This is a genomic window from Lysinibacillus sp. CTST325, from assembly GCF_054665055.1.
Genome location: NZ_BAAFHO010000009.1, coordinates 114,029 through 171,699, shown reverse-complemented (window position 1 = coordinate 171,699; position 57,671 = coordinate 114,029). Strand labels below are relative to the sequence as shown.

Annotated in this window: 59 protein-coding genes and 1 pseudogene (1 of these 60 cut by a window edge); 42 read left to right on the top strand and 18 right to left on the bottom strand. The window is 36.1% G+C overall.

From position 1 onward, the window contains the following. The first annotated feature begins 134 nt into the window (after positions 1-134). The 7 genes from mnmE (at position 135) to ACYQ73_RS19125 (ending at position 8,263) form a co-directional block, all read left to right on the top strand. Positions 135-1,520: a tRNA uridine-5-carboxymethylaminomethyl(34) synthesis GTPase MnmE gene (gene mnmE / locus ACYQ73_RS19155; RefSeq protein ID WP_460013917.1), complete on the top strand. Its 1,386-nt coding sequence runs from the start codon at positions 135-137 to the stop codon at positions 1,518-1,520. Positions 1,521-1,548: 28 nt separating this feature from the next. Then, positions 1,549-3,444 (top strand): tRNA uridine-5-carboxymethylaminomethyl(34) synthesis enzyme MnmG, encoded by a 1,896-nt coding sequence (mnmG, locus tag ACYQ73_RS19150; protein ID WP_460013916.1) that lies wholly within the window; start codon positions 1,549-1,551, stop codon positions 3,442-3,444. Positions 3,445-3,608: 164 nt separating this feature from the next. Beyond that, a complete protein-coding gene (gene rsmG, locus ACYQ73_RS19145) occupies positions 3,609-4,325 on the top strand; it encodes a 16S rRNA (guanine(527)-N(7))-methyltransferase RsmG (RefSeq protein ID WP_460013915.1) in 717 nt (238 codons plus the stop codon). 179 nt (positions 4,326-4,504) lie between these two features. After that, on the top strand, positions 4,505-5,404 hold the full coding sequence (gene noc, locus ACYQ73_RS19140; RefSeq protein ID WP_460013914.1) for a nucleoid occlusion protein: 900 nt from the start codon (positions 4,505-4,507) through the stop codon (positions 5,402-5,404). Positions 5,405-5,859: 455 nt separating this feature from the next. Beyond that, on the top strand, positions 5,860-6,621 hold the full coding sequence (locus ACYQ73_RS19135; protein WP_049662596.1) for a ParA family protein: 762 nt from the start codon (positions 5,860-5,862) through the stop codon (positions 6,619-6,621). Next, complete coding sequence (locus ACYQ73_RS19130; RefSeq protein ID WP_460013913.1) at positions 6,614-7,468, top strand: ParB/RepB/Spo0J family partition protein; 855 nt, start codon at positions 6,614-6,616, stop codon at positions 7,466-7,468. Before ACYQ73_RS19135 ends, ACYQ73_RS19130 begins: the two co-directional genes overlap by 8 nt. 78 nt (positions 7,469-7,546) lie before the next feature. Further along, positions 7,547-8,263, top strand: a complete 717-nt coding sequence (locus ACYQ73_RS19125; RefSeq protein WP_460013912.1) for a DUF554 domain-containing protein — start codon at positions 7,547-7,549, stop codon at positions 8,261-8,263. Here the strand turns inward: ACYQ73_RS19125 and yyaC are convergent. Further along, complete coding sequence (yyaC, locus tag ACYQ73_RS19120) at positions 8,180-8,812, bottom strand: spore protease YyaC (protein WP_460013911.1); 633 nt, start codon at positions 8,810-8,812, stop codon at positions 8,180-8,182. The two genes, ACYQ73_RS19125 and yyaC, sit on opposite strands and share 84 nt — an antisense overlap. 94 nt (positions 8,813-8,906) lie before the next feature. Here yyaC and ACYQ73_RS19115 point away from each other — a divergent pair, with 94 nt between their 5' ends. The 4 genes from ACYQ73_RS19115 to ACYQ73_RS19100 all read left to right on the top strand — a co-directional run bounded on the left by ACYQ73_RS19115 (position 8,907) and on the right by ACYQ73_RS19100 (position 12,505). Further along, a complete protein-coding gene (locus ACYQ73_RS19115; protein ID WP_460013910.1) occupies positions 8,907-9,791 on the top strand; it encodes a mechanosensitive ion channel family protein in 885 nt (294 codons plus the stop codon). 1 nt (position 9,792) lies between these two features. Next, on the top strand, positions 9,793-9,993 hold the full coding sequence (locus ACYQ73_RS19110) for a DUF951 domain-containing protein (protein ID WP_460013933.1): 201 nt from the start codon (positions 9,793-9,795) through the stop codon (positions 9,991-9,993). A gap of 290 nt (positions 9,994-10,283) precedes the next feature. Then, complete coding sequence (gene ychF / locus ACYQ73_RS19105) at positions 10,284-11,384, top strand: redox-regulated ATPase YchF (protein ID WP_460013909.1); 1,101 nt, start codon at positions 10,284-10,286, stop codon at positions 11,382-11,384. Between the two features lie 80 nt (positions 11,385-11,464). Beyond that, positions 11,465-12,505: an acyl-CoA dehydrogenase family protein gene (locus tag ACYQ73_RS19100; protein ID WP_460013908.1), complete on the top strand. Its 1,041-nt coding sequence runs from the start codon at positions 11,465-11,467 to the stop codon at positions 12,503-12,505. Between the two features lie 64 nt (positions 12,506-12,569). Here the strand turns inward: ACYQ73_RS19100 and ACYQ73_RS19095 are convergent, their stop codons facing one another. Then, entirely contained in the window at positions 12,570-13,133 is a 564-nt protein-coding gene (locus tag ACYQ73_RS19095) for a DUF3267 domain-containing protein (RefSeq protein WP_460013907.1), read from the bottom strand. Positions 13,134-13,306: 173 nt separating this feature from the next. Here ACYQ73_RS19095 and rpsF point away from each other — a divergent pair, with 173 nt between their 5' ends. The 8 genes from rpsF to ACYQ73_RS19055 all read left to right on the top strand — a co-directional run bounded on the left by rpsF (position 13,307) and on the right by ACYQ73_RS19055 (position 21,510). Continuing rightward, positions 13,307-13,594, top strand: coding sequence for a 30S ribosomal protein S6 (gene rpsF, locus ACYQ73_RS19090; protein ID WP_053482932.1), 288 nt, complete (start codon positions 13,307-13,309; stop codon positions 13,592-13,594). 38 nt (positions 13,595-13,632) lie between these two features. Then, positions 13,633-14,202 carry a single-stranded DNA-binding protein gene (ssb, locus tag ACYQ73_RS19085; RefSeq protein ID WP_460013906.1) on the top strand — a complete coding sequence of 190 codons (570 nt, stop codon included), beginning with the start codon at positions 13,633-13,635 and terminating at the stop codon, positions 14,200-14,202. 38 nt (positions 14,203-14,240) lie between these two features. Continuing rightward, positions 14,241-14,477, top strand: coding sequence for a 30S ribosomal protein S18 (rpsR, locus tag ACYQ73_RS19080; RefSeq protein WP_012296211.1), 237 nt, complete (start codon positions 14,241-14,243; stop codon positions 14,475-14,477). A gap of 581 nt (positions 14,478-15,058) precedes the next feature. After that, positions 15,059-16,000 carry a YybS family protein gene (locus tag ACYQ73_RS19075; RefSeq protein WP_460013905.1) on the top strand — a complete coding sequence of 314 codons (942 nt, stop codon included), beginning with the start codon at positions 15,059-15,061 and terminating at the stop codon, positions 15,998-16,000. Between the two features lie 12 nt (positions 16,001-16,012). Further along, positions 16,013-17,986 carry a DHH family phosphoesterase gene (locus ACYQ73_RS19070; protein ID WP_460013904.1) on the top strand — a complete coding sequence of 658 codons (1,974 nt, stop codon included), beginning with the start codon at positions 16,013-16,015 and terminating at the stop codon, positions 17,984-17,986. Continuing rightward, entirely contained in the window at positions 17,983-18,429 is a 447-nt protein-coding gene (gene rplI, locus ACYQ73_RS19065) for a 50S ribosomal protein L9 (protein ID WP_460013903.1), read from the top strand. Before ACYQ73_RS19070 ends, rplI begins: the two co-directional genes overlap by 4 nt. A 13-nt stretch (positions 18,430-18,442) precedes the next feature. After that, complete coding sequence (dnaB, locus tag ACYQ73_RS19060; RefSeq protein ID WP_053482927.1) at positions 18,443-19,804, top strand: replicative DNA helicase; 1,362 nt, start codon at positions 18,443-18,445, stop codon at positions 19,802-19,804. A gap of 413 nt (positions 19,805-20,217) precedes the next feature. Further along, on the top strand, positions 20,218-21,510 hold the full coding sequence (locus ACYQ73_RS19055) for an adenylosuccinate synthase (protein ID WP_460013902.1): 1,293 nt from the start codon (positions 20,218-20,220) through the stop codon (positions 21,508-21,510). 48 nt (positions 21,511-21,558) lie between these two features. Here ACYQ73_RS19055 and ACYQ73_RS19050 read toward each other — a convergent pair whose 3' ends face one another. After that, positions 21,559-22,371, bottom strand: coding sequence for a YitT family protein (locus ACYQ73_RS19050; protein WP_460013932.1), 813 nt, complete (start codon positions 22,369-22,371; stop codon positions 21,559-21,561). A 1,181-nt stretch (positions 22,372-23,552) separates the two neighbouring features. Here ACYQ73_RS19050 and yycF point away from each other — a divergent pair. The 11 genes and pseudogenes from yycF to ACYQ73_RS18995 all read left to right on the top strand — a co-directional run. Continuing rightward, positions 23,553-24,266 carry a response regulator YycF gene (yycF, locus tag ACYQ73_RS19045; RefSeq protein ID WP_460013901.1) on the top strand — a complete coding sequence of 238 codons (714 nt, stop codon included), beginning with the start codon at positions 23,553-23,555 and terminating at the stop codon, positions 24,264-24,266. 6 nt (positions 24,267-24,272) lie between these two features. After that, entirely contained in the window at positions 24,273-26,141 is a 1,869-nt protein-coding gene (gene walK, locus ACYQ73_RS19040) for a cell wall metabolism sensor histidine kinase WalK (RefSeq protein ID WP_460013900.1), read from the top strand. Next, on the top strand, positions 26,138-27,457 hold the full coding sequence (locus tag ACYQ73_RS19035; protein WP_460013899.1) for a YycH family regulatory protein: 1,320 nt from the start codon (positions 26,138-26,140) through the stop codon (positions 27,455-27,457). The genes walK and ACYQ73_RS19035 overlap by 4 nt, the downstream gene beginning before the upstream one ends. Further along, the gene (locus ACYQ73_RS19030; RefSeq protein ID WP_460013898.1) at positions 27,444-28,271 is read left to right on the top strand and encodes a two-component system regulatory protein YycI; all 828 of its coding nucleotides are present in this window, start codon (positions 27,444-27,446) and stop codon (positions 28,269-28,271) included. The genes ACYQ73_RS19035 and ACYQ73_RS19030 overlap by 14 nt, the downstream gene beginning before the upstream one ends. Then, the gene (locus ACYQ73_RS19025; RefSeq protein WP_460013897.1) at positions 28,271-29,059 is read left to right on the top strand and encodes an MBL fold metallo-hydrolase; all 789 of its coding nucleotides are present in this window, start codon (positions 28,271-28,273) and stop codon (positions 29,057-29,059) included. Before ACYQ73_RS19030 ends, ACYQ73_RS19025 begins: the two co-directional genes overlap by 1 nt. A gap of 180 nt (positions 29,060-29,239) precedes the next feature. Then, positions 29,240-30,547 carry a S1C family serine protease gene (locus ACYQ73_RS19020; RefSeq protein WP_460013896.1) on the top strand — a complete coding sequence of 436 codons (1,308 nt, stop codon included), beginning with the start codon at positions 29,240-29,242 and terminating at the stop codon, positions 30,545-30,547. 350 nt (positions 30,548-30,897) lie between these two features. Next, complete coding sequence (locus tag ACYQ73_RS19015; RefSeq protein WP_460013895.1) at positions 30,898-31,062, top strand: CxxH/CxxC protein; 165 nt, start codon at positions 30,898-30,900, stop codon at positions 31,060-31,062. 90 nt (positions 31,063-31,152) lie between these two features. Continuing rightward, entirely contained in the window at positions 31,153-31,632 is a 480-nt protein-coding gene (gene rlmH, locus ACYQ73_RS19010) for a 23S rRNA (pseudouridine(1915)-N(3))-methyltransferase RlmH (protein WP_460013894.1), read from the top strand. Between the two features lie 511 nt (positions 31,633-32,143). After that, positions 32,144-33,958, top strand: coding sequence for a methyl-accepting chemotaxis protein (locus tag ACYQ73_RS19005; RefSeq protein WP_460013893.1), 1,815 nt, complete (start codon positions 32,144-32,146; stop codon positions 33,956-33,958). Between the two features lie 104 nt (positions 33,959-34,062). Further along, positions 34,063-34,227 carry a response regulator transcription factor gene (locus ACYQ73_RS19000; RefSeq protein WP_460013892.1) on the top strand — a complete coding sequence of 55 codons (165 nt, stop codon included), beginning with the start codon at positions 34,063-34,065 and terminating at the stop codon, positions 34,225-34,227. Between the two features lie 40 nt (positions 34,228-34,267). After that, a pseudogene (locus tag ACYQ73_RS18995) lies at positions 34,268-34,426 on the top strand (LysR family transcriptional regulator); the annotation flags it as partial. A gap of 261 nt (positions 34,427-34,687) precedes the next feature. Here the strand turns inward: ACYQ73_RS18995 and ACYQ73_RS18990 are convergent. Together ACYQ73_RS18990 and ACYQ73_RS18985 are read right to left on the bottom strand one after the other, a co-directional pair. Next, a complete protein-coding gene (locus ACYQ73_RS18990) occupies positions 34,688-35,110 on the bottom strand; it encodes an exosporium protein C (protein WP_460013891.1) in 423 nt (140 codons plus the stop codon). A 265-nt stretch (positions 35,111-35,375) separates the two neighbouring features. After that, positions 35,376-35,693 carry a BRCT domain-containing protein gene (locus ACYQ73_RS18985; protein WP_460013890.1) on the bottom strand — a complete coding sequence of 106 codons (318 nt, stop codon included), beginning with the start codon at positions 35,691-35,693 and terminating at the stop codon, positions 35,376-35,378. A 331-nt stretch (positions 35,694-36,024) separates the two neighbouring features. On the opposite strand from ACYQ73_RS18985, the gene ACYQ73_RS18980 reads away from it, so the two are divergent. Beyond that, entirely contained in the window at positions 36,025-36,828 is an 804-nt protein-coding gene (locus ACYQ73_RS18980; RefSeq protein WP_460013889.1) for an MBL fold metallo-hydrolase, read from the top strand. 124 nt (positions 36,829-36,952) lie between these two features. Here the strand turns inward: ACYQ73_RS18980 and ACYQ73_RS18975 are convergent, their stop codons facing one another. Beyond that, positions 36,953-37,330, bottom strand: coding sequence for a VOC family protein (locus ACYQ73_RS18975; protein WP_460013888.1), 378 nt, complete (start codon positions 37,328-37,330; stop codon positions 36,953-36,955). A gap of 221 nt (positions 37,331-37,551) precedes the next feature. Here ACYQ73_RS18975 and ACYQ73_RS18970 point away from each other — a divergent pair, with 221 nt between their 5' ends. Next, positions 37,552-37,821: a hypothetical protein gene (locus ACYQ73_RS18970; protein WP_460013887.1), complete on the top strand. Its 270-nt coding sequence runs from the start codon at positions 37,552-37,554 to the stop codon at positions 37,819-37,821. A 221-nt stretch (positions 37,822-38,042) separates the two neighbouring features. Here ACYQ73_RS18970 and ACYQ73_RS18965 read toward each other — a convergent pair whose 3' ends face one another. Further along, positions 38,043-38,534, bottom strand: a complete 492-nt coding sequence (locus tag ACYQ73_RS18965) for a hypothetical protein (RefSeq protein ID WP_460013886.1) — start codon at positions 38,532-38,534, stop codon at positions 38,043-38,045. Positions 38,535-38,799: 265 nt separating this feature from the next. Here ACYQ73_RS18965 and ACYQ73_RS18960 point away from each other — a divergent pair, with 265 nt between their 5' ends. The 6 genes from ACYQ73_RS18960 (at position 38,800) to ACYQ73_RS18935 (ending at position 43,504) form a co-directional block, all read left to right on the top strand. Then, positions 38,800-38,952: a hypothetical protein gene (locus tag ACYQ73_RS18960; protein WP_460013885.1), complete on the top strand. Its 153-nt coding sequence runs from the start codon at positions 38,800-38,802 to the stop codon at positions 38,950-38,952. A gap of 195 nt (positions 38,953-39,147) precedes the next feature. Next, positions 39,148-39,465: a hypothetical protein gene (locus tag ACYQ73_RS18955; RefSeq protein WP_460013884.1), complete on the top strand. Its 318-nt coding sequence runs from the start codon at positions 39,148-39,150 to the stop codon at positions 39,463-39,465. Between the two features lie 6 nt (positions 39,466-39,471). Then, positions 39,472-39,867 carry a MerR family transcriptional regulator gene (locus ACYQ73_RS18950; RefSeq protein WP_460013931.1) on the top strand — a complete coding sequence of 132 codons (396 nt, stop codon included), beginning with the start codon at positions 39,472-39,474 and terminating at the stop codon, positions 39,865-39,867. A 260-nt stretch (positions 39,868-40,127) separates the two neighbouring features. Continuing rightward, positions 40,128-40,895 carry a nucleotidyltransferase domain-containing protein gene (locus ACYQ73_RS18945; RefSeq protein WP_460013883.1) on the top strand — a complete coding sequence of 256 codons (768 nt, stop codon included), beginning with the start codon at positions 40,128-40,130 and terminating at the stop codon, positions 40,893-40,895. A gap of 467 nt (positions 40,896-41,362) precedes the next feature. Next, the gene (locus ACYQ73_RS18940) at positions 41,363-42,844 is read left to right on the top strand and encodes a malate:quinone oxidoreductase (RefSeq protein WP_460013882.1); all 1,482 of its coding nucleotides are present in this window, start codon (positions 41,363-41,365) and stop codon (positions 42,842-42,844) included. Positions 42,845-43,381: 537 nt separating this feature from the next. After that, entirely contained in the window at positions 43,382-43,504 is a 123-nt protein-coding gene (locus tag ACYQ73_RS18935; RefSeq protein WP_460013881.1) for a hypothetical protein, read from the top strand. Between the two features lie 61 nt (positions 43,505-43,565). Here the strand turns inward: ACYQ73_RS18935 and ACYQ73_RS18930 are convergent, their stop codons facing one another. The 6 genes from ACYQ73_RS18930 to ACYQ73_RS18905 all read right to left on the bottom strand — a co-directional run bounded on the left by ACYQ73_RS18930 (position 43,566) and on the right by ACYQ73_RS18905 (position 47,524). Continuing rightward, complete coding sequence (locus ACYQ73_RS18930) at positions 43,566-44,234, bottom strand: hypothetical protein (protein WP_460013880.1); 669 nt, start codon at positions 44,232-44,234, stop codon at positions 43,566-43,568. Between the two features lie 150 nt (positions 44,235-44,384). Next, positions 44,385-44,798: a MarR family transcriptional regulator gene (locus ACYQ73_RS18925; RefSeq protein WP_460013879.1), complete on the bottom strand. Its 414-nt coding sequence runs from the start codon at positions 44,796-44,798 to the stop codon at positions 44,385-44,387. A gap of 259 nt (positions 44,799-45,057) precedes the next feature. Beyond that, the gene (locus tag ACYQ73_RS18920; protein ID WP_460013878.1) at positions 45,058-46,089 is read right to left on the bottom strand and encodes an alpha/beta fold hydrolase; all 1,032 of its coding nucleotides are present in this window, start codon (positions 46,087-46,089) and stop codon (positions 45,058-45,060) included. Positions 46,090-46,127: 38 nt separating this feature from the next. After that, positions 46,128-46,787, bottom strand: coding sequence for a hypothetical protein (locus tag ACYQ73_RS18915; protein WP_460013877.1), 660 nt, complete (start codon positions 46,785-46,787; stop codon positions 46,128-46,130). Between the two features lie 3 nt (positions 46,788-46,790). After that, positions 46,791-47,198, bottom strand: a complete 408-nt coding sequence (locus ACYQ73_RS18910; RefSeq protein ID WP_460013876.1) for a permease prefix domain 1-containing protein — start codon at positions 47,196-47,198, stop codon at positions 46,791-46,793. Beyond that, positions 47,195-47,524, bottom strand: a complete 330-nt coding sequence (locus ACYQ73_RS18905) for a PadR family transcriptional regulator (RefSeq protein WP_197142914.1) — start codon at positions 47,522-47,524, stop codon at positions 47,195-47,197. The genes ACYQ73_RS18910 and ACYQ73_RS18905 overlap by 4 nt, the downstream gene beginning before the upstream one ends. Positions 47,525-47,695: 171 nt before the next feature. Between ACYQ73_RS18905 and ACYQ73_RS18900 the strand changes: the two genes are divergently transcribed. Next, positions 47,696-47,839 (top strand): hypothetical protein, encoded by a 144-nt coding sequence (locus ACYQ73_RS18900; protein ID WP_460013875.1) that lies wholly within the window; start codon positions 47,696-47,698, stop codon positions 47,837-47,839. Positions 47,840-48,035: 196 nt separating this feature from the next. Here the strand turns inward: ACYQ73_RS18900 and ACYQ73_RS18895 are convergent, their stop codons facing one another. Together ACYQ73_RS18895 and ACYQ73_RS18890 are read right to left on the bottom strand one after the other, a co-directional pair. Next, on the bottom strand, positions 48,036-49,226 hold the full coding sequence (locus tag ACYQ73_RS18895) for a M14 family metallopeptidase (RefSeq protein ID WP_460013874.1): 1,191 nt from the start codon (positions 49,224-49,226) through the stop codon (positions 48,036-48,038). Between the two features lie 98 nt (positions 49,227-49,324). After that, complete coding sequence (locus ACYQ73_RS18890) at positions 49,325-49,474, bottom strand: hypothetical protein (protein WP_460013873.1); 150 nt, start codon at positions 49,472-49,474, stop codon at positions 49,325-49,327. 347 nt (positions 49,475-49,821) lie between these two features. Here ACYQ73_RS18890 and ACYQ73_RS18885 point away from each other — a divergent pair, with 347 nt between their 5' ends. After that, positions 49,822-52,566, top strand: coding sequence for an ATP-binding protein (locus ACYQ73_RS18885; protein ID WP_460013872.1), 2,745 nt, complete (start codon positions 49,822-49,824; stop codon positions 52,564-52,566). A gap of 4 nt (positions 52,567-52,570) precedes the next feature. Continuing rightward, positions 52,571-53,410, top strand: a complete 840-nt coding sequence (locus ACYQ73_RS18880; RefSeq protein ID WP_460013871.1) for a CheR family methyltransferase — start codon at positions 52,571-52,573, stop codon at positions 53,408-53,410. Positions 53,411-53,468: 58 nt separating this feature from the next. Here the strand turns inward: ACYQ73_RS18880 and ACYQ73_RS18875 are convergent, their stop codons facing one another. Both ACYQ73_RS18875 and ACYQ73_RS18870 read right to left on the bottom strand, forming a co-directional pair. Next, entirely contained in the window at positions 53,469-54,611 is a 1,143-nt protein-coding gene (locus tag ACYQ73_RS18875; protein ID WP_460013870.1) for a SpoIIE family protein phosphatase, read from the bottom strand. Positions 54,612-54,772: 161 nt separating this feature from the next. Next, on the bottom strand, positions 54,773-55,780 hold the full coding sequence (locus ACYQ73_RS18870; RefSeq protein ID WP_460013869.1) for an HAAS signaling domain-containing protein: 1,008 nt from the start codon (positions 55,778-55,780) through the stop codon (positions 54,773-54,775). Between the two features lie 388 nt (positions 55,781-56,168). Between ACYQ73_RS18870 and ACYQ73_RS18865 the strand changes: the two genes are divergently transcribed. After that, a complete protein-coding gene (locus tag ACYQ73_RS18865; RefSeq protein WP_460013868.1) occupies positions 56,169-57,425 on the top strand; it encodes a GNAT family N-acetyltransferase in 1,257 nt (418 codons plus the stop codon). 19 nt (positions 57,426-57,444) lie between these two features. Here ACYQ73_RS18865 and psiE read toward each other — a convergent pair whose 3' ends face one another. Further along, positions 57,445-57,671, bottom strand: the 3' end of a protein-coding gene (gene psiE, locus ACYQ73_RS18860) for a phosphate-starvation-inducible protein PsiE (protein ID WP_460013867.1). 229 nt of this gene lie beyond the right edge of the window; 227 of the gene's 456 nt are visible here — the last part of the coding sequence; its start codon lies beyond the right edge, outside the window; it ends in the stop codon at positions 57,445-57,447.

Sequence of the window (57,671 nt, the reverse complement as noted above, 5' to 3'; positions counted from 1 at the left end):
AGAGCTTACTTATTATCCACAATTGGAAATTATCCTTACTTTAGATTTTGCAGAAAATATGTTAGTCTAAGGTGTTAGTAAGTATTGGTCGGTTTTATTTATCCACATGTGGATAACGTTAAGGAGGTCATTAAATGGAGTTCGATACAATTGCTGCGATATCCACACCTATGGGTGAAGGAGCTATTGCTATTGTTCGTTTAAGTGGGGACGAAGCAGTCGCAATTGCAGATAAAATATTCAGATCGCCTGGTGGTAAAAGTTTAACAACAAAGGCTTCACATACAATTCATTATGGACATTTGGTCGATCCAAAAACAAATGAGATTGTAGAGGAAGTAATGCTGTCATTAATGCGCGGACCTAAAACATTCACTCGTGAGGATGTCATAGAAATTAACTGTCACGGGGGACTAGTTTCGGTGAACCGTGTATTAAAGCTAGCATTAACAAATGGAGCAAGACTCGCAGAGCCAGGTGAATTTACAAAACGCGCATTCTTAAATGGACGTATCGATTTATCACAGGCTGAGGCAGTCATGGATTTAATAAGAGCCAAAACTGATAGAGCGATGAATGTTGCGTTGGGACAAATGGATGGAAAATTATCGCGTTTAATTGGTGACTTACGCCAAGCATTACTAGAGACATTAGCACAAGTTGAGGTTAATATAGATTATCCGGAGTATGATGATGTAGAAGAGATGACGGTACCAGTATTAGTAGAAAAATGTACATGGGTACGAAATGAAATTATTAAACTTTTGCAAACATCTTCTCAGGGGAAAATATTACGAGAGGGTCTATCAACTGTTATTTTAGGCCGTCCAAACGTTGGGAAATCTTCTCTTTTAAATAGCTTAGTACAGGAGAATAAGGCTATTGTGACAGATATAGCAGGTACAACTCGTGATATTATAGAAGAGTACGTGAATGTACGTGGTGTTCCGCTTCGTTTAGTCGATACAGCTGGTATTCGAGAGACAGAGGATATCGTCGAACGAATTGGTGTTGAACGTTCACGTGAGGCATTACGTGGCGCAGATTTAATTTTATTTGTTTTAAACTACGCAGAGGAATTGACTGTCGAAGATGAACGTCTATTCGAAACAATTCAAGCGATGGATTACATCGTTATTGTCAATAAAACAGATCTACCGCAAAAAATTGATGTAGCTCGCGTCAAAGAGCTAGCAGGCAATCATCGTGTTGTGACAACTTCTCTTTTACAGGAAGAGGGTATCGCAGAGCTAGAGGAAGCGATTGCTGCGCTATTCTTTGAAGGGCAAATTGAAGCGGGCGATTTAACATATGTTTCAAATGCAAGACATATTGCATTACTTCATCAAGCACAAGCAACGGTCGAGGATGCATTAGCTGGAGCACAAGCTGGTGTACCTGTTGATATGGTGCAAATAGATGTCACTAGAACTTGGGAAATACTTGGAGAAATTATCGGCGATACAGTACAAGAAAGCCTAATCAATCAGTTATTTTCACAGTTCTGCTTAGGAAAATAATTTTACTAAAGAAAGGAAGATACGAGCTATGCCAACAAATTATGAGGCAGGCACGTTTGATGTTATCGTAATTGGCGCAGGTCACGCAGGTTCTGAAGCTGCACACGCTGCTGCCAAAATGGGTGCTAACACACTGATGTTAACAATCAATTTAGATATGATTGCATTTATGCCATGCAATCCTTCCATTGGTGGTCCTGCCAAAGGAATTGTAGTACGAGAAATTGACGCATTAGGTGGCGTCATGGGGAAAGTTATTGATAAAACGCATATTCAAATGCGGATGTTAAATACAGGGAAAGGTCCTGCTGTGCGTGCATTACGTGCACAAGCGGATAAAGTTTTATACCAACAAGAAATGAAACGCATCTTGGAGGAAACTGAAAATTTAACAATTCAACAAGGAATGGTGGAAGAGCTAATAATTGAAGACGGGGAAGTACAAGGTGTTATTACACAAATTGGTGCTATTTACCGCGCTAAAACAGTTGTTATCACAACAGGTACATTCCTTCGTGGTGAAATCATTATTGGTGACGTTAAATATTCAAGTGGTCCTAATAACCAACAACCGTCAATTCGTTTAGCTGATAACTTAAAAGAGCTTGGTTTTGACCTTGTGCGTTTTAAAACAGGTACTCCACCACGAGTGAATAACCGTACAATTGATTATGATAAAACAGAGATTCAACCAGGAGATGATGTTCCACGTGCATTCAGCTTTGAAACAACTGAATTCATCATGGATCAGCTACCTTGCTGGTTAACTTATACAAGCCTGGAAACACATGAAATTATCGAAGCAAACCTACATCTTTCACCGATGTATTCAGGGATGATTAAAGGTACTGGTCCACGTTATTGCCCTTCTATTGAAGACAAGGTTGTGCGATTTAACGATAAACCGCGCCACCAAATTTTCTTAGAGCCAGAAGGTCGCAATACACGTGAAGTATATGTACAAGGTTTATCAACTAGCTTACCAGAGCATGTACAAACACGTTTACTAAAATCAATTCCAGGCTTAGAAAAAGCAGAAATGATGCGTGCTGGCTATGCAATTGAGTACGATGCAATCGTACCAACGCAATTGTGGCCAACTTTAGAAACAAAACGTATTAAAGGGTTGTATACTGCTGGTCAAATCAACGGAACATCAGGTTACGAGGAAGCGGCTGCTCAAGGCTTAATGGCTGGGATAAATGCTGCTGCTAATGTGCTTGATAAACAAGAATTAATTTTAAGTCGTTCAGATGCTTATATTGGCGTATTAATTGATGATTTAGTAACAAAAGGAACAAATGAACCGTATCGCTTACTAACATCTCGTGCAGAATATCGTTTACTACTTCGTCATGATAACGCTGACTTACGTTTGGTAGAGCAAGGGTTTAATATGGGAATGATTACTGAAGAAAGATATGCAACATTCAATGAGAAAAAAGAGCTGATTGAAAACGAAATTGCACGTCTCCGTGAAGTGATTATTAAACCAAATGAAGCAACACAAGCTACTATTCGCTCTGTAGGTGGTAGTGAGCTAAAAGATGGTATCCGTGGAGCAGATTTATTAAAACGTACAGAAATGCATTATGAATTAATTTCTTCATTAATTCCAGCAGACATAGAGTTTTCGGATGAAGTGAAGGAACAAATTGAAATTCAGCTTAAGTATGAAGGTTATATTGAAAAAGCATTGCAACAAGTTGAGAAGCTTCATAAAATGGAAAATAAAAAAATCCCTGAAAATATTGATTATGACGCTATTTCAGGTCTAGCAACAGAAGCACGACAAAAATTAAAACAAGTTACACCACTTTCCATTGCACAAGCATCGCGAATCTCTGGTGTAAACCCGGCAGATATTTCAATATTACTTGTTTATATTGAGCAAGGTAAAATTGCACGCGTCAGCGGCGAATAATGAACAACAGTAAAGTGAATAAGAGGCGGGCATACCTTTGTGCCCGCTTCCTATTTTTAAGGCTAATCTTATTTTTATATAGTAGTTGATTTGTAAATATGAACGAACATGCTTACAAATCAATAATAGGGATAGTAAAGCCAGTTAGAAAAAGGAGACTTTACATGAACGAACAACAATTTATCGAGGCTTTAAAGGAGAAGGGCATCGAACTTTCTGACAAGCAGATGGCTCAATTCAAAAAATACTTTGAGTTACTTGTTGAATGGAATGAAAAGATGAACTTAACTGCTATTACGGATTTAGAAGGTGTTTATTTAAAGCACTTTTATGATTCGATTAGTGCTTCTTTCTATTTTGATTTTTCAAAAGTAACGACAGTTTGTGATGTTGGAGCAGGTGCTGGTTTCCCAAGTATTCCAATTAAAATCTGCTTCCCGCATTTACATGTAACAATTGTCGATTCTTTAAATAAAAGAATTACATTTTTAAATCATTTAAGTGATGAGTTACAATTAGATCATATGAATTTCGTACATGCACGTGCAGAGGAATTTGCACAAAATGCGAAATATCGTGAACAGTTTGATGTTGTAACAGCTCGTGCGGTAGCCCGATTATCGGTCTTATCGGAGTTATGTGTACCACTAGCAAAGCAAGGTGGCTATTTTGTTGCTTTAAAAGCAGCAGCTGGTGCAGAAGAATTAAAAGATGCAAAAAAAGCATTGGCCACATTAGGAGTTACGCTAAAAGAAGAATTTTCTTTCCTACTACCTGTTGAAGAAAGTGACCGCATGTTATATATCTTTGATAAAATAAAAGGAACACCGAAAAAATATCCGCGTAAACCAGGTGTACCAAATAAAACACCGATTCAATAATTAGTGTTTCATGTGAAACTTCTCAAAGTAGAAAATATTTTTTCTATTTTGAGCATACATACTAGTTATGGATGGTTCACGCAAATGACATCTACGAACTATATACATTTTAAGAAATATAATAAATAATAATAGAATGAAACAGAGCAAGATAGTTACTTAAAGGTGGTGCCACTTGGATGAAAAGTCCTTTTTCACGTTTTTTTGGAGGCGGAAATAAAACTGAGCCTATTGTGAAAAATGAAGTAGAACAAGCAGAGACGGTTCATGCAGCAGAAGAAGTTATAAAGCTGCCTATTGATCAAATTGTGCCTAACCGTTTTCAGCCACGTACTATTTTTGATGATGAAAAAATTGAAGAATTATCAAGAACCATTCATACGCATGGTGTAATTCAGCCAATTGTTGTACGTAAAACAGCAGAAAATCAATATGAAATCATTGCTGGTGAGCGTCGCTATCGAGCAATGAAAAAGCTACAATGGACAGAAGTCCCGGCAATTATAAGAAATTTAACTGATAAGGAAACAGCCTCTATCGCGTTAATCGAGAACCTACAGCGTGAGGAATTAACAGCAATTGAAGAAGCTGTTGCCTATCAAAAATTATTAGAGCTTCATGAGCTGACACAAGAAGCTCTGGCCCAACGACTTGGAAAAGGACAATCCACGGTAGCCAATAAATTACGTTTACTAAAGCTTCCTGAAGAAGTGCAGCAAGCTATTTTGAAGCGTGAAATCTCTGAACGACATGCACGTGCATTAATTGCCATTAAAGATCGACCATTACAGCTAGGAGTTTTACAACAGACGATTGAAAATGATTGGAATGTTCGTCAGTTAGAAGAACAGATTTATTCTTTATTACATCCGGAGGCAGTGGCTCAAGAAGAAACGGAGCCAAAGAAAGTAAAGCCGAAACGTAAGGCTATTAGTAAAGACGTACGCATTGCTTTAAATACGATTAAACAATCGTTATCTATGGTAACAAAGAGCGGTATAACAGTTAAGACTGAAGAAGAAGACACAGAGGAATATTATCAAATTACAGTGAAAATACCTAAAAAGAAAAAGTCTTAAGTCGTCATTGAAGTTATATTAGAAAAATAAAGAATTGCCTTTTATGACATCATCCAAATTGAGGGTGATATTTCTATAACGTATACCATGTATATAAGTTGATTGGAGTGGAGGCTGAACGCCCCCAGGAACGTTTTCAGTTGGAACGAAAATCAACCCCACTTTATGATGATGAGCCATTTTTATATCTCTGTACGGAGGAGGCATCTCAGTAATAATTCTGAGATGTCTCCTTTTTTGCATATATTCTTAATATTTTATACAACTATTTTCTGTTTTTTTGATAGAATGAAAGTAAGATAGAGGTATTTAACTTTTTTCAGCAGGTGTTTTTTGTACCGAAAGCGTAGCGACAGGTATGGAAGTCTCTCACCTCTATAAGTGGTAAGATGTCAGTGATTTTACAAATGATTTGTCAAAGTGAATCTTTGATAGATGAAAGCAGGTGCTTTTAAATGGGTAGAATTATAGCAATCGCTAATCAAAAGGGTGGCGTAGGAAAAACAACGACATCGGTCAATTTGAGCGCTTGTCTAGCATACTTAGGGAAGAAAGTACTCTTAATCGATACTGATCCACAAGGAAATACAACAAGTGGACTTGGTGTCAATAAAGGAGAACTTCAAGGCTGCATTTATGATGTCTTAATTGATGATGAAAACGTTGAAAATGTCATTCAACAAACAAATGTCGAAAACTTAGCAATCGTTCCTGCAACCATTTCACTGGCAGGAGCAGAAATTGAATTAGTTTCGACCATTTCCAGAGAAGTACGTTTAAAGCACGCACTTCAAGATGTAAAAGAAGACTATGATTATATTATTATCGATTGCCCGCCTTCGTTAGGGCTACTAACAATTAATGCTTTAACTGCTTCGGATGCGCTAATTATTCCTGTTCAATGTGAATATTACGCATTAGAGGGGTTAAGTCAGTTGTTATCAACTGTCCGTTTAGTGCAAAAACATTTAAATCAGCAATTATACATTGACGGTGTATTGTTAACGATGCTTGATGCACGAACAAACCTAGGCTTACAAGTTATTGATGAAGTGAAAAAGTATTTCCAAGATAAAGTGTACAAAACAATTATTCCTCGTAATGTGCGATTAAGTGAGGCTCCAAGTCATGGGCAGCCAATTATCATTTATGATGCAAAATCAAGAGGTGCAGAAGTGTATTTAGAGATGGCGAGGGAAGTGATTAAAAATGGCTAAAGGTTTAGGAAGAGGCATAGGTGCATTATTTCCTGGTGAGTCTATAGAACAAAGTGGGCAAGTGGAAGAAATACAATTAGAGCTTATCGTCGCAAACCCATTCCAGCCTCGTAAAATTTTTGATGAAGAAACTTTACAAGAATTAGCTGACTCTATACAGGAACATGGTATTTTACAGCCAATTGCTGTACGTAAAAAAGGACGTAAATATGAAATCGTTGCTGGAGAACGCCGTTATAGAGCGACTCAATTAGCAGGTTTAGAGGTTATTCCAGCTATTATAAAAGAGTTATCAGATGCGCAAATGATGGAACTAGCTATTTTAGAAAATCTACAGCGTGAAGATTTGACAGTTATTGAAGAGGCTGAGGCATATCAAAGTTTAATGGAAAGCTTACATTTAACACAGGAGGAGCTATCCAAAAGATTAGGGAAAAGTAGACCGCATATTGCCAATCATGTTCGTTTACTTGCATTACCAGAGGATGTTCGTGAATTTATGAATGATGGAACACTATCGATGGGGCAAGGACGAGCGTTACTTGGATTGAAAAATAAAAGAAGAATATCAGAAGTGGCAAATAAGGTCATTAAACAAGGTTTAAACGTACGGCAAGTTGAAATGTTAGTACACAATTTGAATGAGGAAGTTTCACGTGAAACAACTCAATCAAAGAAAAAAGATATATTCGTAGCAGCTAAGGAATCACAGTTGCGTGATTATTTTGGAACAAATGTACAAATTAGGAAAGCTAATAATAAAGGGAAAATTGAAATTGAATTTTACTCTGAAGATGATTTAGAACGTATTCTAGAAATATTAAATTTACAGGAAGAGGAAGAATAAGAGAAATATCGATAACGTGATCAGAGCGCCGAACTACAAGGCGCTCTCTATTTTTCTAGAGAGAAGGAAGGTTGGGACGTGGTATTACTAGGGGCATTAATTAACGCTCTGCTTATTATGGCAGGTGCATTAGTAGGACGTATCTTTAAAAATATTCCTGAATCGATGAAATCTACTGTATTATCGATTATTGGTTTAGCAGTTGCACTTTTAGGGATTAAAATGGGCTTTGAAAGTGATAATTTTATTATTTTAATGATTAGTTTAGTGGTAGGTACAGTAATTGGTGAGTGGTTAGATTTAGATAAGCAAATGAATAGACTTGGGAAATGGGTAGAATCTTTATTTAGTAAAAATCGCACTGATAATAATCAAATTGGCATAGCAGAAGGTTTTGTAACGGCATCTTTAATATTTGTAGTTGGCTCTATGGGCGTCATTGGTGCACTCGATAGTGGTCTGCGTAACGATCATAATATACTTATTACGAAAGGATTAATCGATGGATTTATTTCGATAATCTTAACATCTACATTAGGTATTGGAGTGCTATTATCTGCAGTACCTGTATTCATCTATCAAGGATTAATTGCACTTTTTGCAGGTGTTATCAGCTCTTTTATACCAGATGCTGCACTACAAATGTTTATTCAAGAAATGACTGCTGTAGGTGGTGTTATGATTTTTGCCATTGGTTTAAATATAGCAGGCTTAACTAAGATCAAGGCTGCTAACTTGTTGCCAGGTCTCATCATTGTCGGTATTGTGGTTGCTATCTTCTATATTTTTCAGTGAGTAACGATGTGCGGCGAGTAACAGAGCTCTTGAAAGTTTTTCCGCCATAGCATAAGAAATATGAAGTCTTGTATTTTGTAAAACAAGCATTTCCATAAAGCCTCCAACATTGACTATTCCTTTAATGGAAATATCGCCGATAGGAGGTAATTCTTTTTTTACAGCTTTTCCCGGAAAAATAGGTCCATTCTGTACAGAAATATGTCCAACGTTTTGTTCACTTCCAAGACATGCATCAATCGCAATAATGAATGGTTTTATAGTATGATTGTGTAGCTGTTGCATAGTAGTGTCTAAATTAAGAGCATGCAAAGGATTGTCTAAAGAGCCTACAATTTCATATGGAAAACTAACAGACTTTTTTAAGAAGCTACCTGTTAATGGCCCAAGTGTATCACCTGTACAACGGTCACTTCCAATACAACAGAAAATAAGGCGTTCATGATGAAAGGGTATATGTTCTAAAAATAATGTACTCAACTGCCAAACGATATTTTTACTTTCATGATGAAGAGAATAAGGGAGTAACAATTTTGGTATAGTATTCATAAAAAAAACTCACTTTCCTTTTTATTTGTAAGAAGTGCTCGATTTTTATGCAGTATACGCAAATTTTTAGTAAGTTATTCAAGAGGTGGTAATAATGGATTGGTTTAGTGAAAGGGTAATAAAAAATGGTTGGGACAAGCTGATGTCAGAGGATCTTTGGATAAATATAACAAAAGTTTCGGTTAAGATTACTATTATCTTGATTGCATCGTGGCTAGCTGTACGATTAGGAAAAAAGTTTATTAAAAAAGTGTTTTTAATGCGTATGCGTTCACCTTTAGACCATTCAGAACGTCGACAAACAACAATTTCAAGATTATTACAAAGTGTCATTTCCTATGTTGTTTATTTTTCAGCAATCGTTGCTATTCTCTCTATCTTGGAGATTAAGATAGCGGGGTTATTGGCTGGAGCAGGGATTGTCGGTTTAGCCATTGGTTTTGGTGCGCAAAGTTTAGTGAAGGATGTCATTACTGGATTCTTTATTATTTTTGAAGATCAATTTGGTGTTGGTGATTATATAAAAATAAATTCAGCTGAAGGAACTGTTGTAGAAATCGGTTTACGTACAACAAAGATTAATGGTTCTACAGGGGAGCAGTTTATTATTCCGAATGGTTCGATTGGTGATGTTGTCAATTACTCTGTCAACAACTCTAAAATTTATATAGATTTACAAATGACGACCGATGCCAATTTTGAAAAAGCTGAGTCTATTATTAAAAAGTATTTAGATACTTTACCTGAAATTCATAAGGAACTTGTAGCAGTACCTGTCTTTTTAGGTGTACAAAATGTTAAGGGTACAGAGGTAACGATTCGTATAGCCGCAGAAACATTACCACAACAACAATACGGGGTGGCTCGTACTATTCGTCGCGATGTTACAAAACTCTTTGAAGAAAATAATATACCAATGGCTCATCCGAAAATGATGTTCTATGGTATAAATGGAAATGAAGAGGGGAGAAATGAGTAATATGGAAGCGAAGAAATTTGGTTTAAACGATATTGTTGAAATGAAAAAGCAGCATCCGTGCGGCACAAATATGTGGAAAATTATTCGGATGGGTGCGGATGTACGCATTAAATGTGAAGGCTGTCAGCATAGTGTCATGATTCCGCGCCGCGAATTTGAGAAAAAAATGAAAAAGGTTTTAATTTCGGCTAGTGAGGACTAGTTTGTATCTTCAATCAGTAGGTGTTCTGACTCCCACTGATTGAAGATAAAGCCTCCGGACGCATTGTTTATCTGTAGCGATAGCGGCAAATGTTTTCTGCGCGAAAGCGAAGCGACAGCGGCAATTACGACAGGCGAAATAGATGTGTATTAGACTTTTTAGAAGTGAATCAATATAATAGATAAGGTTATACAGTGATTAATCAGTGAGGGCTTCTGTAGCCTCACAGTATCCGTTAGTACGGGAGATAAAGCAGATTTGAACAGATCATAGAAAGGTTGTGTCCATACATGGCATTAACAGCTGGAATCGTTGGTTTACCTAACGTTGGAAAATCAACATTATTTAACGCAATTACAAAAGCGGGCGCATTGGCTGCAAACTACCCATTCGCAACAATTGATCCAAACGTCGGTATTGTTGAAGTACCAGATGCACGTTTAGATAAATTAACAGAATTAGTAATACCTAAAAAAACAGTACCAACAGCATTTGAGTTCACAGATATTGCTGGAATCGTAAAAGGCGCTTCAAAAGGAGAAGGGTTAGGGAACAAATTCCTTGCTCATATTCGTGAAGTAGATGCGATTTGTCAGGTAGTACGTTGTTTTGTTGATGAAAACATTACGCACGTATCAGGTGCAGTTGATCCGATTGACGATATTGAGGTTATTAATTTAGAGCTTGCACTTGCCGATTTAGAATCTGTTGATAAGAGATTACAACGTGTCGGCAAAATGGCAAAGCAAAAAGACAAAGAAGCAATGATTGAAGAACCAATTCTTCTAAAAGTTAAAGAACAATTGGAAAACGGTCGACCAGCGCGTGCTGCAGAGCTTTCAGAGGACGAGCTAAAGGTTATTAAAGGACTTCATCTTTTAACAATTAAACCTATGCTTTATGTGGCAAACGTTTCAGAAGATGAAGTAGCTGACGCAGATAATAATGAATATGTGCAAAAGGTACGTGAGTATGCAGCTGCTGAAGGTGCTCAAGTTATCACAATTTGTGCAAAAATCGAGGAAGAAATTTCTGAGCTTGATGATGAAGAAAAAGCAATGTTCTTAGAAGAGCTAGGTATTAAAGAGTCTGGTTTAGACCAATTAATCCGTACTTCATATGATTTACTAGGACTAGCAACTTATTTCACTGCCGGTGTACAAGAGGTACGTGCATGGACGTTCCGTAAAGGCATGAAAGCACCACAATGTGCTGGAATTATTCATACAGACTTTGAACGTGGATTTATTCGTGCAGAAACAGTTGCTTTCGATGATTTAGTAGAGGCTGGTTCTCAAGCAGCTGCTAAGGAAGCTGGTAAAGTACGTCTTGAAGGTAAAGAATATGTAGTGCAAGACGGCGATATTATGTTATTCCGTTTCAATGTGTAGAATACAAGCAGGGGCAATCTTTCAATGGATTGCCTTTTTTGTTTATGTAGTTATCTGAATTTTCAATCCGGAGGTTAGGTATGAACATATTACAAATAAAAGAACGTGGTTTAGAAATTGAACACCTAGGTAGATTACCAGAAGATGTGTTAGAGCTTATTTATGAGCATCAATTGTTTAAGCTATTCACAGCAAAGGAATTAGGTGGTAAGGATCTAGATTTACTAGAGGGCATTAAACTATTTCAGCAGATGTCTGTACTTGATGGCAACTTTGGCTGGCTTATCACAATAGGTACAGGGGGTAACGCGTTTATCCCAGCATTAAATAAAGAAGTTTGCGAAAAAATATTTTTACCAAGAAATGCAGTCATCGCAGGTAGTGGCTATCCTACAGGTACAGCAGTAAAAATAGAAGGTGGCTATAACGTAACAGGTCAATGGAAGTATTGTAGTGGAGCAGATTATGCTACAACTTTTACGATGAATTGCTTTATCGAGAATGAAGGTATTAGAACAGATGAAATCATTAGTTGCTCAGTAAATCGTGATCAAGTAGAGGTTCTTAATGATTGGCGAGCAATGGGCTTAAAAGCGACAGCTAGTCATACGATTCGTGTGCAAAACGTTTGGGTGCCACAAGAGGAAACGTTCCAATTGGGCACAATTAAAAACAAGTATGGAAGTGCGGTACATAGTTTTCCTTTTGGCGCATTTGCAGAAGCTTCTTTTTTAAGTGTGTGCCTTGGGATAACAGAAAATTTCTTAGAAGAGACAGCTATTGTAGTGAAGCATAGAAACCATGATCCAAGCCGTACTGAACGAATGGGCGCAATACAATTTTTATTGATACAGCAACAGAAGATCTTTAGACAGCTTGAAGAGCAATTTTATTCAATGTTGAATGAATACTGGCAAAAACATAAAGAAGGTCATGAGTTGGCTGATGAAGAACTACAACAATTTTCACGAATGAGTAAAGACATTGCAGCAACTTGTGTAGATATTGCCAATAGCTTAATACGTAGACTTGGTATGGATGCAATTACGGAGACATCTTCGATTAATCGTATTTGGAGAAATTTATATACAGCTGCACAGCATGGTTTTTTAACGCAATAGGCGTAAAAAATAGAATCTGCTTGTAGCCAAGCAGATTCTATTTGTAAAGTAACTTTCATCAATGTTATTTCTCTTCCTCAGGTAAATATACATAAAGCTTAGGTAAATGAGGATCATCCTCTATTAATGCATTTTTTGGATATTTGCGCAGTTCTTTATACATGGAAAAATCACCTACTGCCCCAGCTATTAAAAAAGCTCCCACTAATACTAAAACAGTACTGTTAAAATAAAAACCAGCAATTGTCGGGAGGACGCCGGTTGTCCAGAATGGAAGTAATAAAGCTTTTTTCATTGCATGGTTTGGTAGCGCTTGTTCAGTTGTTGCGTACGCTACGCCAAGCTCTAAATTTAAGCCGTATTTTAATGATTTAAAGGGCACGCCACCGAAGACCATAAAACCAATTAAATGAAAGGCTTCATGTAAGATAATGAAAACAATATATAGAATGACGAAAAGGATGGATCCTATAATCATATTCCAAAATGTTATGGAAAAAGGATCTTTAGTGTAAATATATTGAATCACCATAAATATTAGTACGAGACAACTAGTGAAAACGATATTTTCCAACATTAGTTTCTTTATATTGAGTTCAATGATAATAGGTTCTTTATCTGGTAGCATGAAGATTCTCCTTTCATTCATGAATTAAGTTCATTATATAGAAAGAATTGTTTGGTTGCGACTTGAAAGACCTGTATCTATATGTTACAATTCATTGATGTGAGTAATAATTATTACTTGCTCCTTGCTCCCTGTGTACAGGAGAGCCTAAGTCCATAAGGAGGTGTAAACAGATGAGAAAATACGAATTAATGTACATCGTACGTCCGAACATTGAAGACGAAGCGAAGAAAGCTTTAGTTGAACGTTTCAACGAAATCTTAACTTCTAACGGTGCAGAAGTCATCGAATCAAAAGAGTGGGGCAAACGCCGCTTAGCTTATGAAATTCAAGACTTCCGCGAAGGTTTCTACCAAATCGTGAAAGTAAACGCTACTTCAGAAGCAATTAACGAATACACACGTCTTGCTAACATTAGCGAAGATATCATTCGTCACATTGCGGTTCGCCAAGAAGCATAATCATTTAACAAAATGCTGAAAAGGAGGTTGCATTTCTGATGATAAACCGTGTCGTATTAGTTGGAAGACTAACAAAAGATCCTGAGCTACGTTATACGCCTAATGGTGTTGCGTCTACAAGATTTACAGTTGCTGTAAATCGAACATTCTCAAACCAACAAGGTGATCGCGAAGCTGATTTCATTAGCTGTGTTGCATGGCGCAAACAGGCTGAAAACTTAGCAAACTTCATGAGAAAAGGAAGTTTGATTGGAGTGGAAGGTCGCATTCAAACAGGCAGCTATGAAGGACAAGATGGTAAACGAGTATACACAACAGATGTAGTGGCAGATAGCGTACAGTTTTTAGAGCCTCGTAATACTAGCGGTTCTCCTGCTCCTCAATATGGTGGGCAGAATACTTACGGTAATAATCAACCGTCATATGGCGGTGGACAACCACAGCAACAGTTTGGTGGTGCTATGCCAGGGCAGGGTTCATTTGGCGGCGATGCTTATCAGCAAAATCAACCACCTATGAATCAGCCGAATTATACACGTGTAGATGAGGATCCATTTGCTAATAGCAAAGGACCGATAGAAGTATCTGAGGATGACTTACCATTCTAATACTTCTAAAATAAAAAATGATAAGGAGGAGACATACTATGGCACCACGTCGCGGAGGCCGCAAACGCCGTAAAGTTTGCTACTTCACTGCTAATAACATTACGCATATCGACTATAAAGATGTAGATTTACTTAAAAAATTCATCTCTGAGCGCGGTAAAATCTTACCACGTCGCGTAACTGGCACTAGCGCTAAGTACCAACGTAAATTAACTTCAGCTATCAAAGTTTCTCGTATTATGGGATTACTTCCATTCGTAGCAGAAGACAAATAAGATATAAATAAAGGCACAACGAGGTTTAATTAGCTTTAATTAACTTTAGTTGTGCTTTTTTTATTTATAAAACTGGAGTTACTGATCTTGAAATCTCCAATACTATAGAGATGACCTTATTTTACCTCAGTAATTACTCTATATATTACCATTTGCCATTAGTATAAGAATTTATTACACTTTTAAGAGACATAAATAACGAAAAAATGAATGTTAGAGATTGAGAAACAAATTACTATCGTATTTCTAAAACGTATGAATGAGAAAAACAATCGACTAAGTAACATTTTTTAAAACAAAACGGCTTATAATCATTTCGATTAAAAGCCTTTTTTCATGCAGTAGTAACGATCGTATGCATCATGAATAATTTCAATATATAAGAATATAAATAATGAATGAATTTGTTATGCATTTTCGGTAAAAAATCTCCTATATAGCTATGTATTTCACGCTTTAGTCATCGGTTCTACAAAATTAATGGCAAAGCATTCAGTTGTTCTTAGCGTTTTTTGTTCAATAACCTGAAAAGATGGTACAATAAAGGTCAGTAAGTTTAGCTGAAAAAAGGAAGGTTTTCAATGCCGAATAATCAAACGAAGGCGCTTGTACAAGGTGCTGCAATGGTGGCAATTTTCACCTTGATGATGATACTATCTGCGTATATTCCATTTGCTCTCATGTTAGTATTTTTATTTGCACCGCTACCGTTTTCTTGGTATAGCGCAAAATATAAGCGTTCCACATCAATATTTATAGCAATTGTCGGATGTATCCTAACGTTTTTAACCAGTGGATTAATCATGCTTCCATTCGCGTTTATTTCCGCGATTGTCGGAATAATTATAGGCGATGCAATACGCCGACAAAAAAGTAAATTATATTTATTTATGTCATCAGGACTTGCCATATTGTTATCAACTGCAGTTGTATTTTTAGCATATGTGCGTTTAGCAGGCATTAATATGATTGAGATTGGTATAGAAGAAGCAAGAAAAAATTATGAACAAACTACAGCACTATCTCAAAATATTCCTGGACAATCAGCTGTGACTCCTGAGCAGATAGAAGCAGTAACAAAGATGATGGAATCTACTGTTCCATCAACAGTAACTTTGGGCGCATTTTTAGTTGCATTTGTATTAGTGACATTGAATTTATCTGTATTAAAGAGATTAGGTTTGAATGTACCAAAATTTGCACCGTTCCAAAATATGCGTCTACCACGATCCATTTTATGGTACTACATGATTATTTTATGCATTAATTTATTTGTGCGTCCAGAATCTGGATCTACGTTAGATATTATTATTTTAAATTTTTCTTATATTTTATGGGTGTTATTAATCCTGCAGGGGATTTCCTTTATACATTTCCTTATTTCTAAAAAGGGAATGCCAAATGTTGTGAAATGGGTAGCTACTTTGTTAGCCTTACCGCTAGCATCCTTTATGATATTGCTAGGCATCGTAGATTTAGGTTTCGACGTACGTTCACTTGTGAAAGGGAAAACTAAAGAATAAGGGGCTGATGTAATGGGGACTTTTAGAAAACGACCAATCCGCTATCCGCTTTTTGTTCTTTCCATTTTTGGCATTGTGACGTTCATGCTTCTATGTATTTGGAATATCGGGATAGGTATCGGTTATGGAGTAGGTTTTGTTCTATTAATGGCCTATACGTGGAAAGTAGAAAAGGTTACCTTTGAAGAAACAGAAAGGCATATTGAATCCATCTCTTTCCGCATGAAAAAAGTTGGGGAAGAGGCATTGCTTGAAATGCCAATCGGGATTTTACTTGTCAATGATCAATATGAAATAGAATGGTCGAATCCATATATGCAAGGCGTTTTAAATATGGAGAATTTAGTAGGTGAAGGAATCGTTAATATATCTGACGACATTTACGTGCTAATGAAGAGCGAAGAGACAAACGAAGATACGATTACGCTCCGTGATCGTAAATATCGAGTTTATTATAAAAAAGAAGAGAATTTACTATATTTCTTTGATATCACTGAGCAGATAGCTATTGAAAAACAATACTATGCAGATCGTACAGTTATTGCGATATTATTTGTTGATAACTATGACGAAATTACGCAAGCAATGGATGACCAACCACGTAGTTTAACGAATACGATGGTGACATCAATTGTTAATGATTGGGCGGCTGAACAAGGGATATTTGTCAAACGAATATCATCCGATCGTTTTTTAGCTGTATTGAATGAATCCATTTTAATGGAGCTTGAGAAGAAAAAATTTGCCATTTTAGATACGATTCGAGAAAAAACAGCGCAAAAAAATATGTCATTAACATTAAGTATTGGGGTTGGCGCAGGATCATCTTCATTAGTAGAGCTTGGTGAACTAGCACAATCAAGTTTAGATCTTGTTTTAGGCCGTGGTGGTGATCAGGTTGCTATCAAGCAACCTACAGGAAAACTAAAATTTTATGGCGGGAAAACGAACCCTGTTGAGAAACGTACACGCGTTAGAGCACGTGTTATTTCACATGCACTACGTGATTTAATTCAGGATAGTGACCAAGTATTTGTTATGGGACATAAAAACCCTGATATGGACTCTATTGGTGCCTCTGTTGGTGTACGGAAAATGGCACAGATGAATGATGTGAAGGGCTATGTTATCGTAAATTTTGAAGAATTAAACGGAAGTGTAACACGTTTAATGAATGAAATAGAGAGTAAATCGGATTTCTATGAAAATTTCCTAACGCCAGAGGAAGCTGCAGCAAGAATGACAGAAAAATCTTTACTCGTTATAGTCGATACGCATAAACCGGATTTAGTCATCGAATCACAGCTATTGAAGCTGGCTGAAAAAGTTGTGGTGATTGATCACCATCGTCGCAGCGAGGATTTTATAGAAAATCCAACGCTTGTTTATATGGAGCCATATGCATCGTCCACAGCTGAGCTTATAACAGAGTTACTCGAGTACCAACCAAAACGTGCGAAGATTAATATGCTAGAGGCTACGGCATTGCTAGCGGGAATTATTGTTGATACGAAGAGTTTTACACTGCGTACAGGAGCCCGTACGTTTGAAGCGGCTTCTTATTTAAGGACAAATGGTGCAGATACAGTGTTAGTACAACGATTATTAAAAGAGGATGTAGATACGTATATTGAGCGTTCTAAAATAGTGCAAACTGTTAAGTTCGTGAAGCCGGGTATTGCTATTGCTGTAGGTGAGGAAGCGAAAGTGTATGATTCTGTACTAATTGCGCAAACAGCAGACATTTTACTAACAATGAAGGATGTTGGTGCTTCCTTTGTCATTGCACATCGTTCAGATGGCAAAATTGGCATAAGTGCAAGATCACTTGGCGAAGTAAACGTGCAACTTGTTATGGAAAAGCTAGGCGGCGGCGGGCATTTAACGAATGCAGCTTGCCAAGTCGAAGCAAATTCCATTGCTGGAGTAAGAAAATATTTAGAAGAGGCCATAAATGAGGTACTCGAAGGGAGTTCTGAATCATGAAAGTAGTATTTTTAAAAGACGTTAAAGGAAAAGGGAAAAAAGGGGAAGTTAAAAATGTAGCAGACGGCTATGCACAAAACTTCTTAATTAAAAATGGCTATGCTGCTGAAGCAAATGCACAAGCATTAAGTCAATTAGAAGGTCAAAAGAATTTAGAAGCTAAAAATGCTGCTGCAGAATTAGCTGAAGCGAAAGCATTGAAAGAAAAATTAGAAGCTTTAACAGTAGAATTAAAAGCAAAATCAGGTGAAGGTGGTCGCCTATTTGGCTCAGTGTCTACAAAGCAAATTGCCGATGTACTTCAAAAAACGCATGGCATAAAAATTGATAAACGTAAAATGACTTTAAGTGATGGAATTCGTGCGCTAGGCTTTACAAATGTACCTGTAAAACTACATCATGAAGTATCTGCAACATTAAAAGTTCATGTAACGGAAGAGTAAGGGGCGACGAACTATGAACGAACCGATGATGGACCGCGTCCCGCCGCATAACCGGGAAGCGGAGCAATCGGTTATCGGTGCAATTTTCCTCGATCCACAATCGTTAATCACTGCATCTGAAATTTTACTAGCAGATGATTTTTATCATAATGCACATAAGACAATTTTCGAAACGATGCTACGTTTAAGTGATCAGGGAAAAGCGATAGATGTTGTAACAGTTACTGAAGAATTATCAGCTAAAAAAGAAATTGAGGATGTTGGCGGGCTATCGTATTTATTAGAGCTCGCCAATGCTGTGCCTACGGCTGCTAACGTCGCACACTATGCGAAAATTGTCGAAGAAAAGGCTCTATTACGTCGTTTAATTCGTGTAGCTACTAAAATAGTAGAAGATGGCTATACTCGTGAGGATGAGGTAGAGGCATTACTTGGTGAAGCAGAGAAGAAAATGATGGAGGTAGCCAATCGTAAAAATGCGGGTGACTTTAAGCATGTTAAAGACGTATTGGTGGAAACCTTTGATAACATCGAAAAGCTTCAATCTCAAAAAGGTGATGTTACAGGTATCCCGACAGGCTTCCGTGATTTAGACAATATAACAGCTGGCTTCCAGCGCAACGATTTAATTATTGTAGCGGCGCGTCCTTCTGTAGGGAAAACGGCCTTTGCGTTGAATGTTGCGCAAAGTGTTGCCGTTCAAGCACGTGAAAATGTCGCGATCTTCTCTCTAGAGATGGGTGCTGAACAGTTAGTTATGCGTATGCTTTGTGCGGAGGGAAATATAGATGCACAAGTTTTACGTACAGGTGCTTTAACAACGGAAGATTGGGGTAAACTAACTATGGCAATGGGGAGTTTATCGAATTCTGGAATTTTTATTGATGATACACCAGGTGTACGTATCAATGAGATTCGAGCAAAATGTCGACGTTTAGCACAAGAGCATGGCCTCGGTATGATTTTAATCGATTATTTACAGCTTATTCAAGGTAGTGGTAAGCCAGGGGAGAACCGTCAGCAAGAGGTATCTGAGATTTCGCGTTCTTTAAAAGGTTTAGCGCGTGAATTAAAGGTTCCAGTCATTGCATTATCACAGCTATCTCGTGGCGTTGAGCAACGTCAAGATAAGCGACCTATGATGAGTGACTTACGTGAATCGGGAAGTATTGAGCAAGATGCTGATATTGTTGCCTTCTTATATCGTGATGATTATTACGATAAAGAGTCCGAGAGTAAAAATATGATTGAAATTATTATTGCTAAACAGCGTAACGGTCCAACAGGTACAGTTACACTTGCTTTTAAAAAAGAATTCAATAAATTCATTAATGTGGATTGGTCGCAAATGCCGCCACCACCTCCGCGTGATTAACTATTTATTTGGCTCATCACCAATAGTTGGAGATGACATTTGTTAAAACGTATGCCATGTATATCAGTTGATTAGAGTGGAACCTGGGCGACCCCAGGAAAGCGCCCAGGCGGAACGGAAATCAACCCATGTTATGGTAATGAGATGAATGCAAATGTAGTTCTTTTAATGTTTGGTCAAACACAGATTAAAAAAGAGGAACTTAACGTTGGAGATTACACCAAGACGGAATTAATCTGAATGTTAGATAATATTCATATCATTCTGTTATTAAACACGAACGTTGAATCATATTTTTTGATTTTACGTTCGTGTTTTTAAGTATTTTTGTTGACTAGGCGTTTCTATCATTGATACAATAATTAACGGCTTAAAAATTGAGATACAAATCGTATCTAACGGAGGTGCTGACTATGACATCAGTTGTAGTTGTAGGAACACAGTGGGGAGACGAAGGAAAAGGTAAAATTACGGATTTCCTTTCACAAAAAGCCGATGCAATCGCTCGTTTTGCAGGCGGTGATAATGCTGGACATACTATTAAATTTGATGGTGAAACTTATAAGTTACATTTAATTCCATCAGGTATTTTCTATAAAGAAAAAACTTCAGTAATCGGAAATGGATTGGTTGTTAATCCAAAGTCATTAGTTACTGAGCTTAGAGGCTTACAAGAGCGTGGCGTTGATACAGATAATTTACGAATTTCTAATCGTGCACATGTTATTTTGCCATATCATATTAAGCAAGATATCGCTGATGAGGAAAGCCGTGGCGATAAAAAAATCGGTACGACTTGTAAAGGGATTGGACCATGTTATCAGGATAAAGTAGCACGTATCGGTATCCGTATGGCTGATTTACTAGACAAAGATGTATTTGAAGAAAAACTACGTCAAAATTTAGCAATTAAGAATAAGTTATTTGAGAAATTTTACGAGGTTGAAGGCGTAACATTCGAAGAAATTTTCGAGGAATATTACGGCTATGGACAAGAAATCGCAAAATATGTAACTGACACGTCTAAAATCTTAAATGATGTACTAGATGAAGGCGGCAAAGTGTTATTTGAAGGAGCACAAGGTATTTTACTTGATGTCGATCAAGGTACGTATCCATTTGTAACATCTTCAAATCCTGTTGCCGGCGGTGTAGCAATTGGTGCTGGTGTCGGTCCTTCACGAGTTTCAAGTGTTATTGGTGTATCTAAAGCCTATACTTCTCGTGTTGGCGATGGACCATTCCCAACTGAATTATTTGATGAAGTAGGTCAACAAATTCGTGAAGTTGGTCGTGAATACGGTACAACAACTGGCCGCCCACGTCGTGTAGGTTGGTTTGATACAGTAGTTGTGCGTCACTCACGCCGAGTAAGTGGTATTACGCATCTTGCGCTTAACTCAATCGATGTTTTATCTGGTTTAGAAACAGTTAAAATTTGTACAGCGTATAAATATAAAGATGAAACGATTACTGAGTATCCAGCAAATCTTCATATTATTGAACAATGTGAACCAATTTATGAAGAGCTTCCAGGCTGGTCAGAAGATGTTACAGGCTGCAAAACATTAGACGAGCTACCTGAGAATGCACGACGCTATGTAGAACGTGTGAGTGAATTAACTGGTATTGAAATTGCTACTTTCTCTGTTGGTCCTGCACGTGAACAAACGAACGTTTTAGTGGACGTTTGGGAAGCGAAATAATTATAAATCATAAAAGGTCGTGCCATATACGGTACGACCTTTTTGTCATTAGTGAATATCTCTCTTCTTGAAGCGGCCACCTCTAACCTCTGCAATATTTCCAATTGCTAGAAATGCATGATCATCTATCTCAGCGACGATTGATTTAAGCTTGGATTCCTCTAATCGGGTAATGACGGTAAAAATAACTTTTTTATCGTTACCTGTATAAGCCCCCTCACCATGAAGGAAGGTTACACCTCGACCTAGACGGTCCATAATGGTCTGCCCAATTTCATCTATTTCGTCACTTATGATATAAACAGATTTTGATTCCTCCATCCCTTGAATGACGATGTCAATCATTTTATAGGCAATATAGTATGCCAGGATAGAGTACATGGCTTGTTCCCATGTAAACACAAACCCCGCTACCGCGAAGATGAGTAAATTGCAGAACATAATAATTTCACCAACGGAGAACGGTGTTTTACTATTAAATAAAATAGCTAAAATTTCTGTCCCATCTAATGAACCACCATAACGAATGACGATGCCGACACCAATACCTAAAATCATGCCACCAAAAACTGTGGCCAATAGCGTATCTTGAGTAAATGGGTTTAGATTATGTAAGAAAAGCGTTGTTAATGAGAGTACAGTAATTCCGAGCCCTGTGGAAAGTGCAAAGGTTTTACCGATTTGTTTATAGCCTAAAAAGATGAAAGGTAAGTTTAAAATGAAGATGAAAATACCAAGAGGTAAATTTAATAAATGAGAAGTGATAATGGAAACACCTACGATTCCACCATCCATAATGTGGTTTGGTACTAAAAATAGCTCCAGCCCAAGTGCCATAATGAATGCACCTAATGCCACCATGATGGTCCTAATTATAAGTTTACGAACGGGATTCTTACTTTGGGGCTTTCTTACTTTAGGGGTTATTCCAGAGGTTTGTAAAACATTCAATTTAATCGCTCCATTCAACTAGTGTATCTTATTTCTATTTTATCAGAATATTTAAAAAGTAAAAAGGGGTAAGTCTAAAATTATACTAAAAATAAATGGACTACTACCGCTGTATTCAAAGAACTTAACCAATCGCTTGGAGTAGAGGTTGAGCGGCTTAGGGTCTAGATACCTTACGGAAAGCACCGTGCTGGAATAAAAATCTATGTCTGAAACTATATTTATTAATAGCTATAAAAATAGGAATGATGTAACAATTAGTAGAGAATTAATACATTTACATTACAAAAAGATGAAAACAGTTAAACTGTATTTTCTTTATGGTACAGTATATTGGTGCAAAAATTATTTGTGGGTAATTAATACTGCTATAGAAAAGTTAGAAGGTGCTTTACGGACACCTATCATCAATTAAAGTGCAAGTTAGGACAAGTAAGTAGTAGGAAAAAGTTCTGTTATGGGAATTATAGGGTCTTCTAGAAACCCAACAGGTACACTTCTACACTTTGAAGTTAAGAAAAAAGGTTCGTTAGAAAACCTATTATATGTAGGGCGTAAATCAATAGAAGGCAGTCCAAAATAGGGCTGTCTTTTTATATACTTCATATATAAATCTATGTTATTTCCCGAGAAATATTTGTCGAAATGTAGTTTAAAATACTATCGTAAAGTGTCTTAGGATTTAGAATAATGCATAGAAGCTAAAAGCATGGTAGAGTTAGAGTAGTGACTTTAACTTTTTTCAGCAAAAGTCTCCCATCCTTATAGGTGGTGAGTTAATGCGAGTTGAAGTTATTTTTCAGTGGATGTCCGCTGAAATAAAGGAACTCAGTCTAAGAACGCCACTTCCTGTGGCAACGACTGAGTGACCAACATCACGTTGGCCCAAAGCCTCCGGCGGATGTCATGGATTCGGAAAGGAGTTCAATAAAGGATGTTAGCCTAAAATCATTGCATCCATGCGATAACGGCTAACTGACCTGCATCACGCAGGCCCAAGCACAAAGCCGAATCCAGACGCAAATATGCCGAGGTATAATTGATAAATACAATCGTTTAAAAATAGATAAATAGCGAAAGGGAGAAAAAATATGGACAAGACCATTTTAGTTGTTGACGATGAAAAACCAATCGCAGATATTTTACAGTTTAATTTAATAAAAGAAGGCTACAAAGTTATTTGTGCTTATGATGGAGATGAGGCACTAGCGAAGGTTGAGGAAGAGCAACCAGATTTAATGCTTTTAGATATAATGTTACCTAAGCGTGATGGGATGGAAGTTTGTCGAGAAGTACGAAAAAAATATGATTTCCCTATCATTATGCTAACTGCAAAAGGGTCTGAGATTGATAAAGTATTAGGACTAGAAATGGGCGCAGATGATTATGTGACAAAACCATTTAGTACACGTGAGCTTATTGCGCGTGTAAAGGCAAATATGCGTCGCTTACAGGTAGTACCCCCTACTGCCGAAGAGGTTGAAGAAGAGTCCAATGAAATTGTAGTAGGCTCGCTTGTTATTCAGCCAGATGCTTACTTAGTATTGAAACGTGATGAAGCAATTGAACTAACACACAGAGAGTTTGAACTATTACATTACTTAGGGAAGCATATCGGTCAAGTAATGACGCGTGAACATTTACTACAAACTGTGTGGGGCTACGACTATTTTGGCGATGTACGAACAGTAGATGTAACAATTCGTCGTTTACGAGAAAAAATAGAGGACAATCCTAGTCATCCGGCTTGGATTGTCACACGCCGTGGTGTAGGTTATTATTTACGAAATCCTGATCAGGAGTAAAAAGGAATGCAGAAAGTTAGCTTCTTTAAATCAATTCATGTCAAGTTAGTACTAATTTACATTTTACTAATTCTACTTGCTTTGCAAATAATAGGAATCTATTTTGCACGTGAATTAGAGCAAAATTTAAAAGACAACTTCCGACAATCCATTTTTCAACGTGTCGATTTAATGCAATATAGCATTCGTGAAGAAATGTTAAAAGAACGCGATGAAAGTAATATGCCAACTCTTGAAGAGAGCTTGAAAACGATTGTAATGGAATTTTCCACAGGGTTGAAGGAACTTTCTAAAGGAGATATTTTAGAAATCCGTGTCATCGATAATAGACAGCGTATTCGCGCCACATCTGAGATAGAAAATCAAAATTTGATTGGACAGCGTTTGAATAATGACCTCGTACGCCGTGCTATCTCTGCAGAAACATTATTTGAAAACATTAAACTTGATAATAAAACAAGAAATCGAGTGTGGGTGTTAGCTTCGCCAATTCGAGATGGTGCAGGACCTGATGATGAAATCATAGGGGTACTATACATTGAGGCTAATATTGAATCTGTTTTTGAACAAGTGAATGACATTAACCGTATTTTCCTTGGCGGTACAGCAGTGTCCTTAGTGATTACTATCTTTTTAGGAATCTTAGTAGCACGAACAATTACACAGCCAATTGCAGATATGCGTAAGCAAGCACAGGCGATGGCAAAGGGTAACTATTCTCGAAAAGTACGGGTTTATGGTACAGATGAGATAGGGCAGCTTGCTATAACCTTTAATCATTTAACGAATCGCTTGCAAGAGGCACAATCTACTACTGAGGCAGAGCGGCGAAAGCTCGATTCGGTCCTTAGTAATATGACGGATGGTGTTGTTGCAACAGATCGAAAAGGGCGCATCATTCTTATTAATGACCCCGCACTAGAGCTGCTGCATATTTCAAGAGATATTACATTAGGCCGTCCGATTGCATCTGTTTTAGGTATTGATCAAGAGTATAGTTTTGAGGATTTAATTCACATGAATGATGCGGTGAATTTAAATTTCAGTACAGCAGACGCACCGTATATTTTACGTGCGAATTTCTCTGTTATTCAAAAAGAAACGGGCTTTATTAATGGTCTAATTACCGTACTACACGATATTACGGAACAGGAAAAAATAGAGATGGATCGCAGGGAATTTGTATCAAATGTGTCACATGAATTAAGGACACCATTAACGACGATGCGCAGTTATTTAGAGGCGTTAGCAGATGGTGCATGGAAAGATGAAAATATTGCTCCAACATTTTTGAATGTTACACAAACAGAGACAGAGCGTATGATCCGCTTAGTGAATGACTTATTGCAGTTATCACGAATGGATAGTTCAGATTATGAACTGAATCAAGACATTGTTCTATTTAATTCATTCTTTAACCGTATTATCGATCGTTTTGAAATGTCTAAGTCAGATAAAGTGATGTTTGAACGTTTATTCCCAGAGGCATCTTATTATGTAGAAATTGATACGGATAAGGTGACACAAGTTATCGATAATATCATTTCTAATGCTATTAAGTATTCACCCGATGGAGGTAATATCCGCTTTGGCTTTACAGCGCAAGGAGATATGCTAAAGGTTATGATTTCCGATGATGGTATGGGAATCCCTAAGGAAAATGTAGGACGTATTTTTGAGCGTTTCTATCGAGTAGATCGAGCTCGAGCTCGATCTATGGGAGGCACTGGTCTAGGGCTAGCTATTGCCAGGGAAATGATTGAAGCTCATGGCGGTAAAATATGGGCCGAAAGTGAAGAAGGGCATGGAACAACGGTTTTCTTCACATTACCACTTAATTTAGATGATTTTGACGAGGCAGGTGAGTGGGAATGAAATATATAGAACCAGTTAAATCGGTTGTTTTATTCTTACTCGTTATGCTAAGTGTGGTTTTAACCTTTATGATTTGGACATACACGCCAGATTATAAAGTTATTGAACAGACTGAAGGAAAAGAAATTCTAATCGGACCACAAAAAAAAGCGGAGGATGTAATTCGTCCTTATAAAGCTATTTACCGTTTTGATAAAGAATTTACCGGAACAGTATCTAATAGTGCAATGGTAGATATTATGAACGCATTTCAAAGATGGAATGTCTTAGATTTAATGCCCATTGACAATAATCTTAAGGCGGACTCTATAAACGAGTTGATTCGTTCTAACAATTATATGACCGTCTTTTTTCCTGGTGAGATTCCTTACTCTGCCTTTAACACGATTTTTCAGTTCGCCGATAAGGAGCTACCTGAAACAACCTTCAATCGTATGATTATAGATTGGGGCAATTATAATAACAAAGTGTTACAGGTATTTTTCATTAGTGGCAACAATGAATTATTGATGCGTTCACGTGTAAGTCTAGAAAATGCTAATCAATTTGTAAGAAATATTATTGAGCCAGCGAAAACATACAGCACTTTTAAAGAAGTGGAGCGAGATGGCTTTACCTCACTATATATTGCAAATGATAAAATTGAATCTGCAAAATGTACGTATTTTATCGAAGAGAAACCTGAATTATTTAAAAATGTGGTATTTACAAATCTAAACAATGTCGTGCGCACTGATGAAAGTGCAACTACTGAAAAATATCACGATGGAATGTCACGGATGGTGATTGATTCGAAAGTGAAATCATTAACCTATGTATATCCAGCTGCAGAAAGTGGTGTAAGAATAGGGCCTTCCAAGCTCTTTACGGATAGCTTCGAATTTATCAATGAACACGGAGGTTTTACAGATGATTATCGCTTAGCCTCAACAAGTACAAGCAATAATCAATTGGATTATCAGCTATATTTACATGGATTACCGATTTATAGTGATCAGGCGATAAACCGAATTACTACCGTTTGGGGAGATAATCGTATTTTTCGCTACAAACGTCCATACTTTTCTTTTGAGAAAGATATTCCATCCGAAAAAGAGATGAAGGAACTTCCGTCAGGATCGGAAATCGTTGAAAAGATTAAAAAGCTAAATAACATTGAATTATCCGATATAGATGATATTGTTGTGGGTTTTTATTTAACCTATGATCAAAGCACAATCGTGACATTAGAGCCATGCTGGTTTGTTATTCGTAATGGTATATCCACGAAACTGACGCCTGACATATTAGGGGGTGTCCAAAATGGATTGGAATAGAACAAAGTCTATTTTTATATTCGTTTTTTTAATCTTAAATATCTTCTTGTATTGGTTGTATTTAAATCGCTATAATGAAGCGCAGAGCGTAGAAATACTAGGTGAAAAAACAATAGAAGCCCGTTTGAAAGATGATAACATTACGTATGGACCACTGCCGAATAGTAACGAGTCTGCTACTTACATTACAGGCGAAGTGCATATTTTTAAAAATACTGCTCCTAATGATAATCAGAAAGTGAGTTTCACGGATGAGACACATACACAAATAAGTGCTATTTTTATCGATCCTGTGAAATTACGAAATATTGATGATGATGCAAGTCTTATCGATTTTGTCCACACAAACGTTAAAAACGGGGATTCTTATGCATTATGGAAGGTAGACCGTGAAGAAAGAGTCGCAGTCTTCTACCAGAAGAAAAATAATCGAATGTTCTATTACAATGATAGTGCCGTATTAAAAGTACACTGGAATATGGATAACGAAGTGATAAAGTATGAGCAGACAATGATTGACAATTTAGAAGAGATGGAGCAACAGGAAACTGTCATTCCACCACTTCAAATTTTCCAAACACTTTATAATAAAACGCTATTAAAGCCAGACTCGAGTATTAAGCAAGTGAAGTTAGGTTACTCGACATTTAGTAATTTAAGGCAAACGCAAGTGTTGATACCAACATGGGAAGTACAAGTGAAATTATCGGACGGAGAAATAGAAGAGTATTTCGTGGATGCTATTGATGGAAAAATTATTGAAATCCAAGGAGACAAGCAACAGGCTGAAGAGGAAGACTGGGGAGTTGAATAATGCGATTTAGTGTTTTAGCAAGTGGCAGTACAGGAAATTCGATTTATGTAGAGAATGACGATCATGCATTTATTGTCGATGCGGGTCTTAGTGGCAAAAAGATGGAGCAACTATTTACAAAAGTCGACCGCAATATGAAACAGCTAAGTGGCATTTTCGTTACACATGAGCATAGTGATCATATTAAAGGAATAGGTGTATTGGCACGAAAATATAATGTACCTGTTTATGCTAACGCCAAAACGTGGCAGGCGATGGACGGGCTAGTTGGTGATATACCTTTAGAGCAACGTTTTGAATTTGAAATGGATACTGTAAAGCATTTCGGTTCATTGGCCGTTGAATCTTTTGCTGTATCACATGATGCAGCAGATCCAATGTTTTATAGCTTTCATGAAAATGGACGCAAGCTTGTTGTTATTACGGATACAGGATATGTCAGTGACCGTATGAAAGGGATTATTCGAGGTGCTGATTCCTTTGTATTTGAAAGTAACCACGATGTGAATATGCTGCAAATGGGGCGTTATCCATGGTCTATAAAACGTCGTATTTTAAGTGATGTAGGGCACGTTTCAAATGAGGATGCAGCTATCGCAATGAGTGACGTCGTATTTGAAAAACCAACAAATATTTATTTATCACATTTAAGTATGGATAATAACATGAAAGAGCTTGCGCGCATGAGTGTTACACAAACTTTGCAATCTTGCGGCATTATTGTCGGTGAGTATTTAAATTTATTTGATACAGATGCAGAAGAGCCGACGAAATTAGTAACCGTTTAATGATTAGTATCAGTTAACAATATCGAAGCTTTAATGAGGCTGTTCAATGGCATTTTATACAAAATGCATTGAACAGCCATTTTTATGTCCATTTTATTTATTTTTCATCTGATTTTAATGTTTGAATTGTAATATTAGGGTAACAACTAGCAAATACTAATAAAGGAAAGGATGAGGAAAATGGGCTATTTTCAAGATGATGATAAAAACAATGATTTTGTAAAAAATGATGAAATACAGAAGTCACCTCTTCAGGAGCGACTCGAACAAGAGGAGCGAGAAACGCAAGAGAAGCGTCATAAAAAGAAAGGCGGTGGCGGAGGTAAAGGTGGTTATTTATTTACCGGTTTTATCGGCGTCATCATAGGCGCTTTACTCGTTTGGCTCATGATGCCTGGCCTTGTCAATCAAATGCCTGGTACAACAACAAGTAGCGCAGGTAATGGCAATAAAAATGAAACAACCATTAATCAAGTTGCAACAGAAGTGACAACTGATGTTACGAAAGCGGTTGATAAGGCTTCAGGGGCCGTCGTAGGGATTACAAATATTCAAGAAGTGAGAAGTGGAGGATTCTGGAATCCAACAACCACATCAGAAGAGGCTACAGGGAGTGGCTCAGGTGTTATTTACAAAGTTCAAGGTGATAAAGCCTTTATCGTTACAAATAACCATGTTATTGAAGGTGCAAAACAGTTAGAAGTAACAATGCCAGATGGAACGAAAGAAGTAGCACAATTAGTTGGTCGCGATGTTTGGACAGACTTAGCGGTCATTTCAATTAGCTCTAAAGATGTTAAGACAGTAGCGACATTTGGTAACTCAGATGTATTAAAACAAGGTGAAACAGTAATCGCAATTGGTAACCCACTTGGCTTAGAATTCTATGGCTCTGTTACTACAGGTGTTGTTTCTGGTAAGGATCGTTCTGTACCAGTTGACATAAACAATGATGGCAATATAGATTGGCAGCAAGAAGTATTACAAACAGACGCAGCCATTAACCCTGGTAATAGTGGTGGTGCACTTGTTAACCTTGCTGGTGAATTAGTCGGTATCAACTCCATGAAAATTGCACAATCTTCTGTTGAGGGTTTAGGCTTTTCCATTCCGATTAACTCAGCAATTCCTATTATCGAGGAATTAGAGAAAAATGGTGAAATGAAACGCCCAACAATGGGTATTAAAATATTAGCAGACTTAACGGATATTCCGTCACTCTATCAACAAAATTTAAAACTGCCAAATGATGTGACAAAAGGTGTTGTTATTGAGAATGTTGTGCCTAACTCTCCAGCTTCAAAAGCAGGCATTCAACAATACGATGTAATAGTTGAAATGGATGGCGAAAAAATCGAAACATCAATCGATTTGCGCAAGCATTTATATATTAACAAAAAAATTGGTGATAAATTGACGATGAAAGTATATCGCCAAGGTAAATTATTGGATCTATCACTAACATTAACAAATAGCGATTCATTGTAAATTAAAAATCAGTGGGGATACTATAATCTCCACTGATTTTTTTCATGTTGTTGAGTCAATGATATTAAGGTGTCATACATAAGTCTGTTTTGCTCAATCTTGAAGAGTAGTGAGAACGAGTAACCCCTGAGTTGAAATTCAGCCACAATGTTCACTGAATTATTAAGAATGATTTAAAAAATATTGTGGATAACTAGAAAATTGTGAATAATAACATATACATTGCGAGTGGTGGTAGAAAGCCTATTCTTCCATACTCGCCTGACCTTTGTTACAATAGATTGTGGATAACATAGACCGAATTGTGAATAAGTTTGTGGAAATTTCGGAAAATAAGAAGAGGTGCAAAAATGGAAAAATACAGCTGTGAAAACCATATAGAACACGCTTTAGACATGTTTGTGGCTGAGCAAAAAGAGTTCCCAATTATGGATAAAATCGAAGGGGATAAAAAGTTATCCACAAAATGTAGCTACTGTGAACGACCTGCAGAATATCTTGTATCAAGTAAATAACTTTACACAAGATATAGGAATCACTTGTGGATATGTTGATAACTTTTGTGGATAATTTGTTTGTAAATGAAATGTAAAGGTGGATAACGTGTGAATATAACGATTGTATCAGTCGGAAAACTAAAAGAAAAGTACTTAAAAATGGGAATAGATGAATACGTAAAACGTCTCGGTGGCTACGCAAAAATGGATTTAATCGAAGTACCAGATGAAAAAGCACCCGAGCAGCTAAGCGAAGCAGAGATGGAAATTGTAAAGAAAAAAGAGGGTGAACGTATTCTATCTAAAATCAGCCCAGATACATACGTTATCGCCTTAGCCATTAACGGCAAAATGAAAACCTCTGAGCAAATGGCGGCAGATCTTGAATCCCTCATGACCTACGGCAAAAGTAAAATCGCATTCGTCATCGGTGGCTCCCTTGGTTTACACGATGATGTGTTGAAACGTGCTGATGAGCAACAATCCTTTGGAAAAATGACATTACCGCATCAGCTAATGAAGCTTGTTTTGGTAGAGCAGATTTATAGAAGTTTTAGGATTATGAAAGGTGAACCGTATCATAAGTAAGTGAGGTATCTACTTTACTTACGATTAATTGTTAATAAAGTTGAAAAAAACTGTGAAATGACAGTCTGGCTAAGAGATTAGTTGGGCTGTTTTTATTTTCATAATCTCTATGTATAATGCTATGACACATAGAGATTATGAAAATACATCCTCAATTATTATTAAATTTTATCCGACTGAAATTGTTATAGAAAACCCTAGCTCTTTCCTGACAGCGAAAATTCAAGTAAAGAAAATTTAAATAATTTTCTAATATAGCTCAATACCTTTGCTGTTAACTTTGATGAACATACGAGGGATGAAGGGAGAACTAAAATAAACTTTGCTCCAAATATTTTATAATTGTATAATTTATGTATAACTTATGTATAACTGGTTGATTTGAAACAGTGTATTACTATGAATATTAAGCCCTCCACCACAATAAGAAGGATTACCATATTTGCGTGAAGCGGGGATCTAATCGCAGCTATGTGTATTATTATAGATAAAAGCTAAAATAGAAGGTGTAATGAAAATGGGTTTTCCCTTGATTGGAAGAAAAAAATTATTAAATACCAGGAGGACAACTAAGCGCTCTAAAAAAGCAAAATCTAGAAGTTTAGTATTTACGAGCTCGTTATTTCTCTCCGCCCTCATAATTATCGTTATCGGATTAATGATTTTCCTGTCCATACGCGATCAACGTGGGGCGTACTTTCGCCAATTTGATGAATATGGAAAAGTATTCAAATCCATAACTCAACAAAATGAACCTCTTGTTGCCGAAGCAACGAAGACAATTCTTGAGCATCAACCATTGGAGGGAAAACCATTCGAGGAACTCCCCAATATTTTGAATTCTATGAACTCCAATCATATGGTAGTGGATGTCTATTTATTAACACCGGACATTATCAAGAAGGATGGCAAAGAATACTTATATAACTCAGAATATGGTCGGGATCCAGTTGAATATGCTGAAGAGTTAGGTACGTTATATGAAATAGATTCGGAATTTCTTAAAAGTTACGAAGATGCAATGAGAAACGGTAGCACATTAACTGATGTTTACACTGATGAAGGTGGAACTTTCATCTCGTATTTAGCGCCGATTAATGACGGAAGCGGAAAACCAGTTGCGTTGTTTGGTGTCGATTTCGATTACGGGATTGTTAAAAAGGAACTTCAACGGATTTTATGGACGAATATCACGGTTGGTATTTTTTTTGTACTTATGTTAATCGGGTTGGTCGTATTCATTCTTCGTAAAATGTTGCGCCCGCTTGCACGTTTAGCTGAAGTGTCTGAACATGCTTCGAAAGGCAATTTAACCGTTGAAATTCCTGTACTGAACCATAATGAGATTGGTAAGGCTGCAAGTTCATTTAATCAGATGATTAGCGGACTTCGGGTATTGACCCATAACATACAAAATTCTTCGAATGAAGTTGCTGTATCTTCTTCTCAATTACAAGAAAGCGCTGCCCAGACCGAAGCAGCTACACAAGAAATCACAGGTGCCATTCAAAACATTGCTGTTGGGCTCGATGAACAACTTCGTCATACTAATGAGTGTCAACAATCAATGAAGGAAATGGGAATGGGTATTCATAGAATCGTAGATGCATCCTCCGTCGTCTCAGAATTGGCTTCGGTTACAGCAGATAGCGCAAATGCAGGAATGAAGGATATAGAAACAACAGTTGCTCAAATGAGCACAATTGAACAAAACTTGAAAACATCGGTCGAAGCAATCCATGGACTGAAGAAATTAAGCGATCAAGTTAGTGAAATGGTTACATTAATAGGTAGCATTGCTAATCAGACCAATTTACTTGCACTTAACGCATCGATTGAGGCATCGCGAGCAGGTGAGCATGGTAAAGGTTTTGCCGTTGTGGCTCAAGAAATTCGTATACTCGCTGAACGGTCCAAAATCTCTTCGGAGAAAATAACTGACATACTCCAAGGCATCAGCGATCACACGAGTAAAACAGTGGTTTCTTTGGATAAATCAATGACAGAAGCCCAGGCAGGTACACACATTGCGAAAAAGGCAGGGCAAACATTTAGTTCAATCGTGGAGTCGATTCAGAAAGTGTCCGATCAGATTGACGAAGTATCTGCTGCTTCGGAACAACTGTCATCAGGAAGTGAGTTAGTTGCGGCTTCACTAACAGTGCTGGAGGGTATCGCAGATTCATCTTCAGCCGACTCCGCTTACATCGCCGCTTCATCAGAAGAACAACTTGCAGCCATGCAAGAGGTAGCCAGTTTTGCAGCTATGCTTTATGGGCTGGCGGATGAATTGAAACAGAGTGTTGACCGTTTCCATGTAAAGTAGGTTACTAGTTAAAACCGCACTTAGACTAGTTACGGAGAACCGTATCATAAGTAAGCACATAGTTATTTGAAGAAGGAATATTAAAGAATAACTGAATTTCTTTGATGCTTCTTTTTTCTGGCGAGGGATTAAAAAATGCAGAAATAGCTAGTTATTTATATGTCAGTGAAAATACAGTAAAGAAGCATTTGCAAAATTTGTATCGAAAATTTCAAGTAACTTCCCGAACGCAGCTTGCATTAAAATATGCAGAAAGCTTTCGAGCATAAAAATAAGATGTTGCCAATCGATAAAAACCGAGTGCTATTTAGGTTAGCGGGGAGGGAAAGCGTTCGGCTTGAGGAGGTGAAGGATGAATCATTTATTAGCAAGAATACAGGCTATGGCTTCCGAAACTTAACCGACCATTTTTTTCGGGAAGCGGGTTTTGTCCAAAATATCGCTTTTGAAGGCGACGAGCCCACTGTTAACAATTTCTCATAAGTGATAAAATAGCCTTCTTTATAGAGATGAAAATCTTATATATTAGGGGAGTATAATATAAATGAAAAAATAAGCTGTATAGAAAGTTTGATTTTTAATAACTTCTATACAGCTTATTTTTAAAAATCCTTATATAAAACATGCATCTTAATTCATGATGAACACTCTTAAAAAAATCGATCATGTATGCCAAAAATTTGCACGGGGCATAAACATAATCAAGATGCATAGTAAGAGCTATTATTGTTAACTTTTTATAGCTAGGCCACTAAAAGAAATGGGTCCAACAATGTTTGCTTGTGTGTTGGGTGTAATATTCTCAGCAAAAACCTGATAGAAGTTAGCGCCAGCTATCAAATTGAAATCTATAGCTTGGAATGTAAAGACGTAATTTTGTTCTGAACCAGCTGATTCTACTCCATCTTGAGTATTATAGATTTCTTTCCCGTTACGGAAGACTCTAAATACAATTTGGGAAATATCAGTAACTCCCGCCACGCCGATGCTTGCAAGTAGCTCAACGTTATTATTTCTTGAAGCGGTGCCTGGGATGTTTATTTGAATCGAAGCTAAAAGAACTTTAAATGGTGCCTGTGGAATTGGAAAAGCAGTTTCTGGGTTAAACGTACTTAGAGGTTCAGTTGCTTGGTAATCAAGAATTTGTACCATTTTATCACCTCCTTTTGCTAGGATATTATAAGATATGTTCTATATTAGAGATTGATTGTGTAGTAAACTAAGCTGTGTTATTTTTTAAACTTCATCTAGTTAACTGTTCTAGTTCTTATGGAATTATGAGCTTTCAAATTAACATCATTTAGAATTTATTATTATTAGTTTGAAGTAATAAAATAGGCGAAAAGGTATGTGAACATAGTTGTTTTACATACCTTTTTGATGAGATGGATTTGAAAGATGACGGTAGATATTCTTTTTACATTGAAATGAGCCACATAAAATCATCCTCAATAATAATTTGAATGTCTTGGCCGAGGTTAATCAATTTCTCGGCTTTTAATTGTTTCGTACTTATACCGCGACGTTTGTCCCCAAGAATAAGGAAATCTGTATCCTGTGTAACAGCCCCCTGCATAATTCCTCCACAAGCTCGTACTCTTTTCGCAGCTTCTGAACGTGTCATCGTGGAAAGGGCCCCTGTAAAAACGATTTGTTTATTATAAAACGGATGCATCAAGCATTCGGTTGGGTCAGAAAGTAAGATGACTTCTGTGTTGTCTTTATTGTTGTTCATGTTTACTCTCCTTAATTGAAATGAAAGATTTTCACCTGAATTATAGGTGAGATTGATTGATTCGATAGATGTATGTAACAAAGGAATGTCTCTCTACATTTAAACTAGTCATGGAGAATAGTATCATATAGATCCGTTTTTCATGAATACTTGTATCAATAGATAAAACTAAGAGTATGTGAAATTCAAATTGATTTCGCATACTTTTTTCCAAAAGAAGGATTTTATAAATGTTGCCCGAACTATGGAGTAGAGCGAATACAAAAATAAAAGTACTTGTTCAACAAACAAGCTCATTAGCAAACAAAAAATAAAGGGAAAAGGATGGTTCATGGTGATTCAATTCCAAAAAGAAAATATTACGGTTTTTCAAAGCGCATTATATATGACTACCTCGGCAATCATTGAAACTAATAAAGCAGTAATTATGACAGATCCAAATTGGTTATCTACTGAAATTGAAGAAATTAAGAGCTATATCAACAAGATTAAAGGTGATAAACAACTATATATTATTTACACACATAGCGATTTTGATCACATTATTGGGTCTGGGGCATTCCCAGAAGCTAAGGTAATTGCATCTAAACAATTTGATGAAAATCCTAACAAAGAAGACAGCATTCAAAAAATTAAACAATTCGACCAAGGATATTATGTGAATAGAAGCTATTCACCTGTATATCCAACTGTAGATATTGTTGTTTCAGAGGATGGACATAAATTAGAATTAGATTCACTTACCATGACATTTTATCAAGCACCTGGTCATACGAATGATGGTTTATTTACAATTATTGAGCCTGGTGGTCTGTTTCTTTCCGGCGATTATTTGTCAGATGTTGAGTTCCCGTTCATTTTTAGCAACTATAAAGATTATGTAACTACGGTCAATAAAGCTGAAAATATTTTGCTGGATCATCATATAACGACCCATATACCTGGACACGGTTCGACAACACAAAATCAACAGGAAATTCAAAAAAGAATAAACGATTCGAAGTATTACTTAGAGAAGCTTCCTCATGATAATGGAGAGTTAGAAAGATATTTAAGTATAGAGTATCCATTTTTTGAAGGAATGAAAAGCATCCATACTGACAATAAGAAGATGGCTAAAGAAAATGTGGAGTAGATAAGCTTTAGAGGAAATGTACTTGAGGAACTCGTATCACGAATAACTCGATCAACTCCAGAAAGTGAAGTATTAAGAGGCTGATATAAAGGAGACCGACCATTTTAGACGGTCACCTGTTTTCTTAAACTTGTACTTCGCTCATGAATGCATGAGTATTATCTTCTGTATCTTTAAAAAATACCATCCATGTTTCGGTTTGTCCGATTTTTGCTACTACATGTGGTTCGTCGATAAACGTAACATTTTTATTTACTAAATCCTCATATGTCTTGCTCATATTTTCAACTTGAAAATAAATAATTGAACTTGAATAAATAAATTCGTCTTTTTCTGGCAGGCTTAACAAAAGACGTAATCCATTGCAATCAAAGAATGCCATGCTGTCAGTATTAAATAAAAGTGAAAGCCCTAGTTTTTCTTTATAAAAATGTATTGCTCGATTTAATTCTTTAACTGGGATTCCGATTTGTCCGACTTTTTGAATCCTACTCATTTCCAATGAGATTATCCCCTTTCAAATATGAAGCTTGTCCTGAACACGCAGAAGTAATAAAAATTAAGGCTTCATTGTGGTTATTAATATAATAATACACTAAAAAATGGGAGGTCATTCATTAGATTACATAGATATTCACTAACTTTTCCGTACATATTTTCTGCTCATTTTCCAATACTATATCTAGATTATTTATCAAATTGGCAGGAAGGGAAGAGGCAAAATTGGCTAAGCACTCAGATATGAGCTGGAAACAGGATCATCCAAGCACTTTGTTTGGGAACTCTGTCCAAAAGGCAGAGCGTTTATTGAAGCATGCAAAGTCACATCCGGAGGAGATTGCGATTGAGCATGCTTTCAATCAAATCGAACATGCAGAAAATGCATTTATGAATGCAAAGCAATATGGTGAGCATTTGGATACAGTCCAACAAAATAAAGAATACTTAGAGCAGATCAAGCGACAATTACACGATATGCAAGGCAAACAGTAGATAGAAGAAATAAAAATAATGCTTTAAGCGGTTTAAGCCCTATAATTTAAAGGACTTAAGCCGCTTAATTTTATTCCTTTTGTTGTTTTGCATATAATGCACTGTTGGTCAATTTTTATGTGTAATGTTGTACAGATGTGGAAACATAATAATATAGTTAGTAGAGAGCGTTACGCGGAAGATCGAACCCTTTCCTGGGAAATATTTTCTATTATGTTTGGTTAACACCAAACAATTATTGTATACGGTGTAGTTTGTGCAGGAATACTTCTTGTAGTAGGGCCATAGATAACAATTAGGTTTCGATTTGCCGGGCTTTTTGAAAAAGGCTGCCCATTTTTGAGCAAGATAAGTGTATAAGCAGAAAGATTTAGTTGTAATTGGCCATCACTACTCACTAATTGGCTATTAAAAAAGTCCACTTTGACATTTTGAAAGCTATTTTCCTTTACGACAACGAGGGCTCGATATTGAGGCGGATATATCAAAGGAACAGGTGCATTCCCATCATAATATCCAGTAATCTGATCACCGATTGTTACAATTTCTTGGTTTACAAAATAAGTAGAAGGTGAGACGACAAAATTGACGATGCCCTGAGTACTATCTTCTACCGTCATAAGTTTATAACAACCTTCCTTTTCGCCATTTTGCCCGATCGGAAAATCACTAATTTGAGTAACGACCCCACGAAATGATTTAAAGTTTACCATTGCTATTCCTTTCTTTATTAAATTTCAATTTGATGAGACAAAAGCTCTGTTTGAATATTGTTTACCCAAAGGAATTGATTTGAATTCAATTACTAAAAGAAAACCTACTTTATAATAAGTAGCAGCATTTTAATTTATGTAACATCTCCAATTTGGGTGACAAAGAATGATTTTATGATCAAAAGGACAGGTTTATATATTATAAAAATCCATATATACTTAATTTGCAAACTATAATGTTATTTTTTCAGAGGAGGGGAGCCTATTGAAGTGGATTTCTAAAAATAAGAAACCTCTTTTACTATTCATCATTATTATTATTTTCATTGCGGGTATACTCGATATCAAATATGAGGGATTGTTTTTTCAACTATTACCAGAGTCTGTTCAAAACTATTTAGCTGATATTTTTAAATAAGTAAAATAGTATTAAGTAAAATAGTATTCTATCCATAGTTGTAATTGGCTTTTAGCAAACAGCATTACATTTCTTGTACTAAAGATAAGTAGTAGTTCCAAAAGACTGATTGTGGCTCTTTCGATTTTAAATCTGTTGACATGGAGTTAACTCCATCTTTTAAAGTGAAAGTATTAAAAGAATGTTGTGATGTAAATGGATATTATTGTTTATGTATTGATAGGGTTATACTCATTATTAACAGGGATTGCAGGCTTGCAACAATGGAAAGAGAATGGGTTTCAAGTACGAACATTCTTATTTGTGGTTTTATCTATTAGTATTCTTGTAACGATATTTTTACCAAACAAAGCTCTAATACTGATGTTACTAATCCTTGAATTCGTTCTGTTACATGTATTAACAGTTGCGGAAGGGCTATTAACAAATAAACAGTTAAGATATAGTCACCATATCGTTCGCTTCATATTCCATTGTATACTGCTTTTATTGGTATATAAATTTATAGTGTAGTAGGTGATGATCATAAAAATTGGTGAATTTGCTACATGTACGGATCTTAGTAAAGATACGATCCGTTATTACGAAAAAATGGGTTTATTACATCCGGAAATAAAAAACAAACATCGTGAGTATAACGAGGAGCATATTGAAATCATTAGTGCAATTCTTAAACTAAAGCAATGTGGTTTTTCACTTCAAGAAATTAAATTGCTTTTTGAATGGTCGCAAAATACGGATGAAAATGATGAATTGACGGAAGCGGAAATCCAAAACGTTCAACAGCTTAAAATATTATTTCAAAATAAGTATAAGCAGATGATTCAAAGAGAAAATGAGATTAAACAAATAAAGCAAGTCTTACTACGTGCTGATCATAAAATGGAGCAACTGCTAAAAAAAAATAAAGGTTAGACGGGTGTTCTAATTAGAATAACGGCATCATTTTAGAGACCATTGAGATAATCATCTAATTGAACAAAAGATCCTGAAATCGACGAATATTTTTCCTTATAATCAAAGGGAACATCAATATAAAAGATAATATTTTATAATTTAACACAGCTAATAATGCTGTGTTTTTTTCGTTTACAAATTTAAAGGATTTTTTTGATAAATATTGAATATATGGGATATTCCAAAGTTCGATTTTTAAGAAAGGTGATGATAGTTTTATGGAAGAATGGAAAATGGCACTTGAAGAGTTTTTAAAAGATTGGAAGAACCGAAATGATGTTGTAGGGGCACTCGTATGTGGGAGCTATATAACGGGAGATCCTTCAAAGCGTTCTGATATAGATGTACATATTATTTTATCTGATGATGTTGATTGGCGAGAGAGAGGGAATAGGATTATGAATGGTTTTCTTATAGAATATTTCGCTAATCCACCAAAACAAATTCGCAAATACTTTCAACAAGATTTTCAAATCCATAGAACAATGTCCATGGTTCAATTCATTACAGGAAAGATTTTATTTGATAAAACGGGAATACTTAATGAATTAAAAATCGAAGCGCAACATTGGCTAAACAATGAATATGATGAATTAAATAAAACTGTTTTAGAAATTAAAAAATATTCATTATGGGATTCACTAGATAATTTAAAGGATTGTTTTGAACAACAAAGAGTGGATTTCCCCTTTGTGTATTTTAATTCATTAGCTAATTTATTTTCTGAGTACTGTCAGTTTCTAAGGTTAGAAAGCATTCCATACTATCAAGTACATTCTTATCTTATAGATCCAACATATATTAAAAAATATCTAAAAAATGTTTTTCCAGATTCAATATTTAAAGAAATGTTTTTAAAAGCATTATTAGAAGTGGACAAACAAAAAATGGTGGAGGTATATGAACAGTTAGTAAACCATGTATTTAATCAAATGGGTGGTTTCAAAATAGATGGTTGGAAAATAAAAAGCCCTGTCGAAAAATAGGATGAGATTTGATCTTTTTGGTTAGAATAATAAAAGAAATAATTTTAAAATAACACTAAGAAAATTCGGTATATATTTATATGTAGTGGAGCTGGTGCAAAAACAAGACTGGTTCCATATTTTTATGTTATTATATAGATATAATATTAAAAAATCCGCATTATTATATGAAAATGCTAGCCAATTTTAGGTCAATTATTCCATAAAACTTAAATGAAGGTTGGATTTCTTTGTGGTGGAATAGGAGGTTTTTCTCTTGATTTATTAAGGGAAAGGCTCGAAAAATGCACATAACTCTCATATAGATAGTTGATATTTTAATCTTTATGTAATTATGATACACTGCAATAAGGTAATAATTGATACAGAAAAGGTGTACTCCTAGGCTACTCCATGGCTTACTGAGATATCTAAGCAGGAAAGCTATACATCCTTTCTGCAAATCTTAATATATAAGGAAGGTAAAAATGAGTAACAGACAAATTAAATCAGATGTTATCTTAATTGGTGCCGGAATCATGAGTGCGACTTTGGGGACAATGCTCAAAGAATTAGCACCAGATTGGAAAATTACAGTGTTTGAGCAGCTTGATAAAGCTGGTGAAGAAAGTTCTCACGAATTAAATAATGCGGGAACTGGACATGCTGCACTTTGTGAGCTTAACTACACTTCAGAGAAAAAAGACGGATCAATCGATATTAGCAAAGCGATTAAAGTTAATGAGCAGTTCCAACTTTCAAAACAATTTTGGTCTTATCTTGTGAACAACAAACTGATCAGTAATCCACAGGACTTCATTATGCCTTTACCTCATATGAGTTTAGTACAAGGGGAAGACAATGTAGAGTTTCTAAAAAAACGTCATGAAACAATGACAAAAAATCCTTTATTCCAAGGTATGGAATTTTCTGATAACCCAGAAACACTAAAGGAATGGATTCCTCTTATTATGCAAGATCGTCCAGCAGATGAGGCTATCGCTGCGACAAAAATTGACACTGGTACAGACGTTAACTTTGGTGCATTAACACGTATGTTATTCGACCACTTAAAAAATAAAGACGTTGACATCAACTACAACCATAGTGTTGAAAGCATGAAACGTACTAGCGATGGTTCATGGGAAGTACGAGTGCACGACAAAAATGGCTGTAAAATGGAATACCATTCAGCAAAATTTGTTTTCCTTGGTGCTGGTGGAGGAAGCCTAGAATTACTACAAAAATCAGGTATTCCTGAAGGAAAGCATATTGGTGGATTCCCAATCAGTGGATTATTCTTAGTATGTAAAAACCAAGAAGTGGCTGAACAACATCATGCGAAAGTATACGGAAAAGCTAAAGTTGGTGCTCCACCAATGTCTGTTCCGCATCTTGATACACGCTATATTGATAACAAAAAATCATTACTATTTGGACCGTTCGCAGGTTTCTCACCTAAGTTCTTAAAAACAGGTTCAAATATGGATTTATTTGCTTCTGTAAAACCGCATAATATTACAACGTTATTAGCGGCAGGGGTTAAAGAAATGGGATTAACAAAATATTTAATCCAACAACTTATGTTATCTAAAGAACAACGTATGGAAGAGCTACGTGATTTCATCCCGAATGCTAAGAGCGATGATTGGGATATTATTGTAGCTGGTCAACGTGTACAAGTTATTAAAGATACTGAAGCTGGTGGTAAAGGAACACTTCAATTTGGTACGGAAGTTGTAAGTGCTTCTGATGGCTCAATCGCTGCATTACTTGGAGCTTCTCCTGGTGCTTCTACTGCTGTTCACGTTATGCTTGAGGTAATCAATAAATGCTTCCCTCAACATGTTAACGAATGGGAATCTAAACTTAAAGAAATGATTCCATCTTATGGCAAGTCATTAGCAGAAAACCCAGAGCTTCTTAAGGAAGTTAATGAATCAACAGACGAAGCGCTTCGTTTAAAATAAAATCTAATGTAGTAACAAAGCATCTAAGCGTTTGTTTCTACAAAATATAATATAGAACCTTCATTCTAATTTTGGATTGAAGGTTCTATTTTTTTATTTCATAAATCGTTAAGGAAGAGTTTTGCAAAAAGTTTTGGTGATGAGCCAAAATAAATTGTAGTATGAATTTTCAACCATATTAATTAATATATTTAAAAAGGCATTAATTAATGACAAAATCACAATGATTTAATTTCTTTCAGCAGAATTCTATAGGCGTTGAGATGTTAAGATACTTTTCAACGGGTGTCCAAACATCTGTACCTGTCGCTGCCGCTGTGCTTTCGCACAAAAAACATCGGCAGGCCTAAGCACAAAGCCGATTCCCGACGCATTGTTTATCTGTGCGACAGCAACAACAAGGGGCACATCTTTTGATTAACCAAAAGATGTGCTTTTCGATGTTAATACCTAATCTTCGAAAGACAGAATAGGACAGAGCGTTTAACATATATTGAGCAATAGAACAGGAGTAAGGATACAAGGAGGGCTAGGGGAATGCTGAAGATGACTGGAAGCTCAACGCCATACCAAATGCCCATCTTCAATTGCTCAAGACCGAATGTTCGTAAAACACCTGCTAGTATTGACAATAATGCACATAAGACCAAACCAACATAGAGGATAGATAACACAAAGAGTGCCAGCGAGCAAACAAAGGTCTGAATGATTTTTTTAAATATCATTCCTTCTCCCTCCGTACGATTTGTTGCACTTTAGCATTGGGAGCGATTGAATAGCTATCTGTATAATAAAGTGTTTTTACTCTACAATTACTTCCCACGATGACAACATCTCCTTCCACAATTTCCGCATGTGTATAGGAAAGGCGTACATTTTTCCCTTTTATACAATGACAAATTAATTTTTTCTTTAATAAAGGAAGAACAGAAATCTTATCCTTTTCTATGCATATTTCATCTGCTATAAGCTCCCTAATTTTACTTTCACCAGACATTTTTAAATGAAAAAGCTTCGCTAGTATTTCAGTTGCTTTCACAATACCGATTACATCTACAGTTTCAGCCTCTAAATTTTGTTCAATGGTCAACTTCCCAGAACTATTCAGTTTTGTTACTTGCCCATTACGCATATTTAAGCTCCCGGCACTTTTCATCTCATTAATTTCACAAAAATCTTTTAGAGTACAGGATCCTGTACTATTTAAAATCTGTGCTTCAACGCGAGAATGAAAAGAACTATGACCATGAGTAGAGATTTTTTTTACGCGTACTTCTTGATGTAAAGTAACGAATCCGCGGATATTTAATTGCTCACAATCCGCTGTCAAATCTTTAATATTGCCATTTGTAAGAGTTACCGTGCGTAGTTTTTGAATCAAAATTATCACCCCGTATATTTTATTTAGTATATATTTTAATTATTAAAACATATATTAATTAAAATATATGTAACTTCATTTTGTCAAGAACCTAATGCGTTAAATTAGTTCTCGCATATTTTCTGGGCAATAAAAAAAGGACTTCAATTTTATGAAATCCTAAAAAATTTTTTTCATTAACTGATTAACCTCACGCAATATTTTGGCCATGTCTATCAGTTTTTCCTGTGGAAACTTTAAAAATAAATCTTGAACCTTCAATTCACCGTTATTAGTTAAAATCATTTTTACAACACGACGATCTTCTTTCTCTCTAATTCGTTCTACTAATTCTAATTTTTCCAGCTTATCGCACATCGATGTAACGGCTCCTGGTGTCACACTAAAGAATTCAGCAATTTCTGTTGCTTTCATACCACCATTAATCTTTAGCTGAAGTAGGAGGATCAGCTGGTTTTGAGATAATGATTCTCCCTCAGATAAAAGATTTACAAACATTTTCGATGTATGCTGTATTTCAAGCATCTCTTTCATAATGATTTCCACATTGTGCAATTGTTCATTTTTTGACATAGTATCACAGCCCATTAAAATATTTAATAGCTAAATTATATAGTAAATAAATAATGTGAGCTACTATCGATATCCTTAAGGGAATTGATTTTTTGTCACTGTAAAACACAGAAGCGACTCATCGGACGCCCCCAGGAAGCTTTGCTCTGTGCGAAAGCGAAGCGTCAGCAACAAATGTTTTATCTGTGCGAAAGCGAAGCGTCAGCAACAAAGCGCTCAGTCGGAAGGAAATCAATCCCATGTTTTGGTGAAGAGCCAATTATTTCACAAACGTATCGCACATCCATTCATAAAATTTTTCCTTCTCTTCAAATTGTGGATAATGAGCTGATTGTTCAAAGGCAATAAATTCTTTTTTATCGGCTTCAATCATATCAAAGTATTTTTTTGCTGCGTTAGATGAAGTTTGATAATCATATTTACCCATAACAAAATAGCATGGTAATTCAAGTTTTTTTACTTTAGTAGGTAATGGGTTTTTCATTACTTCCTCTAATAGAGTTTTTTGAGAACAGGATAGCCCATAGTTGTAACGAATGACATCTAATAAGTTATACTCACGACTGAATAACATACTTATGATATTCCCGTCAGGGTTATCAATAAGTCTTGAAGCTCCACCATATTTTGCAATATACTTCCGTGGAATAAACGTCTCGCCATTTTCAACTTGTTCAGTTAACCCTTGTAAATATAGAACATCATCCTTATTGCCAGCATTTTCAGCTTGCTGAATAACGTAATTCAAACCGTCAATCTCGCTTCCTGCTTGATCACTCATCTGTCCAATTCCAACATATGCTGTAAATTTTTCAGGAGCTTTAGAGGCAGCTTGCGTTGCAATATACGTGCCATAAGAATGGCCAATTAATATTACCTTTTCTTTGCCTAGACGATCTGATATATAATCCGTCAAGGCCAATAAGTCATCTACGAGTAAGTCTGACGAAAGATTAGAATAGTCCTCAAAAAAATGATATGATTTTCCGCTTGCTCTTTGGTCGTAATTCACGACCGTAAAATTGTTTTCCAATAAGTTTTGATACTTACTGGCATACGGTATTTCTGAACATCCAGGTCCTCCATGGACAAAAATAATAACGGGATTATCCTTATCTTTGCCACGTATCATAACTTCATGAGTACTTCCATTTATCTTTACTTGCTCTAATGCACTTACACTGTTATTACCTTTAATATGGGAAGTCCATGTAGGGAATAAAAGCGCCGTTACGAGTAATGTGATAGTAATTATTCCAGTATATTTTATAAATTTCATTATCTTTTTCATCTAATTACCTCTGTGAAAGTGAATTATAATCGAAATTTTTAGATTTTTTTAGGAAGAGTTGTTGAATTGTACATTTTTCTTTTATAAACATAAAAGTACATACTAAGGGGCCACCATAGGACTACAAAGATTGGATAAAACGCCCATATTACGCCTGGTGAAGAGACAATATTTACTGTAATAAAAAAGATACTGATCAGAACTGTAGCGGTAACAGAGAATGCTACAAACGTTTTTCTTTGTGCGTGGTATAAAGCTAAGGGCCACCAAATTACTAAAAATGACGGATAGATTGCCCAAGGGTACGGATGGGATAAAATAATATTTAATAAGGAGTAATAAATAATGGTACTTGCACAGCCTATTAGTGCAATTTTTAATGTTTTTGCTTTTTTCTCTAAATACATAAGAATTGGCCACCAGATGATTGGATAAACCGCATAAATGAACCATATATAATCGGGTGAGTATAAATAATTTTCAATGATAAGAAAAGCAATAATCATGGCACTACAAACAAGAGAATATTGTTTATACATTCTTCTAGACATAAAGAATAACGTTATTGGCCATAGCAATACAAGTAAGCACGGGTAAATAAACCAAAGCTCCTGAGGTGACGTCGTATAATTGACGATTCCTAAAAAAATCATTGTCATCAAACTACCTACAATCGAAAAGCTAATAAAGTTCTTCATGTTTTATTCACTCCATTTCTTACGTGACCAAACGAAGTACATAGATAATGGCCACCATAATATTGCGAAGATCGGATAGATTGCCCAAATTGTATTTGGTGTATAGTAAAGATTAATGAAAACAAAAAATGTAATAATTAAGCCACTACCCCATATAGAAAATTCTAAATTTAATTTAGACATGTTTTTCTTTCCGGGCTCCTTCCCGCCTAATTCCTTTTTTAAATCCTCAATATCTCCAAACTCCACGATGGCTTTGTTGATGGCATCCTCTTGTTCTTTCCCTTGATCCATTAAATAAAATACTTTTTCTTCAAGGTTTTGAATGATTTCTTGTTTCACCATCTCTGTTTCTTTATTACGAGGAATGTCTTTAAAAAGCTCATCAATATGATTTTTTATCTTTTTCATTCTAAGCCCTCCATAAATAAGTCGATAATTTCTTTTACTTCCGACCACTCTTTTACTAGCTCATTTAAATAAGCTTTACCTAACGGGGTAATACGGTAATACTTTCTTTTGCCTCCGTGTGAAACATCACCATAATAGGCTTCAATAATTTCCTTTTTCTCAAGACGTTGAAAAACTGCGTATAAAGTTGCTTCTTTAATTTGAAATCGATTATTTGTGCGGATACTTATTTCCTGAGAAATTTCATAACCATAACGGTCTTTCTCTGAAATTAACCTTAAAATAATGGAATCCAAGTGTCCGCGGATGATGTCACTTCGAACCATAAGTCACCTACTTAATTTTTATTGCTCTATCTGTTAGAGTAATATTAGCAAACATTACTCTACCTGTCAAAGTAATTTTTCCAAATACGTCCAAATTTCTGCTAAGAAGGATCACCATCAAAACGTGTGGTTGATTTCCGTTCCGGCTGGGCGCTTTCCTAGGGGCGCCCGATGAGCCGCTTAGGCCAACGCGATGTTGGTCACGAAGGCGTTATCACAGGATGTGATGGTTTTAGCCTTCGTTCCTCTGCCTGCTCGCTCCAGGGTCTCATCTGTGACGCTAATCCCCAAGGAGTCACCCAGCCTCCACTCTAATCAACTTATTGACATAGTAGACGTTTTACCAAAAGCCATCCACAACTTTTGGTGATGAACTATCAAGAAGCAATCAATCAGAGGGTAAAAAATCCCCTTTCACTTTAGAGGTAAAAGGGGATTGGGGATATTTATTTAGATTTGAATTAAGATGAAAAATCCTCAAGGGGAACTATTCTTAGATTATCGATTTCGATTACATATACAATGCTGCAAGGAATATACCTAATGTTTCTTCATAGATGTCGTCGAATTGGCTGAGTGGAAGTGGATTTGTACCACTACCTAACTCAACAGTAAAGCCAGGTCTACGCCAATCTTGAATAAACCAATCTTTATAGCCCGCATAACTGCCTGCTGAATTAATAGGCTCGTAGCCACTGACCCGGCTAAACTCATGAACAAGGATTTCTGACTCTGGTGGTTCGAGATTTTCGAAACCCCAATAAATCACTCTACCTTGTGTATGAAATGCAAGAACTCTGGCGAAATCGCGTTTTTTTGTTAAGTCAGCCATAGCAATGGCCTCTGGCTCGGACAAAGGTCGTTGTCCTCCAAAATCTCTTGGCCCAGGTGTTTTAGGATTTCGTGCACGTTCGAGCTCCCATTTTGCAGGAAACTGATCGTTCAAATCGACACCATTTATATTAGCCTTCCAACCTGAGAAATCGGTGCTACCGTTATTCCAAGTAATAAGCTGATTTCTTAATACTTCGTCATTAGGTGGTCCTTGTAATACTAAATCGACACCATCGGGATTGACCATCGGAACTAAAGAAAGGATTGTTTGCTGGTAAAGTGGTAATGGAGATAAACCGCGAATTGTACTTTGATTGGTGAGTGAGAGTAGATAGTCGTTTATAAAAGTTAAAATAATCGGAGTTGTAATCCATTCATTCGCATGAAAGGAGCCGTTATAATGGACACGCTTAGTTCCGTTCCCGATGAGAAGCTCTGGGATTCCATGCTGTAGAACAGAATGTCCAATTGTAGAGCTTTGTAGAAATGGATAAGCATCGAGAAGCTTTTTGATATCATTCATCATAATCGTGTAAGTATAATTTTGTTTACCATTGACGAGCCTCCATGTGATTCGTTGGGGAATGCGAATTGTCTGCCCAATGTGTAATTGATTCGGATTAAGACCGGGGTTGACAAGCAAGATGGCTCCTAATGGGAGGTTTCTGCTTTGGGCTATTTGCCAAAAACTATCTCCTTGTTTGACTTGATAATTGACTGTCACAAACCCTGGAATACGAATGCGCTGTCCAACCCTTAAAAATTGAGAATTAATATTTCGGTTCGAATCTTTAATTAGTTGAAGAGGTATTTTAAACACTTCACTGAAACGCCAAAGAGAATCCCCTGGTCTTACGTAAATGTCCACAATTGTTCTCTCCTTATTATCAATTATGCCTCGGCAAAATTGGCCAATATAATATGTATATGAAAAGAATATGAGACTTATTAACTTTTAATGGATCATTACCGGAAGTTAGGTATGACATTTGTTAAAACGTATTCATGAATAAAAGTTGATTGGAGTGGAGACTGGGCGACTCCTTGGGGATTAGCAATAAGAGGAACGAAGGCTAAAACCATCACGTCCTGTGATAACCACTTCGTGACCGACATCGGGTTGGCCCGAGACCCTGCAGCGAAGCGAAGCGGCTCATCGGACGCCCCCAGGAAGCTCTGCTCTGCGCGAAAGCGAAGCGTCAGCGGCAAATGTTTTATCTGTGCGAAAGCGAAGCGACAGCAACAAATGTTTTCTGTAGCGAAAGCAAAGCGACAGCTACAAAGCGCCCAGTCGGAACGGAAATCAACCCCACGTTATGGTGATGAACTTTTTCAATGTAAATTTGTTAAGTATTTCTCGGAAAGAGATTACTCTCTTAACCTAAGAGGAAGAAACTTTGTTACTGTTTGATGTACAATGATACTAGTTATAGAGTTTATGACAGATAAAGGTAGGAAAACAAATGCTAAATAAATTAAAGATAGGTATACGAACTAAAATTACGTTAGGCTATATTGTTATCATACTTTGTTTACTTGCATCAGTGATCATCTTAAATAATCAAATTACTTCTCTACAAAAAGAAAGAAATTATATTATTAAGAATGACTCAAATGTACATGCTCTAACTAATCGTATTGAAAAAAACATTTTAGATATGGAGTCGAACCTTAGGGGTTTTATTATTACAGGTGAATCAGGCTATTTAGAGCCTTATAACAAAGCTAATGAAAGTTGGAAATCTGATTTTGATGAACTTTATCAGCTTTTAGAAAATCAACCAACACAACAACAGAAGTTAAATGAAGTAAAGGCGACAATAGAGCATTGGATTACAACGTCAGGAGAGCCTTCTATTAAATTTAAAAAAGAAAACAATACAGAAGCGTTATATGAACACTATAAAGTAGATATAGGTCGCAAAGACATGGCAACAGTACGAGATCAGTTTGAATCACTCCGTTCAGTGGTAATGGCAACTATGCAAACTAAAGTAAATGACTTGGACAAAAGGAATGGTATTGTAACACTTACACTACTTGGCATACTTGTATTTATTTCAGTTGTTGCGATTATCATTGCAAATGGTATTTCTCGTTCAATCGTAAAAACGTTAACAAAGGTTACGCAAACGATTCAAGAAATCGCAGCTTCCAAAAGCAGTCAAAAAGGAAGGATTCATGTTAGAACAAATGATGAGATCAATGACCTTGCAACTGCTACAAATGAGTTATTGGATGCACTCGAGAGAAGAGAATGGCTACAGCTGAATATCGCAGAAATTGTCACAAAATATCAAGGCATTTCTGCCATCACCAAATTAGCTGAAACTTTCCTTTCAGAAATAGCGCAAAAAACACAGTCTTCTCTGGGTGCATTTTATGTTCGTGAAACTACTGATAATAATATACAGTTTGTAAAAAAAGCTGGTTTTGCGGACTCTGGGGAAGATGTTGGGATGGAGAGCTTTAAACTGGGGCAAGGCTTGATTGGACAATGTGCTTTAGAAAAAAAGATTTTAATTGATAACGATATTCCAGAAGATTTCCGTCTGATAAGTACTGGCTTAGGAGAAGTATCACCAAAAAGTATTTTTATCGTCCCTATTATATATGAAAATGAAGTCATAGCTGTCATTGAATTAGCTACAATGACTGGCTTTAATAAGCTACAGCAGCAATTAGTGAAGCAAGTTATCGAAACCTTTGGATTAACGATCAATAGTGTCCTAGGCCGTATGGAAATAGTCCGTTTATTAAATGAATCAAGAGCTATGACAGAGGAATTACAGGTGCAATCTGAAGAGCTTCAGGCACAATCAGAAGAATTGCAGATGCAAACAGAAGAACTGACAATGATTAATGAACAATTGGAAGAAAGGACAAAAGAGGCAGAGTTAAAGTCGAGAGAATTAGAACAAGCTAAAAGAGAATTAGAGGAAAGTGCGGAGCAGCTGTTACTAAATTCAAATTATAAATCTGAGTTTTTAGCCAATATGTCACATGAATTGCGAACGCCACTGAATAGCATTTTAATTTTATCTGAAATGTTAGCTGAAAATAGCCAAAGCAATTTATCAGAAGAGGAAGCTGAATTTGCACAGGTTATCCATTTTTCGGGAGAAGATTTGCTGGCGTTAATTAATGATATTTTAGATTTATCAAAAGTTGAGGCAGGCAAGTTAGATATTAGTTTTGATGAAATGAATATGAGTGAGGTTCCTGTACATATCGAGCAAACTTTTGCGCCTGTAGCAACGAAAAAAAATCTGCAATTCCATATTGCGAAAGATAAAAGTGTAGCAGATGTTTTCTATACGGACGAAAAAAGATTCCAGCAAATATTGAAAAATTTATTATCAAATGCCTTTAAATTTACAGAACAAGGCTCCGTTAATCTTGAAATTAAACAGCTTGGTCAAGAACAGTTAACAAATAATATGCAGGATCTTAGCGCAGATTGGTTAGAAATTACAGTTTTAGATACAGGTATAGGGATTCCGAAGGATAAGCAACAGCTAATTTTTGAATCATTCCAACAGGCTGATGGGGCAACTGTGCGTAAATATGGTGGAACAGGTCTTGGTTTGTCCATTTGTAAAGAACTTGCAAGATTACTTGGTGGTTGGATTTCTTTACAAAGTGAAGAGGGGCAAGGCAGTACCTTTACACTAACAATCCCAAGCTTGCCAAATGGAATCGAGGAGCCAAAATACCTTGAACTTGCTATACATGAGGTAGGGGCTACTACTGAAGTACATGAGTTAGAAGAAGAAGAGCACCTATTAGAAATTCAGGAATTCTCTCAACATGAGGTAGAAGTTTTTCAAGGGAAGAATATTTTAATTGTAGACGATGATTATCGTAATATCTATGCACTAAAAAATGCACTCGAAAAACGAGGCATGAATATCTTAGTTGCAAAAGATGGGATAGAGTGTTTAGATATTATGCAAGCTAATGATGAGATTGACCTTATTCTGATGGATATTATGATGCCAAATTTGGATGGCTATGAAACGATGTCGATTATACGAAAACAACTGGAGATTACGGATTTACCAATTATCGCTTTAACAGCGAAGGCCATGAAAAATGATCGAGATAAATCATTAGAGGCTGGTGCTTCAGATTATATTAGTAAGCCATTAAATTTAGAGCAATTAATATCCGTTTTAAGAGTATGGCTAGTTTCTAAAGGGAGTTAATAAGATGGACCGATTTCCTTTGCAGCAAAAAACGCAGACAGATTTAGAGATGGATTTATTACTTGAGGCTATTTATCGTATGTCAGGATTTGATTTTCGACAATATAATCGTTCCTCAATATCACGAAGAATTAATAATAGGATGAGGATGTGTAATATCCCAACGATTTCTCGTGTACTTGAAAAAGTAATACACGAAAACGGGTTTTTAGAGCAACTATTGAACGATTTTTCTATAAACGTTACTGAAATGTTCCGCAACCCTAGTTTTTTTAAGGCTTTTCGACAAGAGGTTGTACCGCATTTAAGAGATTACCCTGAAATTCGGATATGGCATGCAGGATGTGCCACGGGAGAGGAAGTATTCTCTATGGCTATTTTGCTACAGGAAGAAGGGTTAATAGATAAAGCAGTTATTTACGCTACAGATATGAACGAACAAGTATTGGAAAAGGCAAAAAAGGGAGTATTCCCGATTAACAAAATGCAGGCATATACTAAAAACTATATGCAAGCAGGTGGCATTCACGCTTTCTCCGAATATTATAAAACTGATTATCAATATGCTTACTTCCATCCGTCACTGTTAAAACACATTATATTTGCACAGCATAATTTAGTAACAGATCATTCGTTTAATGAATTTCATGTCATTCTGTGCAGAAATGTTTTAATTTATTTTTCATCTGAGTTACAAAATAAGGTTCATCATTTGTTTTCCGAAAGCCTAAGTAATACTGGTTTTTTATGTTTAGGAGATAAGGAGACAATACGATTTGAAGATATTATTCCAAAATATAAAAAAATCGTAGGCAATGAAAAAATATATCAGAAGATAGAGTAAGAAAAAATGGGCTGTTACCTAAGTTCTCCGCAGTAGAGACTTAGGCAACGGCCCTATTTTATGTAGCCTGTGCTTGAATCATTAATACGCACATATCATCTGGTTGATTCTCTTGTTTCTCCTTAGGCAGTACATTGTCGATTAGACGTTGAGAATAATCCCATTCCGTAGATATTAATGTTTGTAAATGCTTCTCGGATTCCATTTCACATGGTCCCATTGCCTCTAACACACCATCCGTATATAAAATGATTTGCACATCTTCATTGTATTGAATACATTGCTTTTGTACGTCGATTTCATCGAAAAAGCCGACTGCACAACTTCCTCGTTTTAATGGTACGAGCGTCTTTTTATCAACTAGAGCATAGCCAGAAGGATGACCAGCGTTCACATATTCAATTGTTTTTTGCTCGGTATCTATTACTAAATAAATAGCTGTGAAATAAAAAAGATTGTCCTCTTTTCCATTGCGCAAAAGTGTCATATAACGGTTTAACTCTTGTATCACTAATTCAGGATCTACTAATTGTTTAACGGCTTCTCTTAGGACAGAGGAAATAAACATACAAACAAGTGCAGCAGGGATCCCATGTCCCATCATATCAAGCAAAATGATGGCGTATCGGTGATCATCTATTTTATGCCAATAATACATATCCCCTGCTAAATTAGAAGAAGGTAGATAAGATACTTCTATTTGAATATTAGCCTCATTTAAAGGAGTGCTCAAAAGGTTTCTTTGTACATGTGTTGCTAGATCTAATTCGTATTGTATTTTCTTTTCTTGCTGAGTATGCCAATCTAATTCAGCCTTCAATCGTAAAGCAACTCGAATTCTAGCAAGAAGCTCGGTTTTATTAATCGGCTTTGTAATATAATCTACTCCTCCGATATCAAGTGCTTCTGCGAGCTTGTTTTTATCTTCTAGAGCTGTGACAAAGATAATTTGAATATCTTTTAATCGTTTATGTTGCTTAATACGTCTACAAGCTTCAATACCGTCGATTTCAGGCATCATAATATCTAATAAAATCAAATCCACTGAATTTCCTGTTGGATTTGATGCATCTAACTGTAAATAATCAAAAAGCTCATAGGCAGATGTTAGAGAAACACAGTTATCATAACCTGCATTTTTTAATACTTTTTCAATTACAAATAGATTGACCTGATTGTCATCTACAAGAAGAATGGTCATAATTATTTCCCCTTATTCTGTTTGAATTAGTGCAGATTATTTATGAATGTATTAACTTTATTATTATACAAAACATTAGAGAATAACGGTATTTTGAAGGAGGATATGAATAAGTAAAGAGCCAACAAAAAAGAGTCAGCTCTCAAAACTTATAGTTCATTTCAAATTCTAGCCTTTTTAAAGCCATTATAAATATCAAATGCATTTGCAATGATGGCAATAGCGATGCTTACGAATAATATTCTATCTATAGCAAACAAAATCTTAGCAGAGGTCGTTCCCGTAATTGCAGCGATATAAGGTACGGCTGGACTGTGTATGAGATCAGGGTGAATAGCCATAAGAATAAAAACAATAACTCCTGTACATTGAAGAAGTGCATTCGTTACGGCGATTAACATTGTCCATTGACCAACCTTCAATTTCCATAATGTTAAAGCGACACTTAAAACGATACAGCATAAAACGATTGGGGCGAAGGACAGTAAGACATCCTGATTGAATATAGGCATAACAAATTTCAACCCGCCTTTATTGGGAGAAGTATAGATTCCTAAAAGGTGATTAGCATTAAAAAAGGCAAAGGAGAAAATAGCAATGCCTAAGAAGCTAAAAATATTATCATTAAGTGAAATCGTTTTTTCTTTAGGGATTATTTTAACTTTTGCTAAATCATCCGGTGTCCATTCTGGGTGATTTTTTATAAGGGGAATTTGAACGTTTTTTCCTCCAGATCGTTCGATGACAATGAAAGCAACTGTAATCCAGAACAGTACGTAGACGATTACTGAAATAGTATGAGAGATAGTTATAGAAATAGTTTTAATAATAGTAGTCAGGAGTGCACCTTCTCCGTTATAAAGCACGATACTTTCTATCATTTGTACAATAATTGTAATTAAAATTGCCCAAGGAATAACTAATTTTATTGTCTTAATATAAGTGTCAAACACTTCTGGACCAATTATAAATCGTGGTGTTTTTTGATAGCTTGCTGCAACTTCTACAGGATTGCCGAGTTTTTTTAGAACATCCTTTATATCTGATTCTGAATAATCTTCAGGTAACATATCTTCAATAGTAGATTTTAGTTCTAGACGGGTTTTATCACGCTTATCCTTGCTTATTCTTTTAGTTACTTCATGAATATATGCATCAATCAGATTCACTCTCTCCGTCTCCCTTCAGTAATTTATGCAGTCCATCTTTTTTTTAGTTGAGCCATATGTGTGCACAACACATCGTATTTCGAGCTTTCCCTTTAGTTGTAGCCCGCTTTGTGATCACTTCCTGATGCCCTAATCAATGAGCAAACGCTCAGTTACTGCGACTTGCTCGAGAAGTTGAATAAGGGTATAGCTATAAAACATTGTATGCAGAAACAACCAGCACTAAATGTTCCACCTCATAATTCCTTTCTGTATACATCTAAAAAGGAGCCCACCGAGTACTATTTGTATGTGGTAATATATGTTATTATCAAGGGCTGAAATTAATGTGAAAAAAATTACGAAAAGAGCGTGCATTAAAATAATTTAGTGTAGGATGGGGATGTATATGAAAGTCGTTGAAAAATTATTGAAGGAAGAGGATTTTATACATTTTGTTGATATTGTGGTTGGTGCTTATCCAGGAAGGATGGGGAGTTTACAGCCAACGAAAGAGCAGCTAAAGGCACTTTTTATGCACAATCAAAACAATGACGCAGCTATTCATTATTATGGGCTATGGGAAGATAACAAACTAGTTGGTGGCATGCGACTCCATGATTTTGAAATGAATCTCTTCTCTAAAATGATTCCAATCGGGGGAGTAGGACTAGTTGCAGTTGATTTACTCCGTAAAAAAGAAAAGGTTGCCAAAGAATTAATAGATCATTTTTTTAAGGTTTTTTTAGAGAAAAATGTTCATTTTGTTGCGTTATATCCGTTTAGACCTGACTTTTATAAAAAAATGGGCTTTGGATACGGACCGAAAATGCATCAATATTCAGTGGAACCATCAAGCTTTCCGAAGGGGCCAACAAAAAAACATCTTACTTTTTTAACAGCACAGGATCAGCATAAATTAGCAGATTGCTATAGAAGAGTTGCATCGAGAAAGCATGGTATGTTTTTAAAAACAGAATCGGAGCTTTCATCCATTTTTAAAAACCCCCAAAACTATATTATTGCTGTTGAAAAGGGAGATTCAATACAAGGCTATATGGTATTTTCCTTTAATAAGCAAAGTGAAACGAATTTTTTACTTAATAATCTAGTCATTAAAGAATGGATTTATGAGACACCAGAGGCTCTATTAGAGTTCAGTACATTTTTAAATAGTCAGGTGGATCAAGTGAACCGTATTGAATGGAACACACAGGAAGAAAATATTCACTTCTTTTTAGGAGATGTACGAAATGGAACAAATCATTTAATCCCAAGTGTCTACCATGCAAGTGCTGTATCAGGTGTTGGCTTAATGTATCGCATTATTAATGTTCAAGGTTTTTTTGAAGAACTCACAACACATAATTTTAATGGTCAAACATTAACGTTTAAGTTAACTGTGAAAGATCCTTTATTAGCTGAAAATAATCAGCAAATGGTGATTGAGGCTATCGATGGTACTATAAAAATTTCTAATAGTACTAACTATGATGTGGAAATGGTGATCGATATCACAGAGCTTTCTTCTCTTGTCATGGGAGTTGTGACAGTGCAAGAATTATTTATGCTCAGCAGGGTGAAGATTAGTGATGAACAGTACGTACAGTCATTGCATCATTTCTTCTTTGTCCTTGATAAACCAACTTGCATTACAGCATTTTAGAAAGATTAATAGTATAAAGCTATTGTTCCTTTTTCATAAAGAGTGATGAGCGTACAGGTCGTTCCAGCGGCGTAATATTAATAATAAAATAGCTTACAATTAATATTAAAATAATAAGTGAATAAATTAAGGTGTTAATGGGATGATCATGTTCTACGATAATTAATCGAATCATGGCCGTAATCCCAATATATATAAAATATCTTAGTGGAAAATGATAATTCTCTTTAAAATATTTAATAATCA

Coding starts and splice junctions, on each gene's coding strand:
- mnmE (WP_460013917.1), top strand. CDS start 135: ATGGAGTTCGATACAATTGCTGCGATATCCACACCTATGGGTGAAGGA.
- mnmG (WP_460013916.1), top strand. CDS start 1,549: ATGCCAACAAATTATGAGGCAGGCACGTTTGATGTTATCGTAATTGGC.
- rsmG (WP_460013915.1), top strand. CDS start 3,609: ATGAACGAACAACAATTTATCGAGGCTTTAAAGGAGAAGGGCATCGAA.
- noc (WP_460013914.1), top strand. CDS start 4,505: ATGAAAAGTCCTTTTTCACGTTTTTTTGGAGGCGGAAATAAAACTGAG.
- ACYQ73_RS19135 (WP_049662596.1), top strand. CDS start 5,860: ATGGGTAGAATTATAGCAATCGCTAATCAAAAGGGTGGCGTAGGAAAA.
- ACYQ73_RS19130 (WP_460013913.1), top strand. CDS start 6,614: ATGGCTAAAGGTTTAGGAAGAGGCATAGGTGCATTATTTCCTGGTGAG.
- yyaC (WP_460013911.1), bottom strand. CDS start 8,812: ATGAATACTATACCAAAATTGTTACTCCCTTATTCTCTTCATCATGAA.
- ACYQ73_RS19115 (WP_460013910.1), top strand. CDS start 8,907: ATGGATTGGTTTAGTGAAAGGGTAATAAAAAATGGTTGGGACAAGCTG.
- ACYQ73_RS19110 (WP_460013933.1), top strand. CDS start 9,793: ATGGAAGCGAAGAAATTTGGTTTAAACGATATTGTTGAAATGAAAAAG.
- ychF (WP_460013909.1), top strand. CDS start 10,284: ATGGCATTAACAGCTGGAATCGTTGGTTTACCTAACGTTGGAAAATCA.
- ACYQ73_RS19100 (WP_460013908.1), top strand. CDS start 11,465: ATGAACATATTACAAATAAAAGAACGTGGTTTAGAAATTGAACACCTA.
- ACYQ73_RS19095 (WP_460013907.1), bottom strand. CDS start 13,133: ATGCTACCAGATAAAGAACCTATTATCATTGAACTCAATATAAAGAAA.
- rpsF (WP_053482932.1), top strand. CDS start 13,307: ATGAGAAAATACGAATTAATGTACATCGTACGTCCGAACATTGAAGAC.
- ssb (WP_460013906.1), top strand. CDS start 13,633: ATGATAAACCGTGTCGTATTAGTTGGAAGACTAACAAAAGATCCTGAG.
- rpsR (WP_012296211.1), top strand. CDS start 14,241: ATGGCACCACGTCGCGGAGGCCGCAAACGCCGTAAAGTTTGCTACTTC.
- ACYQ73_RS19075 (WP_460013905.1), top strand. CDS start 15,059: ATGCCGAATAATCAAACGAAGGCGCTTGTACAAGGTGCTGCAATGGTG.
- ACYQ73_RS19070 (WP_460013904.1), top strand. CDS start 16,013: ATGGGGACTTTTAGAAAACGACCAATCCGCTATCCGCTTTTTGTTCTT.
- rplI (WP_460013903.1), top strand. CDS start 17,983: ATGAAAGTAGTATTTTTAAAAGACGTTAAAGGAAAAGGGAAAAAAGGG.
- dnaB (WP_053482927.1), top strand. CDS start 18,443: ATGAACGAACCGATGATGGACCGCGTCCCGCCGCATAACCGGGAAGCG.
- ACYQ73_RS19055 (WP_460013902.1), top strand. CDS start 20,218: ATGACATCAGTTGTAGTTGTAGGAACACAGTGGGGAGACGAAGGAAAA.
- ACYQ73_RS19050 (WP_460013932.1), bottom strand. CDS start 22,371: ATGGTGGCATTAGGTGCATTCATTATGGCACTTGGGCTGGAGCTATTT.
- yycF (WP_460013901.1), top strand. CDS start 23,553: ATGGACAAGACCATTTTAGTTGTTGACGATGAAAAACCAATCGCAGAT.
- walK (WP_460013900.1), top strand. CDS start 24,273: ATGCAGAAAGTTAGCTTCTTTAAATCAATTCATGTCAAGTTAGTACTA.
- ACYQ73_RS19035 (WP_460013899.1), top strand. CDS start 26,138: ATGAAATATATAGAACCAGTTAAATCGGTTGTTTTATTCTTACTCGTT.
- ACYQ73_RS19030 (WP_460013898.1), top strand. CDS start 27,444: ATGGATTGGAATAGAACAAAGTCTATTTTTATATTCGTTTTTTTAATC.
- ACYQ73_RS19025 (WP_460013897.1), top strand. CDS start 28,271: ATGCGATTTAGTGTTTTAGCAAGTGGCAGTACAGGAAATTCGATTTAT.
- ACYQ73_RS19020 (WP_460013896.1), top strand. CDS start 29,240: ATGGGCTATTTTCAAGATGATGATAAAAACAATGATTTTGTAAAAAAT.
- ACYQ73_RS19015 (WP_460013895.1), top strand. CDS start 30,898: ATGGAAAAATACAGCTGTGAAAACCATATAGAACACGCTTTAGACATG.
- ACYQ73_RS19005 (WP_460013893.1), top strand. CDS start 32,144: ATGAAAATGGGTTTTCCCTTGATTGGAAGAAAAAAATTATTAAATACC.
- ACYQ73_RS19000 (WP_460013892.1), top strand. CDS start 34,063: ATGCTTCTTTTTTCTGGCGAGGGATTAAAAAATGCAGAAATAGCTAGT.
- ACYQ73_RS18990 (WP_460013891.1), bottom strand. CDS start 35,110: ATGGTACAAATTCTTGATTACCAAGCAACTGAACCTCTAAGTACGTTT.
- ACYQ73_RS18985 (WP_460013890.1), bottom strand. CDS start 35,693: ATGAACAACAATAAAGACAACACAGAAGTCATCTTACTTTCTGACCCA.
- ACYQ73_RS18980 (WP_460013889.1), top strand. CDS start 36,025: ATGGTGATTCAATTCCAAAAAGAAAATATTACGGTTTTTCAAAGCGCA.
- ACYQ73_RS18965 (WP_460013886.1), bottom strand. CDS start 38,534: ATGGTAAACTTTAAATCATTTCGTGGGGTCGTTACTCAAATTAGTGAT.
- ACYQ73_RS18955 (WP_460013884.1), top strand. CDS start 39,148: ATGGATATTATTGTTTATGTATTGATAGGGTTATACTCATTATTAACA.
- ACYQ73_RS18950 (WP_460013931.1), top strand. CDS start 39,472: ATGATCATAAAAATTGGTGAATTTGCTACATGTACGGATCTTAGTAAA.
- ACYQ73_RS18945 (WP_460013883.1), top strand. CDS start 40,128: ATGGAAGAATGGAAAATGGCACTTGAAGAGTTTTTAAAAGATTGGAAG.
- ACYQ73_RS18940 (WP_460013882.1), top strand. CDS start 41,363: ATGAGTAACAGACAAATTAAATCAGATGTTATCTTAATTGGTGCCGGA.
- ACYQ73_RS18935 (WP_460013881.1), top strand. CDS start 43,382: ATGCTGAAGATGACTGGAAGCTCAACGCCATACCAAATGCCCATCTTC.
- ACYQ73_RS18925 (WP_460013879.1), bottom strand. CDS start 44,798: ATGTCAAAAAATGAACAATTGCACAATGTGGAAATCATTATGAAAGAG.
- ACYQ73_RS18920 (WP_460013878.1), bottom strand. CDS start 46,089: ATGAAAAAGATAATGAAATTTATAAAATATACTGGAATAATTACTATC.
- ACYQ73_RS18915 (WP_460013877.1), bottom strand. CDS start 46,787: ATGAAGAACTTTATTAGCTTTTCGATTGTAGGTAGTTTGATGACAATG.
- ACYQ73_RS18910 (WP_460013876.1), bottom strand. CDS start 47,198: ATGAAAAAGATAAAAAATCATATTGATGAGCTTTTTAAAGACATTCCT.
- ACYQ73_RS18905 (WP_197142914.1), bottom strand. CDS start 47,524: ATGGTTCGAAGTGACATCATCCGCGGACACTTGGATTCCATTATTTTA.
- ACYQ73_RS18900 (WP_460013875.1), top strand. CDS start 47,696: ATGAGCCGCTTAGGCCAACGCGATGTTGGTCACGAAGGCGTTATCACA.
- ACYQ73_RS18890 (WP_460013873.1), bottom strand. CDS start 49,474: ATGTCGGTCACGAAGTGGTTATCACAGGACGTGATGGTTTTAGCCTTC.
- ACYQ73_RS18885 (WP_460013872.1), top strand. CDS start 49,822: ATGCTAAATAAATTAAAGATAGGTATACGAACTAAAATTACGTTAGGC.
- ACYQ73_RS18880 (WP_460013871.1), top strand. CDS start 52,571: ATGGACCGATTTCCTTTGCAGCAAAAAACGCAGACAGATTTAGAGATG.
- ACYQ73_RS18875 (WP_460013870.1), bottom strand. CDS start 54,611: ATGACCATTCTTCTTGTAGATGACAATCAGGTCAATCTATTTGTAATT.
- ACYQ73_RS18865 (WP_460013868.1), top strand. CDS start 56,169: ATGAAAGTCGTTGAAAAATTATTGAAGGAAGAGGATTTTATACATTTT.